Annotated in this window: 51 protein-coding genes and 2 riboswitches (2 of these 53 cut by a window edge); of the genes, 19 read left to right on the top strand and 32 right to left on the bottom strand. The window is 72.7% G+C overall.

All coding sequences use genetic code 11. The features are described from left to right. Together HNR21_RS07410 and panD are read right to left on the bottom strand one after the other, a co-directional pair. Positions 1–1,119: the 5' portion of a (2,3-dihydroxybenzoyl)adenylate synthase gene (locus tag HNR21_RS07410; protein WP_182704582.1), read on the bottom strand. Its footprint begins 447 nt before the window's first position; 1,119 of the gene's 1,566 nt are visible here — the first part of the coding sequence; the start codon lies at positions 1,117–1,119; the stop codon falls past the left edge of the window. A gap of 3 nt (positions 1,120–1,122) precedes the next feature. Further along, positions 1,123–1,530, bottom strand: a complete 408-nt coding sequence (gene panD / locus HNR21_RS07405) for an aspartate 1-decarboxylase (RefSeq protein WP_119726664.1) — start codon at positions 1,528–1,530, stop codon at positions 1,123–1,125. A gap of 74 nt (positions 1,531–1,604) precedes the next feature. Between panD and entS the strand changes: the two genes are divergently transcribed. The 3 genes from entS (at position 1,605) to HNR21_RS07390 (ending at position 3,734) form a co-directional block, all read left to right on the top strand. After that, the gene (entS, locus tag HNR21_RS07400) at positions 1,605–2,846 is read left to right on the top strand and encodes an enterobactin transporter EntS (RefSeq protein WP_182704581.1); all 1,242 of its coding nucleotides are present in this window, start codon (positions 1,605–1,607) and stop codon (positions 2,844–2,846) included. A gap of 79 nt (positions 2,847–2,925) precedes the next feature. Next, positions 2,926–3,237: a hypothetical protein gene (locus HNR21_RS07395; RefSeq protein ID WP_182704580.1), complete on the top strand. Its 312-nt coding sequence runs from the start codon at positions 2,926–2,928 to the stop codon at positions 3,235–3,237. A 2-nt stretch (positions 3,238–3,239) separates the two neighbouring features. Beyond that, entirely contained in the window at positions 3,240–3,734 is a 495-nt protein-coding gene (locus tag HNR21_RS07390) for a PIN domain-containing protein (RefSeq protein ID WP_182704579.1), read from the top strand. A 52-nt stretch (positions 3,735–3,786) separates the two neighbouring features. On the opposite strand, the gene HNR21_RS07385 is transcribed toward HNR21_RS07390, so the two are convergent. The 5 genes from HNR21_RS07385 to HNR21_RS07365 all read right to left on the bottom strand — a co-directional run bounded on the left by HNR21_RS07385 (position 3,787) and on the right by HNR21_RS07365 (position 10,945). Continuing rightward, the gene (locus HNR21_RS07385) at positions 3,787–4,464 is read right to left on the bottom strand and encodes a DNA alkylation repair protein (protein ID WP_182704578.1); all 678 of its coding nucleotides are present in this window, start codon (positions 4,462–4,464) and stop codon (positions 3,787–3,789) included. 115 nt (positions 4,465–4,579) lie between these two features. Further along, the gene (locus HNR21_RS07380) at positions 4,580–8,035 is read right to left on the bottom strand and encodes a non-ribosomal peptide synthetase (RefSeq protein ID WP_182704577.1); all 3,456 of its coding nucleotides are present in this window, start codon (positions 8,033–8,035) and stop codon (positions 4,580–4,582) included. 38 nt (positions 8,036–8,073) lie between these two features. Next, positions 8,074–8,877 (bottom strand): ABC transporter ATP-binding protein, encoded by an 804-nt coding sequence (locus tag HNR21_RS07375; protein WP_182704576.1) that lies wholly within the window; start codon positions 8,875–8,877, stop codon positions 8,074–8,076. Beyond that, complete coding sequence (locus tag HNR21_RS07370; RefSeq protein WP_182704575.1) at positions 8,874–9,899, bottom strand: FecCD family ABC transporter permease; 1,026 nt, start codon at positions 9,897–9,899, stop codon at positions 8,874–8,876. Before HNR21_RS07370 ends, HNR21_RS07375 begins: the two co-directional genes overlap by 4 nt. Next, entirely contained in the window at positions 9,896–10,945 is a 1,050-nt protein-coding gene (locus HNR21_RS07365) for a FecCD family ABC transporter permease (protein ID WP_198679324.1), read from the bottom strand. The genes HNR21_RS07370 and HNR21_RS07365 overlap by 4 nt, the downstream gene beginning before the upstream one ends. 103 nt (positions 10,946–11,048) lie before the next feature. Between HNR21_RS07365 and HNR21_RS07360 the strand changes: the two genes are divergently transcribed. Continuing rightward, positions 11,049–11,609: a DUF6939 family protein gene (locus HNR21_RS07360; protein ID WP_220500067.1), complete on the top strand. Its 561-nt coding sequence runs from the start codon at positions 11,049–11,051 to the stop codon at positions 11,607–11,609. 93 nt (positions 11,610–11,702) lie between these two features. Here the strand turns inward: HNR21_RS07360 and HNR21_RS07355 are convergent, their stop codons facing one another. Continuing rightward, positions 11,703–12,092, bottom strand: coding sequence for a hypothetical protein (locus tag HNR21_RS07355; protein ID WP_182704573.1), 390 nt, complete (start codon positions 12,090–12,092; stop codon positions 11,703–11,705). Positions 12,093–12,173: 81 nt separating this feature from the next. Continuing rightward, a riboswitch (cobalamin riboswitch) is annotated at positions 12,174–12,362 on the top strand. Between the two features lie 136 nt (positions 12,363–12,498). Between HNR21_RS07355 and HNR21_RS07350 the strand changes: the two genes are divergently transcribed. The 3 genes from HNR21_RS07350 to HNR21_RS07340 all read left to right on the top strand — a co-directional run bounded on the left by HNR21_RS07350 (position 12,499) and on the right by HNR21_RS07340 (position 15,900). Further along, positions 12,499–13,689: an ABC transporter substrate-binding protein gene (locus HNR21_RS07350; RefSeq protein WP_182708522.1), complete on the top strand. Its 1,191-nt coding sequence runs from the start codon at positions 12,499–12,501 to the stop codon at positions 13,687–13,689. Beyond that, positions 13,686–14,804: a FecCD family ABC transporter permease gene (locus tag HNR21_RS07345; RefSeq protein ID WP_312880895.1), complete on the top strand. Its 1,119-nt coding sequence runs from the start codon at positions 13,686–13,688 to the stop codon at positions 14,802–14,804. The genes HNR21_RS07350 and HNR21_RS07345 overlap by 4 nt, the downstream gene beginning before the upstream one ends. Before the next feature lie 106 nt (positions 14,805–14,910). After that, positions 14,911–15,900 (top strand): ABC transporter ATP-binding protein, encoded by a 990-nt coding sequence (locus HNR21_RS07340; protein ID WP_182704572.1) that lies wholly within the window; start codon positions 14,911–14,913, stop codon positions 15,898–15,900. Between the two features lie 36 nt (positions 15,901–15,936). On the opposite strand, the gene HNR21_RS07335 is transcribed toward HNR21_RS07340, so the two are convergent. The 4 genes from HNR21_RS07335 to HNR21_RS07320 all read right to left on the bottom strand — a co-directional run bounded on the left by HNR21_RS07335 (position 15,937) and on the right by HNR21_RS07320 (position 22,590). After that, positions 15,937–16,377, bottom strand: a complete 441-nt coding sequence (locus tag HNR21_RS07335; RefSeq protein ID WP_182704571.1) for a hypothetical protein — start codon at positions 16,375–16,377, stop codon at positions 15,937–15,939. A 222-nt stretch (positions 16,378–16,599) separates the two neighbouring features. After that, complete coding sequence (locus tag HNR21_RS07330; protein WP_182704570.1) at positions 16,600–17,679, bottom strand: serine hydrolase domain-containing protein; 1,080 nt, start codon at positions 17,677–17,679, stop codon at positions 16,600–16,602. 182 nt (positions 17,680–17,861) lie between these two features. Next, entirely contained in the window at positions 17,862–20,759 is a 2,898-nt protein-coding gene (locus tag HNR21_RS07325) for a peroxidase family protein (protein ID WP_220500066.1), read from the bottom strand. 238 nt (positions 20,760–20,997) lie between these two features. Further along, positions 20,998–22,590: a phospholipase effector Tle1 domain-containing protein gene (locus HNR21_RS07320; protein WP_182704569.1), complete on the bottom strand. Its 1,593-nt coding sequence runs from the start codon at positions 22,588–22,590 to the stop codon at positions 20,998–21,000. 459 nt (positions 22,591–23,049) lie between these two features. Here HNR21_RS07320 and HNR21_RS07315 point away from each other — a divergent pair, with 459 nt between their 5' ends. Continuing rightward, the gene (locus HNR21_RS07315) at positions 23,050–24,279 is read left to right on the top strand and encodes a glycosyltransferase (protein WP_182704568.1); all 1,230 of its coding nucleotides are present in this window, start codon (positions 23,050–23,052) and stop codon (positions 24,277–24,279) included. A 96-nt stretch (positions 24,280–24,375) separates the two neighbouring features. Here the strand turns inward: HNR21_RS07315 and HNR21_RS07310 are convergent, their stop codons facing one another. The 6 genes from HNR21_RS07310 to pdhA form a co-directional block, all read right to left on the bottom strand. After that, the gene (locus HNR21_RS07310; RefSeq protein WP_246442015.1) at positions 24,376–25,296 is read right to left on the bottom strand and encodes a DUF1152 domain-containing protein; all 921 of its coding nucleotides are present in this window, start codon (positions 25,294–25,296) and stop codon (positions 24,376–24,378) included. Between the two features lie 366 nt (positions 25,297–25,662). Beyond that, a complete protein-coding gene (locus HNR21_RS07305; protein WP_119726648.1) occupies positions 25,663–25,875 on the bottom strand; it encodes a YbdD/YjiX family protein in 213 nt (70 codons plus the stop codon). After that, positions 25,872–28,013, bottom strand: a complete 2,142-nt coding sequence (locus HNR21_RS07300; protein ID WP_182704566.1) for a carbon starvation CstA family protein — start codon at positions 28,011–28,013, stop codon at positions 25,872–25,874. The genes HNR21_RS07305 and HNR21_RS07300 overlap by 4 nt, the downstream gene beginning before the upstream one ends. Positions 28,014–28,440: 427 nt before the next feature. Then, the gene (locus HNR21_RS07295) at positions 28,441–29,880 is read right to left on the bottom strand and encodes a dihydrolipoamide acetyltransferase family protein (RefSeq protein ID WP_182704565.1); all 1,440 of its coding nucleotides are present in this window, start codon (positions 29,878–29,880) and stop codon (positions 28,441–28,443) included. Beyond that, positions 29,880–30,863, bottom strand: a complete 984-nt coding sequence (locus HNR21_RS07290) for an alpha-ketoacid dehydrogenase subunit beta (protein WP_119726646.1) — start codon at positions 30,861–30,863, stop codon at positions 29,880–29,882. Before HNR21_RS07290 ends, HNR21_RS07295 begins: the two co-directional genes overlap by 1 nt. Beyond that, the gene (pdhA, locus tag HNR21_RS07285; protein ID WP_182704564.1) at positions 30,860–32,020 is read right to left on the bottom strand and encodes a pyruvate dehydrogenase (acetyl-transferring) E1 component subunit alpha; all 1,161 of its coding nucleotides are present in this window, start codon (positions 32,018–32,020) and stop codon (positions 30,860–30,862) included. Before pdhA ends, HNR21_RS07290 begins: the two co-directional genes overlap by 4 nt. A gap of 250 nt (positions 32,021–32,270) precedes the next feature. Between pdhA and HNR21_RS07280 the strand changes: the two genes are divergently transcribed. Next, the gene (locus HNR21_RS07280; protein ID WP_182704563.1) at positions 32,271–33,719 is read left to right on the top strand and encodes an aldehyde dehydrogenase family protein; all 1,449 of its coding nucleotides are present in this window, start codon (positions 32,271–32,273) and stop codon (positions 33,717–33,719) included. A gap of 116 nt (positions 33,720–33,835) precedes the next feature. On the opposite strand, the gene HNR21_RS07275 is transcribed toward HNR21_RS07280, so the two are convergent. Continuing rightward, positions 33,836–34,147: a helix-turn-helix transcriptional regulator gene (locus HNR21_RS07275; RefSeq protein ID WP_119726643.1), complete on the bottom strand. Its 312-nt coding sequence runs from the start codon at positions 34,145–34,147 to the stop codon at positions 33,836–33,838. A gap of 187 nt (positions 34,148–34,334) precedes the next feature. On the opposite strand from HNR21_RS07275, the gene HNR21_RS07270 reads away from it, so the two are divergent. Then, positions 34,335–34,718, top strand: coding sequence for an STAS domain-containing protein (locus HNR21_RS07270; protein ID WP_157995687.1), 384 nt, complete (start codon positions 34,335–34,337; stop codon positions 34,716–34,718). Here HNR21_RS07270 and HNR21_RS07265 read toward each other — a convergent pair. Next, on the bottom strand, positions 34,715–35,200 hold the full coding sequence (locus HNR21_RS07265; RefSeq protein ID WP_119726641.1) for a cupin domain-containing protein: 486 nt from the start codon (positions 35,198–35,200) through the stop codon (positions 34,715–34,717). The genes HNR21_RS07270 and HNR21_RS07265 overlap by 4 nt on opposite strands. 10 nt (positions 35,201–35,210) lie before the next feature. After that, positions 35,211–36,104 (bottom strand): RNA polymerase sigma factor SigJ, encoded by an 894-nt coding sequence (gene sigJ, locus HNR21_RS07260; RefSeq protein WP_119726640.1) that lies wholly within the window; start codon positions 36,102–36,104, stop codon positions 35,211–35,213. A gap of 116 nt (positions 36,105–36,220) precedes the next feature. On the opposite strand from sigJ, the gene HNR21_RS07255 reads away from it, so the two are divergent. Then, a complete protein-coding gene (locus tag HNR21_RS07255; protein ID WP_182704562.1) occupies positions 36,221–37,450 on the top strand; it encodes an alpha/beta hydrolase family protein in 1,230 nt (409 codons plus the stop codon). Between the two features lie 51 nt (positions 37,451–37,501). On the opposite strand, the gene HNR21_RS07250 is transcribed toward HNR21_RS07255, so the two are convergent. From HNR21_RS07250 to HNR21_RS07225, 6 genes are all read right to left on the bottom strand, one after another. After that, positions 37,502–37,678, bottom strand: coding sequence for a hypothetical protein (locus HNR21_RS07250; RefSeq protein WP_182704561.1), 177 nt, complete (start codon positions 37,676–37,678; stop codon positions 37,502–37,504). 187 nt (positions 37,679–37,865) lie between these two features. Further along, positions 37,866–39,062 (bottom strand): lipase family protein, encoded by a 1,197-nt coding sequence (locus tag HNR21_RS07245; protein ID WP_246442013.1) that lies wholly within the window; start codon positions 39,060–39,062, stop codon positions 37,866–37,868. 226 nt (positions 39,063–39,288) lie between these two features. Further along, positions 39,289–39,906 (bottom strand): TetR/AcrR family transcriptional regulator, encoded by a 618-nt coding sequence (locus tag HNR21_RS07240; protein ID WP_182704559.1) that lies wholly within the window; start codon positions 39,904–39,906, stop codon positions 39,289–39,291. Positions 39,907–39,960: 54 nt separating this feature from the next. Next, complete coding sequence (locus tag HNR21_RS07235) at positions 39,961–40,959, bottom strand: hypothetical protein (protein WP_182704558.1); 999 nt, start codon at positions 40,957–40,959, stop codon at positions 39,961–39,963. Positions 40,960–41,066: 107 nt separating this feature from the next. Next, positions 41,067–41,336, bottom strand: coding sequence for a carboxymuconolactone decarboxylase family protein (locus tag HNR21_RS07230; RefSeq protein WP_246442011.1), 270 nt, complete (start codon positions 41,334–41,336; stop codon positions 41,067–41,069). Positions 41,337–41,487: 151 nt separating this feature from the next. Continuing rightward, positions 41,488–43,107, bottom strand: coding sequence for a hypothetical protein (locus HNR21_RS07225; protein WP_182704557.1), 1,620 nt, complete (start codon positions 43,105–43,107; stop codon positions 41,488–41,490). A gap of 165 nt (positions 43,108–43,272) precedes the next feature. Here HNR21_RS07225 and purS point away from each other — a divergent pair, with 165 nt between their 5' ends. The 4 genes from purS to purL all read left to right on the top strand — a co-directional run bounded on the left by purS (position 43,273) and on the right by purL (position 48,221). Then, positions 43,273–43,521 carry a phosphoribosylformylglycinamidine synthase subunit PurS gene (gene purS / locus HNR21_RS35055; RefSeq protein WP_182704556.1) on the top strand — a complete coding sequence of 83 codons (249 nt, stop codon included), beginning with the start codon at positions 43,273–43,275 and terminating at the stop codon, positions 43,519–43,521. 169 nt (positions 43,522–43,690) lie between these two features. Further along, positions 43,691–44,131, top strand: a complete 441-nt coding sequence (locus tag HNR21_RS07215; protein WP_119726632.1) for an ATP-binding protein — start codon at positions 43,691–43,693, stop codon at positions 44,129–44,131. An 87-nt stretch (positions 44,132–44,218) separates the two neighbouring features. Next, positions 44,219–44,911, top strand: a complete 693-nt coding sequence (gene purQ / locus HNR21_RS07210) for a phosphoribosylformylglycinamidine synthase subunit PurQ (RefSeq protein WP_182704555.1) — start codon at positions 44,219–44,221, stop codon at positions 44,909–44,911. A gap of 1,057 nt (positions 44,912–45,968) precedes the next feature. After that, positions 45,969–48,221 carry a phosphoribosylformylglycinamidine synthase subunit PurL gene (gene purL, locus HNR21_RS07205; RefSeq protein WP_376766618.1) on the top strand — a complete coding sequence of 751 codons (2,253 nt, stop codon included), beginning with the start codon at positions 45,969–45,971 and terminating at the stop codon, positions 48,219–48,221. Between the two features lie 73 nt (positions 48,222–48,294). Here the strand turns inward: purL and HNR21_RS07200 are convergent, their stop codons facing one another. Both HNR21_RS07200 and HNR21_RS07195 read right to left on the bottom strand, forming a co-directional pair. Next, positions 48,295–48,774, bottom strand: a complete 480-nt coding sequence (locus tag HNR21_RS07200; protein WP_182704554.1) for a pyridoxamine 5'-phosphate oxidase family protein — start codon at positions 48,772–48,774, stop codon at positions 48,295–48,297. Continuing rightward, positions 48,771–50,204: an MFS transporter gene (locus tag HNR21_RS07195; protein WP_182704553.1), complete on the bottom strand. Its 1,434-nt coding sequence runs from the start codon at positions 50,202–50,204 to the stop codon at positions 48,771–48,773. Before HNR21_RS07195 ends, HNR21_RS07200 begins: the two co-directional genes overlap by 4 nt. A gap of 97 nt (positions 50,205–50,301) precedes the next feature. Here HNR21_RS07195 and HNR21_RS07190 point away from each other — a divergent pair, with 97 nt between their 5' ends. Continuing rightward, complete coding sequence (locus tag HNR21_RS07190; protein WP_182704552.1) at positions 50,302–50,796, top strand: winged helix-turn-helix transcriptional regulator; 495 nt, start codon at positions 50,302–50,304, stop codon at positions 50,794–50,796. A gap of 75 nt (positions 50,797–50,871) precedes the next feature. Here HNR21_RS07190 and HNR21_RS07185 read toward each other — a convergent pair whose 3' ends face one another. Further along, on the bottom strand, positions 50,872–51,822 hold the full coding sequence (locus HNR21_RS07185; protein ID WP_182704551.1) for a coiled-coil domain-containing protein: 951 nt from the start codon (positions 51,820–51,822) through the stop codon (positions 50,872–50,874). 3 nt (positions 51,823–51,825) lie between these two features. Further along, positions 51,826–51,966, bottom strand: a riboswitch (cyclic di-AMP (ydaO/yuaA leader). 224 nt (positions 51,967–52,190) lie between these two features. Further along, positions 52,191–53,834, bottom strand: a complete 1,644-nt coding sequence (locus HNR21_RS07180) for a serine/threonine-protein kinase (RefSeq protein WP_182704550.1) — start codon at positions 53,832–53,834, stop codon at positions 52,191–52,193. Positions 53,835–53,986: 152 nt separating this feature from the next. Between HNR21_RS07180 and HNR21_RS07175 the strand changes: the two genes are divergently transcribed. Further along, complete coding sequence (locus HNR21_RS07175) at positions 53,987–54,421, top strand: sterol carrier family protein (RefSeq protein WP_182704549.1); 435 nt, start codon at positions 53,987–53,989, stop codon at positions 54,419–54,421. A gap of 6 nt (positions 54,422–54,427) precedes the next feature. Here the strand turns inward: HNR21_RS07175 and HNR21_RS07170 are convergent, their stop codons facing one another. Then, positions 54,428–54,808, bottom strand: coding sequence for a DUF4190 domain-containing protein (locus HNR21_RS07170; RefSeq protein ID WP_182704548.1), 381 nt, complete (start codon positions 54,806–54,808; stop codon positions 54,428–54,430). 202 nt (positions 54,809–55,010) lie between these two features. Here HNR21_RS07170 and purF point away from each other — a divergent pair, with 202 nt between their 5' ends. Both purF and purM read left to right on the top strand, forming a co-directional pair. Beyond that, complete coding sequence (gene purF / locus HNR21_RS07165) at positions 55,011–56,498, top strand: amidophosphoribosyltransferase (RefSeq protein WP_182704547.1); 1,488 nt, start codon at positions 55,011–55,013, stop codon at positions 56,496–56,498. Further along, positions 56,495–56,623: the 5' portion of a phosphoribosylformylglycinamidine cyclo-ligase gene (gene purM / locus HNR21_RS07160; protein WP_182704546.1), read on the top strand. The gene runs 894 nt beyond the window's last position; only the first 129 of its 1,023 coding nucleotides appear in the window; the start codon lies at positions 56,495–56,497; its stop codon lies beyond the right edge, outside the window. The genes purF and purM overlap by 4 nt, the downstream gene beginning before the upstream one ends.

Below are 56,623 nucleotides of genomic sequence, written 5' to 3'. Positions count from 1 at the left end.
GAGCAGTTCGCCGACCTCGCCGTCCGGGACGGGCTCGCCGGTGTCGGGGTCCACGATGCGGATCTCGTCGGCCGGGGACAGGGGGCGGCCCTGGGTGGTCTCGACGAGTTCGGCGGGGTCGTCCAGGCGGGTGTAGTTGAGCAGGCCCTCCGCCATGCCGAAGACCTGCTGCAGCGCGCAGCCGAGGACCTTGGGGATCTGGGCGGCGGGCCCGGCGGCGAGCTTGGCGCCGCCGACCTGCAGCAGCCGCAGGGACGACAGGTCCTCGTCCGACCAGGTGGCCGCGTCCAGCCACAGCAGCGCGATCGGCGGGACGACGGCGCAGTGCGTGGCGCGTTCGCGTTCGATCAGCCCGAACGCCTCGTCGGGGGAGCCGGACGGGGCGAGCACGACGGTGCCGCCCACGGCGAACGTGCCGAGGATGCCGGGGCAGGCCAGCGCGAAGTTGTGCGCGGCCGGCAGCACCACCAGGTAGACCATGTCGGCGGACCAGCCGCAGACCTCGGCGCTGGCCTCCAGGTTGTAGACGTAGTCGCGGTGGGTCCGCGGGATCAGCTTCGGCAGGCCGGTCGTCCCGCCGGACAGCAGGAACACGCCCACGTCGGCGGGGTCGGGCCGCTCGTAGGCCACCGGGTCGGCGTCCAGCGACGCCAGGGCGGTGAACTCGGCGGCGTCGCCGTCCACGACCACGTGCTCGACGTCCAGCGCACGGGCCAGCTCGCGGTAGTCGAAGCCGCCGTGCCGGTCGGCGATCACGTACGCCCTGGCCTGCGACAGCTCGCACAGGTAGCCGATCTCGCTGTGCCGGTGCGCGGGCAGCGCCAGCACCGGCGCCGCGCCCAGCCGCACCAGCGCCAGGAAGACCACGACGAACGAGGCGGTGTTGGGCATCTGCACGACCACCCGGTCACCGCGCCGGACGCCGAGCCGGTGGAACCCGGCGGCGGTCCGTTCCGCGCGCTCGTCCAGTTCGGCGTAGGTGAGCCGCTGGTCGCCGGCGATCAGCGCGGTCTTGGCCGGGTCGCCGCGCAGCACGTCGCCGAGCAGCCGGTCGCTCCAGTAGCCCTCGGCGATGTAGCGGGCGGCGAAATCCTCAGGCCAGGGGGTGAATCCGTCCATCGCTCACCGCCCCGCGAGCTGGGCCTCGGCGCCGGGGACGGGCTCGGCCGGGTCGCTGCCGAGCGCCACGATGCGGTTGTCGCCGTCCACGTGCACCACGCGCGGCCGGTGGGAACGGCGCTCCTGCTCGTCGACGGCGGCGTAGGAGATGATGATCACCAGGTCGCCGGGCTGCACCAGCCGGGCCGCGGCGCCGTTGATGCCGATCACCCCGCTGCCCGCCTCGCCGGTGATGGCGTAGGTGACCAGCCGGGCCCCGTTGGTGATGTCGACGACGTGCACCTGCTCGCCCTCGACGATGTCGGCCGCGGCCATCAGGTCCGCGTCGATCGTCAGCGAGCCCACGTAGTGCAGGTCCGCCTGGGTGACGGTGGCGCGGTGGATCTTTCCGTTCATCAGGATGCGACGCACGGTCGGCCTCTCCCTGGATCAAGGTCAGTAAGGCTAGGCTAACCTTAGCTACTCCCCCGCCCGAGGAGAACCCCGTGCCGCGACGACTGGCCATGGACATCAGCCCGCTGCGGACCAGCCGCCCGTTCCGCAACGTCTTCATCGCCCGTACGGTCTCGGTGGTCGGCATCGGGATGCTGATGGTGGCGCTGCCGGTCCAGGTCCACGAGATGACCCGCTCCACGCTGCACGTCGGGGCGGTGTCGGCGGCCGGCGGATTCGCGCTGCTGGCGGGGTTCCTGTGGGGCGGGGTGCTGGCCGACCGGCACGACCGGCGGCGGCTGATGCTGCGCGCCCGGACCGCCGCCGGGATCGGGTTCGCGCTGCTGACGCTGAACGCCTTCCTGCCCTCCCCGTCGCTGGCCGCCCTGTACGTGCTGGCCGCCTGGGACGGCCTGGCCACCGGCGTCAGCGTCACCGCGCTGCTGGCCGCCACGCCCGCCCTGGTCGGCTCCGACAAGCTGGTGGCGGCCGGGGCGTTGAACGCGCTGACCGTACGGCTCGGCTCGATGCTGTCCCCGGCGGTCGGCGGCCTGGTCGTGTCGGCGTTCGGCGTCGGCTGGAACTACGCCGCCGCCGCGCTCGGCACCCTCGGCACCCTGCACCTGCTGACCGCCCTGCCCGAGCTGCGGCCCGCAGCCGAGACCCACGAGAACCCGCTCAAGGCGATCGGCTCCGGCCTGCGCTTCGTGACCGGTCACCGCGTCGTCGGCGCGCTGATGCTGCTGGGCGCCCTCTTCATGATCGCCGGTGGGATCCCCGTGCTGATGCCCGCGTTCGCCACCGGCCGGCTCGGCGGCGGCCCCACCACGGTCGGCCTGCTGTACGCCGCCCCCGCCTGCGGCGCCGTCCTGGCCTCCGTCACCAGCGGCTGGACCGGCGGCCTGCGCACCCCCGGCCGCGCCCTGCTGATCGCCTCCGTCGCCGGTTTCGCCACCCTGGCCTGCCTCGGCCTGGCCCGGCACCCCGCCCTGGCCGTGGCGATCCTCTTCGGCTACGGCTTCGTCGCCTCCATCGAGGAGATCCTCCGGTACGGCCTCATCCAGACCCACACCCCCGACGGCTACCTGGGCCGCGTCAACGCCCTGTGGTCGGCCCAGGAGACCGGCGGCGAGGCCGTGGGCTCCCTGGGCGCCGGAGCCCTGGGCCGCTACCTGGCCCCCGGCGACGCCATCGTCCTCTACGGCGCCGTCAGCTCCGCCCTGGCCCTCGTCCTGGCCCTGAGCCTCACCACCCTCCGCTCCGCCACCCTCACCCCCGAGCCCGAAACCGGCTGAGGGCCGTCCGCGGAGAAGCCAGGACCGCCACCCGCCGGACTCAAGTGCAACTAGTTGCCTCTGAAGTCATACTTGTCATATGCCAGCAGACACCAAGGGGCGCAAGGCCAAGCCCAGACGCGGCCACGGCAGGTCCCAGGCGCAGACTCTGGGATTCTCCGTCCAGCCCGAGGAACGGCCCATCCTCGATGAGCTCGTCGACTACTTCGGCGACGGCAACCGGTCGGCGTATCTCCGCGCCACCTACCGCGTCATGAAGTCGATCATGATCGCCGAGCAGTTGCGCGACCTTCAGGCATACGGCCAGCGGCGCACCGCCGAACTCGGCATCGAGCCGGCCGACGTTCCCGCCAAGGTCCGGGAGTTCCTGAAGGGCAAGGACGAGTCCTGACCATGCCGACCCCCGTCGTCTACGACGTCAACGTCCTGGTGACGGCGGCCGCCTGCGGGAACAGCCCGTTCCGCTCATGGCCATCGCCTCCGCCCACGTCCGGCAACGCCTCGGCCGACTGCGTGGGCATCGCCAACGATGCGGCCGAGTTCTCGCTGTGGCTCTCTCCGCACATTCTGCTGAACGTCGAACGGGTCCTGTCACAGCTGTTCAAGTGGGAGCAGGAGCCGATCGACGCATATCTGGCGGCGCTGACCGCGATAGCCGAACAGAGCGGGGGCGAGGTGGTCGACCCGCCTCGCACGGTGCACGACTGCTCCGACCATGAAGACAACCTGATCCTGGATCTGGCCGCCGAGGTGGGGGCCTTACTGGTCGTCAGCAACGACATCGATCTGCTCTCGCTGTCACCATGGCGCGGCACTCCGATCGTCACTCCGGAGGTCTTCCGTCAGAAGGTGGACGGAATGCGCCGCCATGTCCGGCGGCACCGCTGAAAACCCACAGCAGCCCTAGGCAGGGAAACACACCCGCAGCGTGGGAAGGGGCTTAGACGAGGTTCTTCAGGGCCTCGCGTCTGGACAGGGGGGAGAGTGCGTCCTCGTTGGCGGCGACGAAGGCGCGAACGGCGTCCGGGGCGACCCCGGCGTACTGGCGGAGCGCCCAGCCGATGGCCTTGCGGACGAAGAAGTCCGGATGGTCGGCGCGCATGCGGCAGTAGCGGAAGAGGCGCTCCCGGTCGGTGGACTCCTTGTAGGTGAGCTGGTGCAGGAGGGCGGTGCGGATCAGCCACGGGTCCGTGCCCGCCGCCCATTCGTCCATGACCGTGGTCAGGGCGGGCTCGCGGCGCACCAGTTCGCCGACGACGCGGGTCGCGAGCGGGTCGACGGTGTCCCACCACGGCTTGGTGGTGAGGAGCTCCCGCAGCGTTCCCACGAAGCCCGCGGAGGGGATCGCCGCGTAGCGGATCAGCACGTCGCACGCGAAGTACTGGAACTCCCGCTCCGGCAACGACCAGCAGCCCTCCGCAACCGTGCGCAGGTCGGCCTCGGTGGGGCGGGACAGGCCGGCGAGCACCTGGCGGGTCAGCGCACGCCGTTGCGGCGTCGCGATGCCCAGGAACGGGAAACGGCCCTTCATGTAGGCCGCCATGGGCTCGGCCCGGCCCGGATCGGCATGTGCGCGGAACGTCTTCTCGACCCGCTGCAGCACCTCGGCGGCGTCCACCCCGACATCATGACCGCCGCTGCCGACAGGAACGAACGGGGTGCGCCCGAAGGAGGAGGGTCGGGCGCACCCCGCCGGTCTCCGGTGCGGGTCCGGGCGTCCCGGACCCGCGGGGTCAGGGGGCGTTGGACAGGTGGGCCTCGACCTCTTCCTCGGTCATGTCGGCGACGGTGAGGTAGATGTCGGCGACGGCCTCCAGGCGGCCGGGCTCGGTGTCGAGCTCGGTGAAGCGTTCGGCGATGCGGGCCACGGTGCGCTGGTTGAAGATGACGCGGACCGGCAGGGCCGTGGTGTCCAGGGCCTCGCGGAGGCGGGCGATGACGCCGGTGGCCAGGACGGAGTCGCCGCCCAGGGCGAAGAAGTCGTCGTCGGCGCCGACCCGTTCGACGTTCAGGACCTCGCCGATGGTGCGGGCGACGACCTTCTCCAGCGCGGTGCGGGGCTCGACGTAGCCGGTGCCCTCCCCGGCCTCGGCGGCGGCCAGGGCGGTGAGGGCCTTGCGGTCGACCTTGCCGTTGGCGGTGAGCGGCAGGGAGTCCACCGGGACGAGGAGTTCGGGGACCATGTGCGGCGGCAGGTGCTCGGCCGCGTGCGCCCGCAGCTCGTCGGCGTCCACGCCGCCGGACCCGGCGGGCACCACAACCGCGGCAAGCTTGGACCCGGCGACCAGGGCGACGGCGCGGCTCACCGAGGAGTGGGACTCCAGGGCGGCCTCGATCTCGCCGAGCTCGATGCGGAAACCGCGGATCTTGACCTGGTGGTCACGGCGGCCGAGGAACTCCAGCGTCCCGTCCGGCCGGTAGCGGGCCATGTCGCCGGTCCGGTACCAGCGGACGCCCTCGTGCACGACGAAGCGGTCGGCGGTGCGCTCGGGGTCGCCGCAGTAGCCGTCCGCGACGCCGTGCCCGCCGATCCACAGCTCGCCGGGCACCCAGTCGGGCCGGTCGCGGCCCAGCTCGTCCACCACCCGGCAGGCGACCCCGCGCAGCGGTACCCCGTACGGGACGGCCCGCCAGTCCTCGGGGACCTCGCCGGCGACCTCCTGCACGGTGGAGTGGATGGCGGTCTCGGTGGTCCCGCCGAGCGCCACGAACCGGCAGCCCGGGGCGCGTTCGGCCAGCAGGCCGGGCAGGTGGGTGCCGACCCAGTCGCCGCCCAGCAGCACCAGCCGCAAAGGCAGGGGCCGGGAACCCGCGACGTCGCCGCCGGCGTGCAGCAGCATCTCCAGCACGGACGGAACGCAGTTGAGCACGGTCACCGACCGGCGCCGCACCAGCTCGGCCCAGCGGGCGGCGTCCTTGCGCTCCTCCTCGACCGGAAGCGCCACCGCGCCCCCGGCCGTCCACGGCGCGAACATGTCGAACACCGACAGGTCGAAGTCCAGCGCCGACACGCCCAGCGACACGTCGGAGGCCCCCAGCGAGAACCGCTCGACCAGGTCGCTGATGGTGTTCATCGCCGCCCGGTGCGAGACCTCGACGCCCTTGGGCTCCCCGGTCGATCCGGAGGTGAACAGCACGTACGCGACCTGCTCGGGATCCACCGTCACCGGAGCCGCCAGGGGCTCGGCGCCGGGCCGCCCCAGGGTGTCGGCGGCGCCGGGGGCCCTGGTCGCGAACGCGGCGTCGCCGAGGGCCCGCGCGAGCTCGTCCGGGGTCAGCGCGGCGGCGGGCGCGGCCACCTTGACGATCTTGGCGCGGCGGGCGGGCGGCTGCTCGGGGCTGATCGGCACGTACGCGGCTCCGGCGGCGAGCACCCCCAGCGCCGCGACGGCCTGGTCCGGGCCCTTCGGCAGCTCGATCGACACCCGGTCGCCGGGGCGCACGCCCTGCCCGGCCAGGTGACCGGCGATGCGCAGGGCGCGGTCGGCCAGCTCGCCGTAGGTCAGCGCGCCCTCGTCGCCCCACAGCAGGGCGGGGGCGCCGGGAGTGCGCCGGGCGTTGTCGAAGAAGCCTTCGATCAGCGTCCGGGGAGACGGCGGCCGCGACTCGTTCAGCCGCCGCCGGACCTCGAGCTGCGCCGGGGATGCCTGGACGCGCAGCGGCTCGGTCCAGTCGGCGTCGGGCGCGCCGAGCCGGGTGATCGCGTCGGTGTAGGCGGCGAACATGGCGTCCGCCACGCCCTCGGGGAACGCCGGCTCGCGCACGTCCCAGTTCAGCAGCAGCCCGCCGGAGACCTCGGTGACCTGGGCGTCCAGCAGCACCTGCGGGCCCTGGGAGATGATCCACGCGGGCTCGCCGAACAGCTCGCGCACCCGGTCGCCGAACAGCTCGCCCAGGTTGAGCGCGCTGGTGTAGACGATCGGGGCCAGCACCTGCTCGCCCTGTTTGCGGGACAGGTCGCGCAGCACCTCCAGGCCGGAGTAGTCGCTGTGCGCGCCGGCGGTGTGCAGTCCGGCCTGGACCCGGCGGGCGCGTTCCACGAACGGCAGGTCCTCGGTCAGGTCGACCTCCAGCAGGATCGACCCGGTGAAGTCGCCGACCAGCAGGTCCACGTCCGGGTGCACCGGCTGGCGGTGGAACAGCGGCAGGTTCAGCAGGAAGCGCGGGGTGGCCGACCATGCGCCGATCACCTCGGCGAAGATCGTGGCCAGCGCCATCGCGGGGGTGACGCCCTCGCGGTGGGCGCGGGCGACGAGGTTCCGCTTGCCCTCCGCCGACAGCCAGTGGTGCTTGCGGACGACCCGGTTGCCGGGCCGGGGGACGACCGGGAGCTCGGGCGGGCCGGGCAGGTCGTCGAGGCGTTCGGCCCACCAGGCGCGGTCGCGTTCGCGGGCCTCGGCGCGCGGGTCGGCGGCCAGGTAGCGGGCGTAGCTGTAGCCGATGGGCGGCAGGGTCTCGCCGGAGTAGAGCGCGGCGAGGTCGGCCAGCATCGTGCGGTAGCTCATCGCGTCGGCGGCGACCATGTCCACGTCCAGGTGCAGCCGGGTGCTCCCGGACGGCAGCAGGCTGAGCCGCAGGTCGAAGACCCGGCCGGTCTCGATCGGCAGCCGCTGCAGGGACATCTCCTGCCGGATCCGCTCCAGCCCGGCGTCGGGGTCGGCGGCCGAACGCAGGTCGTTCACCGTGATCGCGGGGCCGGGCCGCTCGGGGAGGATCCGCTGGGTGCCGTCGTCGTTCACCGCGACGCGCAGCATGGGGTGCCGGTCGACCAGCGCGCGGACGGCGCTCTCCAGCCGTTCGGGGTCGATGGCGCGGCCGTCCAGCTCGACGTACAGGTGCGCGGCGACCGAGCCGAGGGACTGCTCGCTGTCACGGCCGATCCAGTAGGCGTGCTGCATCAGGGCCAGCGGGAACGGCCCGTCGGGTTCGGCGGTCTCGGGCTCGGCGGCCTCGGCCTCGGGCGCGGGCTCGATGGCGCCGCGCTCGGCCAGCAGCTCCCACCACTGCGCCAGGGTGGGCCGTTCGGCCAGCTCGGCGAACGCCACCTCGATGCCGCGCTTGCGCAGCCGCCCGGTCAGGCTCATCAGCCGGATCGAGTCCATGCCCAGCTCGATCAGGTTGTCGTGCGGGTCGACCTGTTCCCCGAGCACCTGGGTCAGCGACTCGTGCAGTTCTTCCCTGGTCAGCACAGAACGCTCCTTGTGAACTTAGGTAAGGCTAACCTAATTCACAGCATTCCGGCCGTCAACGCCCTCCGCCGGTCCGCCGGCACCACCAGCGGGGTCCCCGTCTCCGGGCACGGGATGATCTGGCAGGGCAGCCCGAACACCCGCTCCACCAGCTCCGCCGTCACCACATCCTCCGGCGCCCCCTGCGCGACGATCTCGCCGTCGCGCATCGCCACCAGATGGGTCGCGTACCGGCAGGCGTGGTTGAGGTCGTGCAGCACCGCCACCAGCGTGCGGCCCTCCTCGTGCAGCCGCGAGCACAGGTCCAGCACCTCGATCTGGTGCGCGATGTCCAGGAACGTCGTCGGCTCGTCCAGCAGCATGATCGGGGTCTCCTGGGCCAGCACCAGCGCCAGCCACACCCGCTGCCGCTGCCCGCCCGACAGCTCGTCCACGACCCGGCCGGCCAGCCCGCTCACCCCGACCGCCTCCATCGCGGCCGACACCGCCCGCTCGTCCTCCCCGGACCACTGGCGCAGCAGCCCCTGGTACGGGTACCGGCCGCGGGCCACCAGATCCGCCACCGTGATCTCGTCCGGCGTGATCGGCTGCTGCGGCAGCAGCCCCACCCGCCGCGCGACCTGCTTGGCCTGCTGCCCCAGGATCGGCTCCCCGTCCAGGAACACCGCCCCCTCCCGGGGCTTGAGCAGCCGCGCCAGCGCCCGCAGCAGGGTCGACTTCCCGCACGCGTTCGGCCCCACGATCACCGTGAACGACCCGTCCGGGATCTCCACCCCGAGCCCCTCGGCGACCACCCGCTGCTCGTAGGCGAGCGTCAGATCCCGAGCCGCGAGCCTGCTCATGTGGTCCCCTTTCGTCCGGTGGTGGTCAGCAGCCAGACCAGGTAGAGGCCGCCGAGGGTGCCGGTGACGACGCCGACCGGGACGGCGGCCGGAAGCTTGAGGGAGATCAGGTCGCTGACGGCCAGCAGGGCGGCGCCCATCAGCCCGGCCGACAGCAGGTGCGGGCCGGTGCGGCGGGTCAGGCGGCGGGCCAGCTGGGGCGCGGCCAGGGCGACGAACGGCACCGGGCCGACCGCCGTCGTGGCGGCGGCGATCAGCCCGACCCCCGCGGCGACCAGGATCGCGCGGGAACGCTGCACGGGGACGCCGAGGGCCTGGGCGGCGTCGTCGCCGAGCTCGCCCATCTTGAGCCGGCCACCGTAGGCCAGCGCCGGCGGGACCAGGACGGCGAGCGCCAGGGCCAGCGGGACGGCGTGCTCCCAGCCGCGGTTGTTGAGGCTGCCGGTCAGCCAGAACGCGGCCTCGTAGGCGTCGCGCAGCTCGGCCCGGGTGATCAGGTAGCTGTTGCAGGCCTCCAGCATGGCCGCCGCCCCCACGCCGATCAGCACCAGGCGGTGGCCGTTCACCCCGCCGCCCCGGTACGACAGCGCGTACACCGCCGCGGCCGTGCACACCGCGCCGGACACCGACCCGACGGCGATCGAGGCCGTACCGCCGCCGAGGACCAGGATCTGCAGCAGCGCGCCGGTGGACGCGCCGGTGGTGAAGCCGATCAGGTCGGGGCTGCCCAGCGGGTTGCGGGACATGCTCTGGAAGATCGCCCCGCTGATGCCCAGCGCCAGCCCCGCCAGCAGCCCGGCCACCGCGCGCGGCAGCCGCAGCTCGGTCACGATGAACGTGGTGGCCGCATCGCCCTGCCCGGCCAGCGCCCGCACCACCTCCGGCGCCGGGATCGGGAAGTCCCCGGTGCCGACCACGAACACCGCCGCCGCCAGTCCCACCGCCAGCAGCGCGACGCCCACCGCGGCGGCCCGCGGCTCCCACCGCACCGACAGCGCTCCGGCGCGCACCACCCGGCTCACAGCTTCGGCGCCTTCCCCCGGCGGACCATCCAGATGAAGACCGGCGCCCCCACGAACGCGGTCACGATGCCGGTCTCCAGCTCACCGGGCCTGGCCAGCACCCGCCCGGCGATGTCGGCGGCCAGCAGCAGCACCGGGGCCAGCAGCAGCGAGTACGGCAGCACCCACCGCTGGTCCGGCCCGATCGCCGAGCGCACCATGAACGGCACCGCCAGCCCGAGGAACCAGATCGGCCCCACCGCCGCCGTCGCCGACCCGCACAGCACCACGATCGCCAGCGCCCCCAGCACGCGGGTCCGGCCGGGGTTCACCCCCAGCGCCCGGCCCGCCTCCTCCCCGAGCGCCAGCGCGTTCAGCGGCCGGGCCAGCAGCAGCGCCAGCACGGCACCGCCCAGCATGAACGGCCCGAGCTGCGCGAACACCTCCAGGTCCCGGCCCGACAGCGATCCCACCTGCCAGAACCGGAACCCGTCGAAGTTGCGCGGGTCCAGCAGCATCACCCCGGCGGTCAGCGCGCTGAACACCGCGTTCAGCGCCGCCCCCGCCAGCACCAGCCGCGACGGCGTGGCCCCGGCCCGGCCGTAGGAGCCGACCGCGTACACCAGCAGCGCCGCCCCGGCCGCCCCCGCGAACGCCGCCCACACGTACACCAGCGACGTCCGCGCGTCGAGGAACCCGATGACCAGCACCACCGCGAACGCCGCGCCGCCGTTCACGCCCAGCAGCCCCGGCTCGGCCATCGGGTTGCGGGTGAGCGCCTGCATCAGCGCGCCCGCCAGCCCCAGCGCCGCGCCGACCGCGACCCCCAGCAGCGTGCGCGGCACCCGGAGGTCCTGGATGATCAGCGCCTCCCGTGACCCGTCCGGGTGCAGAAGGCCGGCCACGACCCGGTCCAGCGGGATGCTCTCGGCCCCGATCGCCAGGCTCGCCGCCATGGTCAGCACGAGGACGCCGGCCAGGACCAGCAGCCCCCCGGCCCGTCCGGCCGCGGCCGTCGCGCTGACGGGCTCCTTGCGCGGGGGGGCTTCGCGCACCGGAGTCGACACGGATTTAGGCTAGCCTAAGCTAAGCCCGTCGATAAACGCCCTTCCCCGCCGATTCCGGCGCCGGGCTTTCGTCATGCCCGGAATGTCGGTGCCCTCCGCCAGGATGCCTTTCGTGGCGATCCATGTGGCGAGCCGGCGACGCGGCACGGCGTCCATCGAACGCGAGCACCCGGACGCGCTCGTCGTGGACGTGACCTCACGGGCCGAGGAGCCCTGGGTGCGGTTCAGCCCCTTCTACCCCCACGGCGGCATTCCCGTCCCGTTCACACCGGGAGTCACGGCCGCGTCCGTCGAGGGCGTCTGGCAGGCGCTCAAGGTCTTCGCCGACGCCGACGTGGACCCCGCCAAGCTCTCGATCACCACGATGCGGGGCCTCAAGCGCACCGTCCGCCGGCACGGCCCCGTCCGGGGCCACCGGGCCGGCCTCCACGGCCGGACCCTGCTCCCCTACGAGCAGGCCCGCAGGCAGATCTACCTCCCCACCTACCGCTGGACCCTGGAGCACCGCACCGCCGACCTGGTGACCCGCCTGACCGCCCTGTCCCGGCACCGCGACGTCGTCCTCCTCGACTACACGACGAACGGCGACGTCACCGACCTGTCCACCCCGCTGTCCCACGCCGCCCTGATCCGCCACCACATCGAGAACACCTGGCCCGCCTGACACGGTCGTCCTCCGTTCGCCGGGCCACGGGAGGTCAGCCCGTCCTCGCTCCGCCGCGGTCGCCCGATCTCCCTCGCGCGGGCCCGGAACAGGTCAGGTGAGGCCGCAGAGCGTTCCGCAGACGGGGCAGTGGGCGCGTTTGACGGTGGAGGTCACCAGCGCCCGGCAGTTGTCGCATCGCCCGCTCTCGAGCAGTCCCCACGGCGGCCCGATGCTCCCGTCGTAGAGGTCGCGGGCGGGCCAGGCGACGAGTTCGACGTAGGGCTCTTCGGGTTCGTCGTCCGGGTCGGGCCGCGATCGGAATGCCTCGGCGAGCACGAGGATGCTCTCCCCGTCCTCGTCCGCATGGCGGGGCAGGACCCGGCGCAGCACGTCGACCAGCTCGCCCAGGGTGAGCTGCCGCAGCCTCTGGGCGAGCCGTTCCCGCTCCTCGTCGCTCGTGGTGCTGAACGGCGGAAGGGGACCCTGCTCGTCGGCGGCCATACGGTCACCGTAGGCAGGGGCGGCCGGGACGTTCCACGGGTTTTCGTCCGGCCCCGTACCGGGGACGCGTGGGACGGAACGTCACGTGTGCGAAGATTGCCGGTCGAAGGCGACGGCGGAACGAGGAAGCCGGTGCGAATCCGGCGCGGTCCCGCCACTGTGATCGGCGAGCGGATCCCGAACGACGCCACTGCCCGGGGCTCCGGGCGGGAAGGCCGGGACGAGCATCGACCCGAGAGCCAGGAGACTCACGCGGTCGCCTCCTCAGCACGATGGGGCGGATCTCCCCGGGCGAGGAACGGCGCCGTGCCGTGCCCCGCGCAGGGTGGATCCGGCCCTCCGCCCGCCGTGGGCGCCGTCGAGGAACGGCGGTCACGGCCCGTTCTCAGGAGAGACACCGGTGTCGATGGACAAGGCGCGGCTGCTGGCCGGGATGCTGCTGGTGCTGCCGCTGGCCGCGTGCGGCGGCGGCGCGCAGGAGCAGGCGACGGCGGCCGGCGGCGAGTGCGTCCGCGAGTACGACGCGGGCAAGGACTACTTCCCGGTCAAGCAGGAGATCCGGCACGCCACCAACTTCACCCTGCGGTACGCGAAGAACTACCAGGTCATCACGGTCAAGCAGCCGTCGCCGGGGGCCGCGCCGCAGACGTACGTGCTGGTGCGCTGCGGGACGCCCGCACCCAGGCTGGAGGGCGCGCTCAAGGGCGCGACCGTGGTGCAGACCCCGGTGCGCACGCTGTTCTCCGGCTCGACGACGCATCTGCCGTTCATCACCGAACTGGGCGTGCTGGACCGGCTGAAGGGCGTCGCCGCCGCCGGGCTGATCACCTCGCCGCAGGTCCGCGCGCAGGTGCGGGCCGGGAAGGTGGTCGAGTACGCCGACGTGACCGGCGAGCAGGTGAACACCGAGAAGGTGATCGGCGCCCGCCCGGACGTGCTGATGACCGACGGCCGGGAGAACCCCGCGTACGGGCCGCTGCGGCAGGCCGGGGTCAGGATCGTCGCGAACGCGGAGTGGCAGGAGACCACCGCCCTGGGCCGGGCCGAGTGGATCAAGTTCGTGGCCGCCCTGACCGGCACCGAGGCCACGGCGTCCGAGACGTTCGACAAGGTCGCCGCCGCCTACCGGGCGCTGGCCGGCAGGGTGCGGACGGCCGAGCCGGTGACGGTCCTGCCCGGCCAGATGTTCCAGGGCCAGTGGGCGATCCCGAACGGCGAGAGCTTCATGGCCCGCCTGATCCGGGACGCGGGCGGCACCTACGCCTGGGCCGGCACCAAGGGCACCGGCAGCATGACCCTCGACCTGGAGGCGGTGCTGGCCGAGGCCCGGGACGCCGAGGTCTGGCTGCCCCAGATGAACGAGTGGAAGACCCTCGCCGACGTCACCGAGGCCGACCCCCGGTACGCCGAGTTCGCCGCCTTCAGGTCCGGCAGGGTGTGGCCCGCCAACAAGGCCCTCGGCCCCGGCGGCGGCAACGACCTCTACGAACGCGGCGTCGTCCGCCCCGACCTGATCCTGGCCGACCTGGTCGCCATCCTCCACCCGGACCTGATGCCGAACCACTCGTTCACCTTCTACCAGCGGCTCGCCAAGTGACCGACCCCCGCGACCAGGCCCCCGCTCCGTCCGACACGGGCGGGCTCGCCGTGCGGCCGGGCGGGGCGGCGGGGGCACGGCGGCGGGGGGTCGTGCTGGGGGTGCTGGGGGCGGTCGTGGTGGCCGGGTTCGTGCTGGCGGTGGCGTTGGGGTCCACGGTGATCCCCGTCGACCGGGTGATCCCGGCGTTGCTGCGGCTGGACGGGGCCGACCCCGGGGTCGAGGTGATCATCTGGACGGTGCGGCTGCCGCGGGCGGTGACCGCGGTGCTGGCCGGGGCGGCGCTGGCGGTGGCCGGGGTGCAGATGCAGACGCTGTTCCGCAACCCGCTGGCCGAGCCGTACATCCTCGGGGTCAGTTCCGGCGCGAGCCTGGGCGTGGCGCTGGCGGTGACCGGCTGGGCGGTGCCGGCGGGCGCGTTCACCGGGGCGGTCGCCGGACCGGGGCGGGCCGGTCTGGTGGTGGCGGCCTCGGCGGGCGCGGCGGCGGTGCTGATGCTGGTGCTGGCGCTGGCACGGCGGGTCCGTTCGGTGGTGACGATCCTGGTCATCGGGGTGATGGTGGGCTCGGCCACGTCCTCGCTGATCACGCTGCTGCTGGCGTACTCCGACGGGCAGCGCGCCCAGCAGTACCTGGGCTGGAGCCTGGGCAGCTACGCCGGGACCACCTGGGACGACCTGGCGGTGTTCGCCTCGGTCTGCGGCGTGGCCCTGCTCGCCGCGCTGGCCGGGGTCAAGCCCCTGAACGCCCTGCTCCTCGGCGAGAACTACGCCCGCACCATGGGCGTCCGCGTGCGCCGCACCCGCACGGCCACCCTCCTGACGGCGTCGGTCCTCGCCGGCTCGGTCACCGCGTACTGCGGCCCGGTCGCGTTCCTGGGCCTGGCCGTCCCCCACATGGCCAGGCTGCTGCTGGGCACCGCCGACCACCGCGTCCTGATGCCCGCCGCGATCCTCCTCGGCTCCACCGTCTCCCTGGCCTGCTGCATCGCCACCCAGGCCCCCGGCAGCGGCGCGATCCTCCCCCTGAACGCGGTGACGACCGTCCTCGGCGCCCCCGTCGTCATCACCGTCCTCCTCCGCAGCCGCGCCGCCCGAGCCGGATGGGCGACGTGACCGCCATGCCGATCCCGCGGCCCGGCCGGTCCGCCGCGAACGCGCATGACGCCGGTCGCGCGGACCGCTGCCGCACGGACCCCTTCGGCTGGACGGAGGTGAACGCGTGCTGGTCTTGGACGCGTTGACGGTCGGTTATCCCGGGCGGCGGGGCCGGGCGGCGCGGCGCGTGCTGGAGCGGGTGGACGCCGAGGCGCGGGCCGGGGACCTGACGGTGCTGATCGGGCCGAACGGGACGGGCAAGTCGACGCTGCTGCGGACGCTCGCCGGGCTCCAGCCGCCGCTGGAGGGGAAGGTGCTGCTCGACGGGTCGCCCGTCGCCGCGATCGGCCCGGCGGAGCTGGCCCGCCGCGTCGCCGTGGTGCTGACCGAACGGGACGTTCCCGCGCTGCTGACCGGCCGGGAGCTGGCGGCGCTGGGGCGTCATCCGCACACCGGGTTCACCGGCCGCCTCACCGCCGCCGACCGTGCGGCGGTCGACTGGGCGCTGACCGCCGTGGACGCCGCCCACCTGGCCGAACGCCCCGTCACCGAGCTGTCGGACGGGGAACGCCAGCGGATCCTCACCGCCCGCGCCCTCGCCCAGGAGCCCGCCGCGATCCTGCTGGACGAGCCGACCGCGTTCCTGGACGTGCCGTCACGGGTCGCGCTGATGGGCCTGCTGCGGCGGCTGGCCCGGGAACGTTCCCTGGTCGTCGTGGTCTCCACCCACGACCTGGAGCTGGCCCTGCGCATCGCCGACCGCGTCTGGCTGATCACCCGTGACGGCGGCCTGCACCGCGGCACCCCCGAGGAGCTCGCCCTGAACGGAGCGATCTCCGCGGCGTTCGACGGCGGCGGCCTGACCTTCGACGCGGCGTCCGGCGTCTTCGTCCTCCCCGGCGGCTCGCGCGGCACCGCCCACGTCACCGCCCCCGGACTCCACAGGCCCCTGCTGGAACGGGCCCTGTCCCGCGAGGGCTGGCGTCCCGTCCCCGAACCTCCCGCCGACCTCACCGTCACCTGGGACGGCGAGGCCTACGAGGCCACCCGCAACGGCACGTCCCACCGTTTCCCCACCCTGGCGGCGTTCACCGGCTGGCTCCGCCGCCCCTGACCCCGGAGACGCCAGCCGGGCGGGCGCCGTTGGGGCTCAGTCGACGGGCAGGACCTGGCAGTCGTCGTTGGGGGTGCCACTGGAGCCCGCGTCCGGTTCCCAGCTCAGGGCGTTGGCAGGAACGTCAACGAAGGCGTAGGTCTCGCCCTCTTCGAGACAGTCGTCGTGGTCGCGGCCGACCTGGGTGCCGCCCAGGTCGGTGACGACGAAGCCACGCTTGGGGTCCAGGGTGACGCGGACGGTGAAGCCGCCGACGCGGTTGGCGCGGAAGGGCGCGTTGACGGGGACGACCCACATGCCGGAGGGCTTGCGTTCGATCAGGGCCCGGTCGCCCTCGTCGCCGTCCTGGTCCCAGCCGTCGATGTACACGGTGGCGTTCGGCTGGATCTGCCGCAGCGCGGACTGCTCGGGGGAGGTGCAGCCCGCCACGGCCGCGAGGATGGGCAGCACGGCCGCGGCCGTCATCCTGTGACGCACAGTGTTCTCCTGGTGCTCGCCTGGAACGAAGGCCGGATCAGCTCCTCGGGGGGACTCGCCGCCCACCGTTCGGCGCCTGTCGACGGTGTCGCTGAGCCGTGCCGGCCCAGCATGCACCCACCTCCAGGAAGGCGTCCAGTGTCGGAGGTCACAGGGCGTCACCGCCGAGGGCTCCCGGAACGGGCGGGAGCACGCCGGGCCTGCGACCCAGGGCCGGCGTGCTCAGCCGTTGATGGCCTTGGTGACGGCCTCCACGGTGGAGAAGTCCATGCTCAGGCGGTTCTTGGTGACGGCGGCGGTGAGGCCGGTGGCGGTGTCGGCCCAGGCGTACGTTCCGCCGACGCCGGCCCAGCCGAAGACGGTCTGCTCGCCGGTGACGGGATGCCCGAGGGGGAAGCCCAGCCCGAACGCGGCCTCGTTCCCCATGATCTGGTCGGTGCCCTCGACCGCGACGGCGGTGATCTCGGTGAGGCGTTCGGGGGAGATCAGCCGGACGCCGTCCACGTTCCCCAGCAGCGCCGCGTACAGGCGGGCGACGGCGCGGGCGGTCATCTTGCCGCCTGCGGGGATGTCGGCGCGCAGCACCTGCGGCAGGTTCCCGAACGCGGCCGTCGGGAAGATCGCCTTGGGCGCGGTGGAGAACATCGGGGCGTCCTCGGGGATCTGCTCGAACCCCTTCGTCGCCTCCTCCGGCTCCTCCAGCACGGCGACCCGGCCCAGCTCCGGCTCGGGCATCCCGAAGTACATCTCGTCGGCGATCCCGAGCGGCCCGGCCACCTCCTCGCGCAGCACCTGCGAGATCGGCTTGCCGGTCACCCGGCGGACGACCTCGCCGAGGATGTAGCCGAAGGTGTAGGCGTGGTAGCCCAGCCTGGTCCCCGGCTCCCACCACAGCGTCGAGTCCGCGATCGCCGCGCAGATCCCGTCCCAGTCGCCGAGCGCGTCGGGGGTGGCGTCCGCGGGCATGGCCGGCACCCCGGCCGTGTGGGTCAGCACGTGCCGAACGGTCACCCCGCCCTTGCCGTGCGCCCCGAACTCCGGCCACAGCTCCGCGACCGGCGTGTCGTGCCCGAACGCCCCCCGCTCGATCAGCATCAGCACGATCGCCGAGGTCATCGTCTTGCCGACCGAGTAGCAGTAGATCGGCGTGTCCGGGGCGATCTTCCGCCCGCTCCGCGGATCCGCGACCCCCGCCACGGCGTCCACCACCAGTTCCCCGCCCCGGTAGACCGCCACCTGCATCCCGCGCTCGGCTCCCGACTCCACCAGCCCGTCGATGACCGCCTGCACCCGCTCCCGCATCCCGTCCTCCTCCGTCGATCCGCGCCTGTCACGAGTACGGACCGCCGAGACGTGCGGAACTCATCGCCCTCCGGCCGCCGAAACCGGACGCTTCGAGGAGCGCAGAAGCTTCGGCGGTCGCCGTAACGTCGTCCGGCAGGGGCGGGCGCCCCTGCCGGACCGCGTTCACGGACGTGCCGGTCTCACCGGCGCTTGACCCTCGGCTGCTCCTTGCCGGGCATGACCGGGCGCCACGGCGCGAACGCGCTGGCGTCCCTGGGCAGGAAGCCCGCCAGTTCGGGGCAGTGCCGCAGGATGACGCTCTTCATGCCGTTGCGCTCGATCCAGTCCATCCCCAGCGGGGTGTAGATCTCGGGCCGGTAGTCGACGGTGAGGAAGCGGTCGCTCTGCAGGCGGCGGCTCGCCATGAGGATGAAGATGCGGAAGGCGGTGTCGCTGAAGCCGAAGCCCTCGGGCGGGTTCTCCGCGAAGAGCCCGACCATGGTGTCGATCTCGTCGACGGAGCGGTAGACGTCCTTGAGCCGCGCCACCGTGTCCGGGTCGGAGGACAGGTCCTCGAAGCGCCGGATGCGCGGCTTGTGGACCCCGGCGCGGAAGTCGTTGTAGCGCGGGACGCCGCGGCGGCGGGTGCGGACGATGTCGACCACGGACAGGTCGATGATCTCCCCGTCCCGCTCGAACGTCTGCAGCGTGCGCGGATAGTTGAACAGGGTGATCGCCCCCGGATGGGCGATGCCGAACGAGTACAGCGCGTTCGGCAGGCCGACCTTGCGGAAGGCGGTCTCGGTGCGGGCGCCCATCACGTCGTTGAGGCTCAGCGTGTCCAGCAGCCGGCCGGAGCCGTGGTCGGCGATCTGGAAGTCGTCGGGGATCAGCGGATGCATCCGGTAGACGGTGACGAAGTCCTCCGTCAGCGAGTAGGGCACGCCGTGGTGCTCGGGCAGCGTCTCGGGGATGCCGGTCAGCGCATGCTCGTCCACCAGCCAGGCCCCCAGCCTGGTCAGCCAGTCCCGCGGGCCCGACCAGTTGGTGTTCAGCGCGATGTCGATCTCCTCGGTGGCCAGGATGGCGGGGGTCCACTCCACGGTGTGGATCTTGGCGATCAGGGCGGAGACGATCAGGCGGGCCGTGTGGTAGACGGCGTCCTCGTCCAGGCGCGGGTACTCGGCCCGCAGGGCCTCGCACACCGCGTTGTGCTCACGGGCGAACAGGGTGTGCATGACGCTGAGGCCCAGCCACCAGTTGTCCCTGAATCCCGTGATCGGGATGCCGCCGGGCCCCGACGGCAGGTGACCCTCCTCCAGGCGGAGCTTGGCGCCGCCGTCCTCGCGCAGGGACCTGGCGACGGCCTCGTCCCCGCCGTACACCTCCGAGCCGTCCCACCAGTGGGAGGCGTGGTTGGCGAACAGGATCGGCGGGCGCGTCCCGTCACCGGCCTGCAGGCCCTCGTCCTCGGCGAAGCGCATCACCTTCTCGGGCTTTCCGCCCGGGGTGTTGCGCCAGGTCATCCCGCGCGGCAGCGGCACCTCGACGCTGATGGTCCCGGCCGGGTACCGCTTGTGGTTGACCCAGTCGTGCACCTGGAACTGGATCCACGCGGCGGCGATGAGGTTCAGCGACCGCGCCGGGACGAACGCCTCGCGCTGGAGCAGTTCCCTGCTCACGGTCACCGGGTTGGGGGTGTCGAAGAGGTCGGGCCGGTGGACCGCCGGCATGTTGCGGCCGAACGCCGAGCCGACGGCCCCCATCGACGGCGCGGACAGGTCGTTGTACGACCCGTCGTAGCTGCGCCGCACCCGCATCTCCTCGGGGACGGGCTCGGGCACCGGATGCGTCTTCGGCACGCTCTCCCGGATCTCGGTGTCGATGAGGTTGTCGCGGCGCAGCACCTGCCGGAAGACCGTGAGGTTCAGGACGCCGAGCGGGGTCGGCAGCCGGTGCCACGGCACCACCCGGTTGACGACGTTGAACCCGGTCTCCAGGACCCGCCCGACAACCTGGTTGCGCATGGGCGTCGGAGTGAGGAACCGGTGGCCCAGGCGATGCGCGGCGGCGGCCTCGTAGGCGGCCTTGCGCGCCCGGTTCAGGTTGCCCAGCGGGCGGAACTCCTCCGTGGTGTTCCACGGGTCGAAGGCGAGTGCGTCGACGCGTTCGGCGATGGCGCGCGCCTCGGCCGTGTCGAGGTCCTGCCGCGGGATCGTCAGCGTCGCCACCGGAACGACGGGCGCGTCCTCGTCCCTCCATTCGGCCGCGCCGTTCTCCACGGGCGTGCGCTCGGTGTCCACGTAACGCTGCACGCACAGTTCGAAGACCACGTCCGACTTGGTCAGCCGCGTGGCGATCTCGTGCGCCAGATAGTCGGGGTCGCTCTTGGACGCGGGCGGGGCCGAGGGCGCGTCCGGGGCGGGGCGGAGCCGGTAACGCACCGGCCCGGCGGCCCCCCACATGATCGCGCCACGGCTCCAGTACGTCTCCAGCGCCAGGCTCCGCACCTCGCGGCCAGTGCCCGCGGCGATGTTCCGCCACATCCGCAGGGCCGAGCCCCAGCCCACCGCCAGGGGCAGCTTGGCCAGTAACGCGACCCCGGTGCTGAGCGGGTCGTCCGCGTCCGCCATGGCCTGCGCGAACGCCACGAACTCCCGGGCGTCCTTGGCGTGCGAGACCGGATGGTTCGTCATCAGCAGGTCGTGCACCCGATCGGGCCCCGCCTGGATCCGCAGCGCGACGCCGCGCAGATCGGGTGCGAAGTCCGGCTGCCGGATCCCGCTGGCGTTCGACAGCCGCACGATGACCGGATGGTCGGTCCCGGGCTGGGCGAAACCGACCCGCAGGTCCTCGGGAAGGTCCGTGCGGATGCTCAGCGTGGCGTTCTCCACCCCGAGGATCGCCTTCGCGTGGAAGGTCCGGTCGATGCCGGCGGCCCCGCCGCGCTCCCTGAGCTTCAACTGGACCTCCATGAGGTCCCGGGCGAGCTTTTCGAAGATCACCCTTTCGGCCTCGGGACTGCCGCCGAGATACTCCTCGTACTGCTCGGCCTTGGGAGCGCGCGGAGCCTCCCGGACAGGGCGCTCACGCTGCATGGTCTTCTACATTCCGTTCTCCTGCCTTGGGTACCTTGGGCCGGTTCGCTCCGTCGACGTTCCCCCGCCGAACACCGACCACCCGCGAGACGACCACAAAACCGGACAACGGCGGGACAGGCGGCCGGAGATTCGCCTTCAAGCACCGGTCACCCGTCCGGCCGCGAACCGGGCTATCTACCGGAAACGGAATGCCGGAATGCCGGTGCTTGACCCGGTGACTCCGCGGGGCGGCGGGTCAGCTTTTCCTGGTCACCGTGAGGCGCACGCTGCCCTCGTTGTTGCCGTAAAAGCCCCACGCGTCGTTGGCGAACGCGTAGAGATAGCCGCTCTTGGTCACACGATGGACCGTGCCGCCGCCGATGGCGATCCGCTCGTGCGTGCGCAGCGCCTTCCTGACGGGGACCGCGTTGTTGGCGACGACTCCGACCAGCGACATCCACGGCAGGTCCGCCTCACGGCGGGAGCCGATCGGCTTCGCCGCCTCGTTCCCGGACACCTTCCGGAAGAACTTCTCGCTGTACCCGATGAACGTCCCCAGAATGCGCAATCCCTCGGTCATCGGGTTGAACTGGCGCAGCCCGGTGGTGCCCGCGGGGCCGGACGGGATGCCGCGGTCGGTCCATTCCCCCACGGCGACGAATTCGTATTCGCCTTCCTCGAGGTAGAGCCCCGTCTCGTTCCACGGGTCGTAGGAGAACACGGTGACCGTCTTCGACTCCCCCGGGGCGAGCACCACGGTGGGCCGGTACGGCCCGCTGGTGATGGGCGCGTTCTGGTGGCGTTCGTAAACGGACTCGTGCAGCACGGGGTCCCGGTCGTAGGGGTCGATCAGGGGGACGGCCCTCGGCTGCGGCGCGAGGAAGACTTCGAGCCACGGCCTGAGCACCGGGTCGACCAGGGGTTCGAGCAGGCCGAACATGGCGCGGTCGTCGTCGTGGAGGACGTCGAGGGGGTCGGGCCGGATCTGGTCGATCGTCGTCTTGCGGAAGCCGAGATTGACGGCCTCGCGCGCCTCGTCGATCATCCACTGCAGGCTGCAGTCGCTCAGTCCCCGCTGCAGGTGGCCGCCGCCGACGTCCATGTGGCTGCCGGGGAACCACACCTGCTTGACGACCTGCTTCGGCCCGATGCCCCTCTTCGGCGCCGACTCCGTCCAGAGAGTGGGCGCATAGGGGCCACGGCGTTCGTCCATGGCCAGGGCGTGGCGGGCGTGCCGGACATACGGGTTGAGCGTCAGGTCATGGAAGTCATGACGGCTGCTTCTGTCCAGAAGATTGAGCCAGCCCAGGTAGTCCGGCACACCGAGCGCGCCGACCGTGTCCCACACCCCTATGAAGTGCACCGGGAACCCGGCCTTGTCGTCCGGGTCGAACCGGAACGACAGCCCGCGGCGCCAGCCGGTGTCCCCCTTACGGCGCGCCCGGTATCGGCGGCGGTAGATCTGGTCGATCTTCTTCCAGGTCATCGCCTCGCTCAGGCCGTTGGTCTCGATCAGGCCGCAGGCCGCGACCATTCCGGCCAGGCTGCGCACCGTGTAGGCCCCCCGGCTGAACCCGAACAGCGCGATGCGGTCCCCGGGCTCGTACCGTGTCGTCAGCCAGTGGTACGCGTCCTGCACCTGACGTTCCAGCCCCACCCCGGCGCCGCCGCCCAGCAGCCTGCCGACCAGGCCGCCCGAACTGCCGACCCCCGGCTGGTAGTAACCGAGTTGCCTGTTCCCGTCTTCGTCCTTGTCGTCCAGGGCGTTGTGCAGACGGCGCACGTTGGTGACGGACGCGATTTCAGGCGTGTTCCAGGTGCCGTCACAGGACACGATGAGATGACGCATGACACCCCCCGATGAGAAATCGACCGGGGGCGGTCGTGGTGCCTTCGGGCGACCTCGCGCGGCGGTGCGAGGATTTCAGGCGATTGCGCGTCGCGACCAGGCCCCCGCAACCGTCAACTGCCCTGCCGCTGCCGGCCCTAAACCGATGCCGTCGGGACGGCGCGGGGCTGTTCCAGCAGCTCAGGCGCTTGCCGCGGCGCGGAAGGCGCTCGGGACGGCCCTCCTCGAGGCGCGTTCACCGCAGCACGACGAGATCCGTGAGGCGACACGCCATCACCCCGTCGCCAAGGCCGGTCACGTGCCACCGGACCGTGAGGTTCGGGCCGCCGCGGGAGGAAAAATCCTTACCGTCTCCCGCCATTTTCAATATATAGCAGACCGGGGGACTTGCGGCAACCACCAGTTCATGCCGCACAATTGCTCGCCATGGCCGGAACCGACGAAAACGGGGGTCGAGAAATGCGTGTGGCGCTGTCGACATGGGGCGGGCGCGGAGACGTCGAGCCGCTGGTGGCGTTCGCCGTGCGGTTGCGGGAACACGGCGCGCAGGTGCGGGTGTGCGCGCCGCCAGACGAGGATTTCGCGCGGCGGCTGGACGCGGTCGGGGTGCCGCTGGTGCCGTTCGGCCCGTCGGCGCGCGCGGCGGCGACCCGGACGCCGTCGCCGGCCACGTCGTCCGCGGGGGAGATGGTGGCCCGGTACTCGGTCGAACTGGCCGCCGGTCATCGCGAGGTGTTCCTCGAGGTGGCCGAGGGATGCGACGTGCTGGTGGCGACCGGCGTCCCGGCGGTGCTGGCCGGGGCCCGGTCGGTGGCCGAGAAGCTCGGCATCCCCTGGATCCACGTGTCCTTTCAGCAGCTCACCCTGCCGTCGCCGTACCGTGCGCCGCTGGCCTACCCGGGCCAGGCCTACCCGCCGGAGGTGACCGACATCCCGACGCTGTGGAGGCTGCACGACCGGCACATGAACGCGATCTTCGGCGAGGCGGTCAACGCCACCCGGACCGCGCTGGGCCTGCCGCCGGTGGACGACGTCGCATCCTTCCTGTTCGGCGGGCGGAACTGGCTGGCCAGCGATCCGGTCCTGGACCCGTGGCGGGAGCCGGCGGACCTGGACGTCCTGCAGACCGGCGCCTGGTTCCTGCACGACGAACGCCCCCTCACCGGCGATCTGCAGGCGTTCCTGGACGCGGGCGAGCCGCCGGTGTACGTGGGATTCGGCAGCATGCCGATGAAGGCGTCGCCGGACCCGTCCCGTGCGGTCATCGAGGCGGTCCGCGCGCACGGCCGCCGCGCGGTGCTCATGCGCGGCTGGGCCGGCCTGTCCGCGGTCGACGAGGCCGGCGACTGCTTCGTCGTCGGCGAGGTCAACCATCGGGCGCTGTTCCCCCGCGTGGCCGCGGTCGTCCACCACGGCGGCGCGGGCACCACGGCGACGACCGCCCGCGCCGGCACGCCGCAGGTGGTCGTCCCGCAGGGGGCGGACCAGCCGTACTGGGCACGCCGCGTCGCCGAGCTGGGCATCGGCGCGGCCCATGACGGCCCGGCCCCGACCGCCGAGTCGCTGGCGTCCGCGCTGGAGACGGCGCTGGACCCCGGGACCACCGAACGAGCGGCCGCGCTGGCGGGGGAAGTCCGCACGGACGGCGCGGCGACGGCCGCGAAGCTGCTGGTCGAGCAGTTCGGCTGAGGAACGGACCGCAGCGCGCCGAAGAACGCCGGGTGAGCGGTGCCGCTCGGCGAGGCCGCCCACGTCCCCCAGGACGGCCGCCCGAGGAGGAAAGGCTCAGTGCGGGATCGTCCTTGGGGGACGTCGGCGGACGTTCTCACGGAAGCCGTCGATGACGGAGCCGACCTGGCGCATCAGCACGGTGCCGGTCAGGCGCTCCAGATAGAGGGAGCGTCCGGCCAGCCCGTCCAGGTCGACGACGAAGTAGAGCGTCATCAGCGGGTTGATGAACAGCTCGCTCCTGCGGGTCCGTTCGGTGAACTGCACGTTCCCGAACTGACCGCGCAGGGCGGCGGCGATCGAGCCGTTCACGATGCTGGGACGTTCCGGCGTGGCGGCCTGGGCGTCGGCGACCGCGTCCAGGTAGAGCGCGCCCTCCCGGCTGTTCCGGGGCACCGAGAACGCCCCGAGGTAATGACCGGAGGCGTCCAGCGCCGCGAGGTTCTCCAGCACCTGGGCGTGGTTGACCCCGTGATAGGCGTCGACCCCGAAACCCACGCAGGCGACGACCTTCTCCGGAACGTCGAGCCGGTGCACCGCGGCCAGGCTCGCCATGTCCTCCTCGGGCGTGCCGAGCCCCGCCTCGTCCCCCCGCATCAGGATGTCGGTCCCGCCGTCCACCAGCACGATCGCGTCGATCCCCAGATGCGAGACCAACGCCCGGTACGCCGCGGTCAGCGGCCGCACCCCCACCTTGGGGAACGCGTACACCGTCGAAGGCAGGCCCTGCCGTTCCAGCCACCGCGCCAGCACGCCCTCCGGGAAGTAGTCCGAAGGCCCCTTGGTCTCCGGCGTGACGGCCGCGACGTCCGGCTCGAGCCACACCTCGTCGTCCAGCCCGTACAGGAAGCTGAACGACAGGTTCGCCAGATGGACCCGCTTGCCGGACTCCATCAGCGCCAAGGCGATGGGCAGCCCCGCGTACACGTCGAAGCCCCCGCCGGCCCCCGCCACCAGAACCCGCTCAGCCCCCTTCAACCGCGTGAACAAAGGGGGCTCGACCAAGGAGAACACCCCCGGAACATAGCAATCCGGGCGGCCTCCTGCGGCGTCACCGTCCCGCGCTCGGCCAGCCGCCGCCGGGCCTGCGCCACCAGCTCGACGAACTCCTCCTCGTGCCCGCCGGCCCCGCACCTGAGCGAAGAGGGGCCACCCGCTGGCGCCCCATCGAGGACACCGACCTCGACGGCGACGCCACAGCCACGGCGGCTTCTTCGCTGCACCGCCGACCACCGGCACCCGTGGTCTTCTACCTGCAGTGAGCCTTTTCGGCATCCGTCGGCGGTCCGGACACGGCAGGACCCCGCCCCCAGGGGCCGGGGCGGGGTCCTGTGCGGATCGGGGTCAGCAGCAGGTGGTGCGGGGGTTGGTGTCCCGGTCGTCGGTGTGCCTGCGCCAGAACTCGCGTTCGGACATCACCGGCTCGCCGGGGTGGTGGCGGCGGTGGTGCTCGACGTAGATCTCGTAGGCGCGCTCGCCGGAGAACTCGCGGAACAGGTGCCAGGCGTTGCGCAGACGGGTCCGCAACGCTGCGGGCAGGGACGCGGTGCGGGTCATGACGGGACCCCGGCGGCTTCCTCCTCGCGTTCCTTCATGATGCGGCGTTCCTCGGCGGTGGCGATGAGACCGGACGGGGCCCAGGTCTTGGACTCGACGTACGGGTCCTCGTGGATGGGCAGGGTGCCGCCGGCGCGCAGGGCCTTGATCCAGACGCGGGCCGCGTCGACCAGGATCACCACGACCAGGAGGGCGAAGAAGGCGGCGAGGATGCCGTCCAGGGTGGTGTTGAAGACCACCTGCTCCATCTGCTCGGGTGTCTTGGCGGTGCCGAGCGAGGTCTTGCCCGCGTCCAGGGCGTCCTGGAACTGCTCGCGCTGGGCGAAGAAGCCGACCTTGGGATCGTCGGAGAACACCTTCTGCCAGGAGGCGGTCAGGGTGACCACGGCGTCCCAGGCCAGCGGGATGATGGTCACCCACGCCCACTTGGCCCGGCCGGACTTGATCAGCAGGGTGGTGCAGACCGCCAGGGCGATCGCCGCCAGCAACTGGTTGGCGATGCCGAACAGCGGGAAGAGCTGGTTGATCCCGCCGAGCGGGTCGCGCACGCCGGCCCACAGGAAGTAGCCCCAGGCCCCGACGATGATCGCGCTGGCCGCGTAGACGCCGGGCTTCCAGCTCACGTCGCCGGCCTTCTTCCACACGTTCCCGACCGTGTCCTGCAGCATGAACCGCCCGACCCGGGTGCCGGCGTCCACCGTGGTCAGGATGAACAGCGCCTCGAACATGATCGCGAAGTGGTACCAGAACGCCTGGAACGAGGCCCCGCCGAAGATGTCGGACAGGATGTAGCTGATCCCCACGGCCAGGGTGGGCGCGCCGCCGCTCCGGCCGACCAGGGTCTCCTCCTCGACCGCGGCGGCCGCCGCGGCGAGCTGGTCGGGGGTGATGGTGAAGCCGATCTGGGCGACCGCCGCCGAGGCCGACTCCAGGGTCCCGCCGAGCGCCGGGCCCGGCATGTTCATCGCGAAGTACAGGCCCGGGTCGATGATGCAGGCCGCCACCAGGGCCATGACCGCCACGAACGACTCGGTCAGCATGCCGCCGTAGCCGATCACCCGGACCTGGGACTCCTTCATGATCATCTTGGGCGTGGTGCCGGAGGACACCAGCGCGTGGAAGCCCGACAGCGCGCCGCAGGCGATGATGATGAACACGAACGGGAACAGCGAGCCGGCGAACACCGGGCCCTGCCCGTTGAACGCGAAGTCGGTGAACGCCTCGGTCCGCAGCGTCGGCCAGGCCAGCAGGATCGACACCGCCAGCAGCACGACCACGCCGACCTTCATGAACGCGCTCAGGTAGTCGCGCGGCGCCAGCAGCATCCACACCGGCAGCACCGAGGCCACGAACCCGTAGACCACCAGCGAGATCACCAGCGCCTCGCCGGACAGGGTGAAGGTGTCGGCCAGCCCGGACTCGGCCACCCAGCCGCCGGCCACGATCGCCAGCAGCAGCAGCGCGACGCCGATCGCGGAGGTCTCCACCACCCGGCCGGGCCGCAGGTAGCGCAGGTAGAAGCCCATGAACAGGGCGATCGGGATGGTCATCGCGATGGAGAAGGTGCCCCACGGGGAGTCCTTCAGGGCGTTCACGACGACCAGCGCCAGCACCGCCAGCAGGATGATCATGATGGACAGCACCGCGATCAGCGCGGCCACCCCGCCGACCGGGCCGATCTCCTGCCGGGCCATCTGGCCCAGGCTGCGGCCGCCGCGGCGCATGGAGAAGAACAGCACCACCATGTCCTGGACGGCGCCGGCGAAGATCACGCCGACGATGATCCAGATGGTGCCGGGCAGATAGCCCATCTGCGCCGCCAGCACCGGCCCGACCAGCGGCCCGGCCCCGGCGATGGCGGCGAAGTGGTGGCCGAACAGCACCCGGCGGTCGGTGGGGTGGTAGTCGACGCCGTTGTTGAGCCGTTCGGCGGGGGTGGCGCGGGTGTCGTCCACCTTGAGCACCCGGTAGGCGATGAACCGGGCGTAGAAGCGGTAGGCGATGGCGTACGAGGCGACGGCCGCGAACACCAGCCAGGCCGCGGAGACCTCCTCGCCGCGGACCAGGGCGATCATGGCCCAGGCGACGGCGCCGAGCACGCTGACCGCGCCCCAGATGAGCATCTGCCGGGGGGTCATCCGGCGACGCGGGGGGGAACTCGCCGGAGTGGTTGTCGTCGACACGGTGTCCTCCCGAGGGAGTGACCGCTTGGTCACATGGGGTGGATGGGGTGCGCCTCTCCCCACGGGCCCGGCGTCGCCGCACACCCGGCACACCGGGCTCGCCGAGAAAGGTCCTGTGATCGATTCCCCTCCCTGATATCACCCCAAACCATGCGTGAGCATTGTGGAAAACCGACGAATTCCGCTCTTGAGCATGCCGTCCGCCGACCTGGCGAACGGTTCGGCGGCCGGCCGCCGGAACTCCGTGCATCTCCGCATGACCAGGGATCTTCTCTCCGCCCACGGCACCGGACGGACGACGGACCCGCCGGGCCGAGGGCGTGCCGGGGCCGGGTGAGGCCCGCCCGGTGGAGGGGGGCCGGGCGGGCCTCGTGGCGGACGGTCAGCTCCAGGCCAGCAGCCGGAGCGGGTTCTCCAGCATGGCGCCGACGTCCCGCAGGACCGCCGAGCCCAGCTCGCCGTCCACGATGCGGTGGTCGAACGACAGGGCCAGCGTGGTCACCTTGCGGATCGCCAGCTCGCCCTCATGCACCCACGGCATGTCCCGGACCTGGCCGAACGCCAGGATCGCCGACTCGCCCGGGGTGAGGATCGGGGTGCCGCCGTCCACCCCGAACACCCCGATGTTGGTGATGGTGATCGTGCCGTTCGCCATGTCGGCGGGCTGGGTGCGCCCGGCGCGGGCGGTCTCGGCCAGCTCGCCCAGCGCCGCCGCCAGCTCCGGCAGGGTGAGCCGGTCGGCGTCCTTGATGTTGGGCACGAGCAGCCCGCGCGGGGTGGCGACGGCGATGCCGAGATTGACATAGTGCCTGACCACGATCTCGTCGCCGGAGCCGTTCCCGTCGACCCAGGCCGAGTTGATCATCGGGTGCCGCCGCACCGCGGTCAGCAGCGCCTTGGCCACCAGCAGCAGCGGCGACACCTTGACCTCGGCGAACTCCGGCAGTTCCCGCAGCCGCCGCACCGTCTCCATCATCTCGGTGACGTCGACCTGCAGGAACTCCGTCACCTGCGGGGCGGTGAACGCCGACCGCACCATCGCCGCGGCCGTGCTCTTGCGCACCCCCTTGACCGGGATCCGCTCCTCCCGGACGCCGGGAGGCGCGGCGGGGGCGTGCCCGTTCGCCTGGACGGGCGCGGGCGCGGCCTCCTGCGGCGGAGCGGGCGGTGCGACGGCGGCCGGGCCCTGCGGGGCCGGGGCCAGGCCGGTCCGCTGCTGGGCGGCCAGGCGCACGTCGTCGCGGGTGATGGTGCCGTGCGGGCCGGTGCCGGTGACCGTGGACAGGTCCACGCCCAGGTCACGGGCCATCTTGCGGACCGGGGGCTTGGCCAGCGCACGCGCGGCCGTTCCCGCGGGCCGGGCCGCCGGGGCCGGGCGCTTGCGGGGACGGCGGCGGGTCGCGCCCGGCTTGACCCCGTACCCCACCAGGAGCGGCTGGCGCTCGGCCTTGTCCGGCCCGGTGTCCGGGCCGATGTGCGTGCCCGGGTCGACCGCCGCCGACGGGACCAGGTCCTCCTTCATCGCCGCGGCCTGGGCGGGCGGCTCCGAGGTCGGGGTCGCCACCGACGCCTCGCCGGAGGAGGTGTCCACCGCGATGATCGGCGTCCCGACGTCGACCGTGCGGCCCTCCTCGACCAGCAGCGCGGCCACCACGCCCTCGTACGGGCAGGGCAGCTCCACGATGGCCTTGGCGGTCTCGATCTCCACGATGGTCTGGTTGATCTCGACCCGGTCGCCCGGCTGGACGTGCCAGCGGACGATCTCCGCCTCGGTCAGCCCCTCCCCCACGTCGGGGAGCTTGAACTCCTTGACGTCGGTCATCACCACTCCATCACCCGGTCGACGGCGTCCATCACCCGGTCCAGGTCGGGCAGGTAGTGCTCCTCCAGCCGGTTCGCCGGGTACGGCGTGGAGAACCCGCCGACCCGCAGCACCGGGGCCTCCAGGTGGTAGAAGCACTTCTCGCTGATGCGCGCGGCCAGCTCCGCCCCGTAGCCGGAGAACACCGGGGCCTCGTGCACCACCACGCACCGGCCGGTGCGCCGCACCGACTCCTCGACGGTGCCGAAGTCCAGCGGGTTGAGCGACCGCAGGTCGATGACCTCCAGCGAACGCTCCTCCTCCAGCGCGGCCGACGCCGCCTCCAGGCAGGTCTTCACCATCGGCCCGTACGCCAGCACGGTCACGTCCGAGCCGGGCTGCACCACCCGCGCCCGGTCCAGCGGCAGCCAGTCGCCCGACCGGTCCACCGGGGCCTTGTCCCAGTAGCGCCGCTTGGGCTCGAAGAAGATGACCGGGTCGTCGCAGGCCACCGACTGCTGGATCATCGAGTACGCGTCGGCCGGGTTGGAGCACGCCACCACGCGCAGCCCGGCGGTGTGGGTGAAGTACACCTCCGGCGACTCGCTGTGGTGCTCGACCGCCCCGATGCCGCCGCCGCACGGGATGCGGATGACGACCGGCAGCTTGAGCGCGCCCTGCGAGCGCAGCCGCATCTTGGCGAGCTGGGTGATGATCTGGTCGGCGGCCGGGAACACGAACCCGTCGAACTGGATCTCCACGATCGGCCGGTAGCCGCGCAGCGCCAGCCCGATCGCCGTGCCCACGATGCCGGACTCGGCCAGCGGGGTGTCGATGACCCGGTCCTCGCCGAAGTCCTTCTGCAGCCCGTCGGTCACCCGGAAGACGCCGCCGAGCCGACCGACGTCCTCGCCCATCACCAGGACCTTCGGGTCGTCCTCCAGGGCCCGGCGCAGTCCCTCGTTCAGCGCCTTGCCCAGCGTCAGGGTCTCGGTGGTGCTCACGACCCGCTCCCCTCGGTCTCGAACGACTCCAGATAGGCCGCGAACTGCTCCTGCTCCTCGCTGATCAGCGCGTGCGGCTCGGCGTAGACGTTGCGGAAGATCTCCATCGGCTGGGGGTCGGGCAGCGCCAGGCAGCGACGGCGCAGGTCGGCCGCGTACTGCTTGGCCTCGGCGTCGACCTCGTCGAAGAACGCCGTGTCGGCGAGGTCGCCGCGCACCAGGTACGCCTTGACCCGCTCGATGGGGTCCTTGAGCTTCCACGCCTCCAGTTCCGCCTCCAGCCGGTAGCGGGTGGGGTCGTCGGTGGTGGTGTGGGCGCCCATCCGGTACGTGAACGCCTCGATCAGCGTCGGCCCCTGACCGCTGCGGGCGGCCTCCAGCGCCTTGCGGGTCACCGCCAGGCAGGCGAACACGTCGTTGCCGTCCACCCGCAGCCCGGGGAAGCCGAAGCCCTGCGCCCGCCGGTAGAGCGGGATGCGGGACTGCTTCTCCAGCGGCTCGGAGATGGCCCACTGGTTGTTCTGGCAGAAGAACACGATCGGGGCGTTGAACACCGAGGCGAACACGAACGACTCGTTCACGTCGCCCTGCGAGGTCGCCCCGTCGCCGAAGTAGGCGATCGTGGCGGCGGCGTTCTCGGTCCCCAGCACGCCGTCCCGCTGGATGCCCATGGCGTAGCCGGTGGCGTGCAGGGTCTGGCTGCCGATCACGACCGTGTAGAGGTGGAAGTTGTGCTCGGCGGGGTCCCAGCCGCAGTTGCTCAGCCCGCGGAACATGGCCAGCACCTTCAGCGGGTCCAGGCCCCGCGTCCAGGCCACCCCGTGCTCCCGGTAGGTGGGGAACACCATGTCGCGTTCGGCCAGGGCGCGGCCGGAGCCGACCTGGGCGGCCTCCTGCCCCAGCAGCGACGCCCACAGTCCCAGCTCGCCCTGCCGGGTCAGCGCGACGGCCTCCATGTCGATCCGGCGCACCATCACCAGATCGCGGTAGAGGCCGCGGACCTCTTCGGGGGTCAGGTCGAGGGGATAGTCGGGGTGCTCCACCCGCACGCCCTCGGGCGTGAGCAGCTGGATGAGTTCCGGCGAGGCCTCGGTGAGGCCGGAGGGGTCGCCGGCGGCGCCGGGCGACGGCGCACCGCGCGCGGAGTCGATGGTCACGTCTCACTCCTCGTCCAGGGCCGGCACACGGGGTCACCGCGGTCCGGCCGACGTCAGAGCCCGCTCCCCCGGGGGTCTGGGGGAAGGTCTCAGTGGTCAATCGTGTCAGATCTCACACCGAGGAGCGCAAGCCCTGATTTGCCTGGATCACTACCCGCCCTGGGGGCATAACCATCCAGCCCCGGGGCCGGACGGCCCTCGGGCCCCGCCAGTCACACCAGGCACACAGATCACGAGGAGGGCCGCGACGATGGACACCGACGAGCCCCGCTTCGACGTTCCCGGCATGCTGATCAACGGCGAGTGGATCCCCACCGGCGAGAACGGCCGGTCGGAGGTGCGCGCCCCCTACGACGGCTCCCTGGTCGCGCAGGTGCCCGCGGCGGGCCCGCGGGACGTGGACCACGCCGTGCGGGCCGCCGCCGACGCGCTGCGCCGCGACGACTTCCCCCGGGCGGACCGGGTGCGGGTGCTGGAGCAGACCGCCGCCGCGCTGAACGACCGCCGGGACCACTTCGCCAGGGCGATCGCGCTGGAGGCCGCCAAGCCGCTCAAGACGGCGCGGGTGGAGGCGGCCCGCGCGGTGGAGACGTTCGCGTTCGCGGCGGCGGAGGCGCGCAGGTTCACCGGCGAGGTGGTCGCGATGGACGCCACCCCGCCGGGGGCCGGCAAGACGGGCTTCACGCTGCGGGTGCCGGTGGGGGTGGTGGCGGCGATCTCGCCGTTCAACTTCCCGCTCAACCTGGTGGCGCACAAGGTCGCCCCGGCGATCGCGGCGGGCTGCCCGGTGGTGCTCAAGCCCGCCTCGCAGACCCCGGTGTCGGCGATCCTGCTGGCGGAGCTGCTGGACGGGCTGGGCGTGCCGTCCGGGTGGATCAACGTGGTCACCGGCGGCGGGGGCACCGTGGGCGACGCGCTGGCCACGCACGACGACGTGGCCTACGTCACGTTCACCGGGTCGGCCGAGGTCGGCTGGGGGATGGCGGCCAAGGCGGCGCGCAAGAAGGTCAGGCTGGAGCTGGGCTCCAACTCGCCGCTCATCGTGGACTCCCCGTCGGACTGGCGGACCGCCGCGTCGAAGGCTGCGGTGGCGGGGTTCGCGCACGCGGGCCAGTCGTGCATCTCGACGCAGCGGATCTACCTGCATCACGACATCGCCGACGACTTCCTCGAGGAGATGCTGCCGCGGGTGGAGGACCTGCGGCTGGGCGACCCGCTGGACGAGCACACCGACGTGTCGTGCCTGATCACGCGGGACGACACCGCCCGCGTGAAGGAGTGGGTGCAGGAGGCGGTCACGGCCGGGGCCAAGCTCCTCACCGGCGGCGAGGCCGCGCAGAACGGCGTCTTCCGGCCGACCGTCCTGGAGGGGCCGCCGCCGAACACGCGGGTGCAGTGCGAGGAGGTGTTCGGCCCGGTCGTGACCGTCACCCGGTACGACGAGTTCGACGAGGCCCTGCACCTGGCCGACGACTCCCGGTACGGGCTGCAGGCGGGCGTGTTCACCTCCGACCTGGGCAAGGCGCTCAAGGCCGCCAGGTCCCTGCACTTCGGGGGCGTGCTCATCAACGAGGTGCCGACCGTCCGCGCCGACCAGCAGCCGTACGGCGGGGTGCGCGACTCCGGCAACACCCGTGAGGGGCCCGCGTACGCGATCCAGGAGATGACCGAGCCCCGCCTGATCACCCTCCAGCCCTGACCCGCAGGGGGTACGGCGCCGTGCCCCCCGCGCGGCGGCCTCCGGCCCCGGACGGCCGTCCTCCCGTTCGGGGCGGCGTGACGCACGGCCCGTGCGACCGGAGCACCCCGGCGGGTTCAGTTGGAGGCGTAGGCGGAGTTGTCGGCGAACAGGGCGATGAGGTCCTGGACGTCGTGGTTGGCCTCGGTGGGGTGCCGGAAGGGCAGGTCGGCGTTGACCGTGTAGGTGTTGCGCCGCCCCACGCGGGTGCGGGTGAGGTAGCCCGCCTCCTCCAGGTCGTTGATGATCAGCTGGGCCGCCCGTTCGGTGATCCCGATCTGGTCGGCCACGTCGCGCATCCGGATGGTGGGGGACCGCGCGATGCAGATCAGCACCCGTGCGTGGTTGGTCAGGAAGGTCCACGACTTGTGGCCGCGCGCAGTCTCCATTCATTCACCTCACCGCTACACCGCCCTGGCCGGTCCCGGTCGCGGGCCCGTCGCGGCCGGGGTGGGGACCAGTGGCACGGCATCATCATACGACAAGAGATTGCCGAATAGCTTTTCGCGTAACACCTTTGGTCCATCCCCTCCCGCAGACCCGTTCCCGACGACAAAGGGTGTGCAGCCTGTGTTCGTGAAGCCGACCGCACCACAGCAGCCCCTTCTGTCGGACGCCGGCCTGCCGGCCGCCGCCGCGCCCGGCGGGCTGACGCTCGAGTCCTTCCGGAAGGGACCGTTCACCGTGGTGAAGATGGCCGGGCGGCTCCATGCGGGCGCCGCCGTCACCGCGGAGGCGGAGATCCTGTCCACGATCGTGATGGCCCCGCGGCCGCTGCGCCTGGTCCTGGACCTGACCGAGGTCACGTCCGTCGACTTCCACGGCAAGAGCCTGCTGACCAAGACCCGCTTCACCGTGCAGGCCGGCCGCGGCACCCTGCTCGTCGTCGCCCCCGACGACAGCCCCGTCCACAGGATCCCCCACCTGGACGTGGTCAGCACCCCGGTGCACCTGGGCTAGCCGCCGGTGAAGTAGCTGTCGTGCCGGACGAGGAACTCGGCGCGCTCCTCGTCGGTCATGGTCGCCAGCTCCGCGGCGCCCTCGAAGTAGCCCTCGCGGGGCGCGCCGGGTGTGAACAGCATCAGGAACGACACCGCCTCCTCCTCCGAGGCGTTGTGGAACGCGTGCAGTCCGCCGGCGGGAACGTGCATGAAGTCCCCTTCACCGGCGTCCACCCAGCGTTCCCCGTCGTAGATGCGCAGGGTCCCCGACAGGATGAAGAAGCCCTCCGAGATGGTCCGGTGGAAGTGGGTGGCGACCCCGAACGGCCCCGGGCCGGCGTCGACCCGGTAGAGCCCGTACTCCCCCCGGGTCGTCCGTGTGGTCGCCAGGTAGCGGAACGTCCCGACGGGGCTCTTCAGCTCCGGGGGCTGCGCCGCGGGCCGGTACAGGGCGCTGACCTCACCGGTGTCGCCGAAGTAGCGGGGTTCGGGATAAGACATCTGCGGCTCCTCAGTCTTCGATGGACAGGCTCTGCAGGGCGGTGAGCTTGTCGGGGTTGCGGACGACGTCCAGCGCGGTGATCCGCCCGGCGTCGACGGTGAACGCCACCACCGACAGCACTCCCTCCGCGTCCCGCAGCACCAGCCCCGGAGCGCCGTTGACCTCGACGATCCGGACCAGGCCGGGCGGGCGGGGGGTGACGGCGAGCAGCCGCCGGGCCACGTTCCGCGCACCGTGCTCGGCCCGCGGCAGCGCGCTGACCTTGCCGCCGCCGTCGCCGCGCCACACCACGTCCGGGTCGAGCAGCGTGACCAGCCGCTCCAGGTCCCCCTCGCCGCAGGCGGCGGCGAACGCGGCGACCAGCTCCCGCTGCTCGGCATGGGTCGGCGGGAACCGCGGCCGCCCCTCGGCCACATGCCGGCGCGCCCGCGAGGCCAGTTGCCGGACCGCCGCCGGGCTGCGCCCCACCACCTCCGCGACCTCGGTGAACGTCAGGCCGAACACGTCGTGCAGCAGGAACGCGGTCCGTTCCGCCGGGGTGAGCTGCTCCAGCACGACCAGCAGCGCCATGGTGACCGACTCGTCCAGCGTGACCCGCTCGGCCGGATCCCCGGTCCCCGGCTCCGCCACCAGCGGCTCGGGCAGCCAGGTCCCCACGTACCGTTCGCGCCGCACCCGGGCGCTGTCGAGCGCGTCCAGCGCCAGCCGCGCCACCGTCCGGGTCAGCCATCCCCGCAGGTCGCGGATCTCACCGGGGTCCTCCAGGCCGCGCAGCCGCAGCCACGCCTCCTGCACGCAGTCCTCGGCCTCGGCCAGCGACCCGGTGATCCCGTAGGCGACCCGCAGCAGGTGCCCCCGTTCGGCCTCGAACGCCTGCGCCAGCCGTTCCTCATGCTCGCTCACACCCTAGGGACGACGCAGGTCCCGGATATGTGACAGCGGTTCCCCCTGCGGTAGCGGGCGGGTGTTCGGCCCGGTGGGCGATGCGCGTCCGGCGGGCCGCCGCAGAGGGTTGCGGCATGACGCACAAGACACTCCGGCTGGCGGTTCCGATGGCGGTGGCCTGCGGGGCCGCCTTGGCCGTGACGCCGATCGCCACGGCACAGCAGCAGGACGACGCCGGACTGCGGGGGCGGCTCGTCGCCGTGGAGCACCAGCGGACGCTGACCGCCGAACAGGCCAGGCGGTGGCTGGCCGACGACACCTTCGACGGGTCGGCGGTGAAGTACGGCGTGGACACCTATCAGCTCGTCTACCGCACGGTGGACGCCCGGCGGCGGCCGACCGTCGCCTCAGGGCTGCTGGTCCTGCCGCGCAACGGGGAACGCAGGCTGCGGACGGTGTCGTACGCCCACGGCACCATGAGCCACCGGATGGACGCCCCGTCGGTCAGCACGGAGGCGTGGGCGCAGGGGCCGGCGGTCATCCACGCGGGTGCGGGCTTCGCGGCCGTGTCCCCCGACTACCTGGGGCTGGGGCTCGGGCCGGGGATCCACCCGTGGAAGCACGTGCCGTCGGAGACCACGGCCTCGGTGGACATGCTGCGCGCCGCGCGGGAGTTCACCGCGGGCAAGGGCCTCACCCTGGCACGGGACGTGCTGGTCACCGGCTTCTCCCAGGGGGCGTCGGCGGCCCTGGGGCTGGCGCGGGCGTTGCAGGAGGGCACCGACCCGTACTTCCGGGTCCGTGCGGTGGCGCCGATCGCCGGGGCCTACGACTTCCGTGGCGCCGAACTCCCGGCCCTGCTGGAGGGGCGCGTGGAGCCCAAGTCGGCCGTCGCCTACACCGCCTACCTGCTGACGTCGTGGAACCGCCTGTACGGCCTGTACGGGGCCCCGTCCGAGGTCTTCCGCGCCCCCTACGCCGACAGGGTCGAACGCTACTTCGACGGCACGACCCCCGGACAGGAGATGCTCCAGGGCCTTCCGGACAGCGTCGACCGGCTCCTCACCGAACGCGGCCTCGCCCTGCTCCGCACCCCCACCGGCACGTTCTCCCACGCCCTCGACGTGGACGCCGAAGCCTGCAAGACCTGGACTCCGCGCATCCCCGTACGCCTCTACCGGATCAGCGACGACGAGCAGGCCGTCACCGCCAACACCGACCACTGCCACGCCTGGCTCCGCGCCCGCAGCGTGCACGCCCCCATCGTCGATGTCGGCGAACGCACCTACTACGGCTCCCGCCACCTGGGCGCCAACGTGGCGGGCACCGCGCAGATCGTCCGCTGGTTCGGCACCCTGAGGTGAGCACGCGAACGGGGCGGGCCGCGATCACGCGGCCCGCCCCGCCGCAGGTCGTCAGCCGAGCGCCGCCAGGAGCCGCGCCCTCAGCTCGGGGCCGTTGGCGGCCCTGACCGTCAGGCTGCGGCCCTGGACGGCGATCCACACTCCGCCCCGGATGTCGGCGACGAAGCCGACAAGGGGGAACTCTGCGCGGAGCCTCCTGAGGTACTCCTCCTCGTCCAGCGGGCGCACCCGGCCTTCCTCGGTGCGCGCGTACGCGGGGGCGGCGTCCTCTCGTGGGTGCTCGGTCTCGAGCGACAGAGCAACGCCCGTGTCTTCCGGCGCAAGAGTGTCGGTACGCATACCGCCCCAATCCCCCTTATCGGCCGTTTCACTCACGGCGGGCGCCGTGGGTGATCTCTCATCGTCGGCGGCGGGATCAGCAGTTGCCCGAGGTCGGCCGGCCCGCGAAACGGTCCGCCAGGAAGGACGTGGCCTGCGGCAGGTAGGCCACCATGCCCGTCACGTGGGTGCCGATGGGGTCGGGCCGCCAGGTGAGGTTGGCGCCCAGCCGGCACCAGTCCTGACGCAGGGTCGCCGCCTGGCCGTAGGGGATGATGTTGTCGATCCGGCCCTGGTACTGCAGCACCGGGACGTCGGGCCGGACGGAGCCGAGCCTGTGCTCGTTCAGCCGGTTCCGCCAGACCTCGGTCTCCAGCGGGTTGGTCGTCACGTAGTCGGCGATGTCGTCGAACGCGGTGTCGATCAGGGTGGTGACGCCGTCGATGCTGGTCAGGCACACGTCCTGGGCCTTCTGCAGGAGCTGGCGGCCCCGGTCGTTGAGGTAGCCCTCCAGGTTCAGCTCCGGATAGGCGGCGTCGAACCCGACGGCGGCCATGAACGCGAACGCCAGCGCCATGTTGCCGTCCAGGTGGTCGGCGACCGCGATCAGGTCGGCGGGGACACCGCCGGCCGCCACGCCCTTGAGGTTGAGCTCGGGGGCGTAGGAGCCGGCGAGCTGCGCGGCCCAGCCGACGGAGGTGCCGCCCTGGGAGTAGCCCATCAGGCCCACCGGGGTCCGCGCGTTCAGGCCGGTGCCCTCCAGCTTCAGCGCGGCGCGGGCCATGTCGAGGACGGCGCGGCCCTGGACCTTGCCGACCTCGTAGGTGTGCATGCCGGGGGTGCCGAGGCCCTGCATGTCGGTGATGGCGACCGCCCAGCCCTGGCTGAGCGCGCTGGTGATGAACAGGCCCTCGTAGTCGGTGCCCTGGCTCATGGTGTACGAGGGGGCGCAGTCGTCGCCGAGGCCGCGGGTGCCCACGCCGTAGGACACCAGCGGACGGTCGCCCCCGCCGGTCCACGCCTTGGTCGGAACGAGCACGGTGCCGGTCACCGCGATCGGCTCACCGGTGCCCGACTGCGTCTGGTACATCACCTGCCAGGACTTGACGCCCGGGTACGGGGTCTTGATGATCGGCGCGAGGGTGAAGACCGACGACCGCGAACGGATGACGTCGCCGGGCCGCCCGTTCAGCGACGAGGGAGGCGTGTAGAAGGAGTCCTCCCCGGGGGTGGACGCGACCGCGGCCTGGGCCGGGGCGACGGCCACGGACGCCGCCGCCAGGACCGCGCTCATACAGGTGACCAGGACCGCGCGCGCCCCTCTCCGGGCACGTGATCGGGAACCGCCGGTGTGTCGACCGCTCGCCATGGGGTACGCCCTTTCGTTTCCTCTGGTGCCATGGCCTGGAAGCCACCAGCGACGGTAAGGAAACGTTTACGGACGTGCTACGGACGAGTGTGAGCGTTTGCACACCCGACTTATTGGATCGAGTTACAAAAACTCTGCGGTCAAGAGGGGATCAGCGGTCCTCCGTTCGCGGCCCCGTATAGCGCAGGGTCCGGGCGATCAGCTCCTTGGCCACCGCGACCTCCGCGGCGCGGTCCCGGTCCGGCTCGGCGTACCCGCGGGTGTGGAAGCCGTCGGTGATGACCACGACCCAGCGGGCGGCGACGTCCGGCGGGAGCCCGGGGTCGGCCAGTCCCTGGTCCCGCATCCGTTCGATGATGGCGGCGATCCCCCGGAACAGCCGCTGGTCGGCCTCGGCGACCAGCCGGGCCAGCTCGGGGTCGCGGTGCGCCTGCGCCAGGATCTCCACGATCAGCCCCGGCATCAGCGGGTGGGCGGCCTCGGCGGCGATCCGGTCCACCACCCGCATCAGCGCCGCCCACGGGTCCGGGTCGGCCAGCGCGGACTCCAGCGCCGCGTCCCACTCGTCCCGGTCCAGCTCGAACATCCCGTAGAAGATCGCCTGCTTGGACGGGAAGTAGTGGAACAGGTTGCCGGAGCTCATCCCGGCGGCCCGGCAGATCTCCGCGGTGGTCGTCTTGGCCAGCCCCTTGGTCGCGAACAGCACCACGGCGGCCTCGATGATCTGCCGCCGCCGCTGCCGGTGCCTTTCTGGGTCAACGGTGCGCATCGGGTGGGTCGTCGCCTCCTGTACGGCCGATGGTCCCCCCATCCTGGCCGCTCATCACCGGCGCCCGCACCAACTCGCCCTCCGCCTCGCCGCCCCGGCCCGGCCCGGAACCTCGCCCGGCCACGGCGTTCCGGTCCGCATCGTCATCCCGCTTCGCCTTGCGGCCCGGTCCGCCCCGGCGTCCCGTCCGGCCTCGGTGTCCCGCCCGCGCCGTCTCCTGACCTCCTCGACCGCGACCCCGATCGCGATGAGGATCGGGACCCAGTACTTGGCGGTCGCCAGGACGGCTCGCATCCAGCCGGGCAGCGCGACGTCCGGCAGGTCGGGCAGCGGGATGTCCGGCCAGGGGATCGACGGCAGGTTCACCTCGGGCAACGGAACGTCGGGCGCGTCGATGTCCGGCAGCCGCTCCAGGATCCACCCGATGATCCGGCCGAGCAGCATGTCGAAGAGCATCGCGACGCCCAGCAGTCCGCCGACGACCTTGGCCGTCGCCAGCACCACGTGCCGCGAGGCCCACAGCTTCGGATGCCCCCGCTCGAACGCCAGCAGCCGCCCCGCGAACGTCCCCGGCGGCGGCTCGAACCGGTGCCGCTCCGCCGCCGCGAACCCCACCAGCTTGGCCAGCCCCTCCGGCAGCTCGTCCAGCACCTCCGCAGGCACGCCGCCCCGCCGATCGCCGCCTTCCGCTCTCCGGCCGCGCTCACCACGCTCGCCGTCGCCGTCCTCGGCGCTCCCGGCGCTCCCGGCGCTCCCGGTGTCCCCGGGAACGGCCCTGGGCACGAGGAGGAACGCCTGGGCGAGCCTGCCCGGGGCGACGGCGACGGCCAGGACCGTCGGCGGCTTGGGCGCGTCCTCGCCCTCGGCCGGCCCGGTGCGTTCCGGCCGTGGCAGCGGCAGCATCACGCGGCCGATGCCGCCGCCCTCGGCGATCTCCCGGCCGTCGCGGTAGAGGGTCACCACGGTGCGCACCCCCGCCCGCCGGGCGGCCAGTTCGAGAACTTCCCCGTTCCAGTTGAGCCGGTGACGGTCCGGCCCGCTCCCCGTGTCCATGCGCTCATTATTAGACCGAGCACTCGGTTTATACAACACCGCGCACCGGGCCGGAAATGTCCGCCCAGGTCGGGCGGGGGTGAGGGAAGGGAGGGGTGGCCGTCCGGTCAGCGGCGGGCGTCGGGCTGGATGCGGAGGGCGGTGATGACCGTGGCCAGCATCTCGTAGTGGGCGGCCAGCATGCAGAACTCGACGCACTCCGGCTCGGTCAGGTGGCGGCGCAGGTCCGCCCAGGCGGCGTCGTCGAGGTCCCGGTCGTGGTGCAGGCGGTCGACGGCGGCCAGCAGAGCGCGCCGGCGGGGCGTCCAGCCCTCCGCGCCGGGACCGAGGCGGACCCGATCGATGTCGGCGGGGCCGAGACCGGCGCGGCGGGCCAAGCGTACGTGGTGGTCCCACTCGTAGGTAGCGGGAGTCCCGCAGGTGCGCGACGCGCAGGATGACCAGCTCACCGTCCCGGCGCGGCAGCCCGCCGCCCGGCCAGCGAAGGCATGCGCCGCGTCACCATGGCCCGGGACGCCAACACGCCGATCAGTCGCGCGACAGCGCCCGCGTCGCGCCCGCCGCGACGGTCAGGCCCAGGATCAGGCCCGCGACGACGATGAAGTTGGCGATCCACTGGTAGACGCCCTGCGGGCTGAAGTACGGCTCCTGGCCCAGCGTCCCGATCGGCAGCAGCAGGTCCAGCGTGTAGAAGAACGCGTTGAACGAGGGCTTCTGCTCGGCCTCCAGCTGCGGCGGCCGGTGCAGGGAGAACACGACGGTCCCGAACGCCAGCAGCCCGGCCAGCCAGCTCGCCGCACGGAACGGCCGGTACCCGTACCCGACCAGGACGTCCTGCGCCCAGCCCACCATCTTGCGCGGCGGGCTCTGCGTCTTGCGCCGGTCCCGGGCCTTGGCCAGCAGCACGGTACGGCCCTCGGCGTCCAGCCCCAGCGAACGGTAGGTCTGCGCCAGCCGCTCGTAGGGCTGGGGCTGGTAGCCGTCGGTGTCCCGGCGGATCCAGCCCAGCCGTTCCTTGGCGCTCAGCGGCGGGTCCAGGGTCTCGTAGGACAGCCCGTCGAGCTGGTAGCGGGTGGCCCAGGTCGCCGGATCGTCGTGCAGGACGTTGATCCTGGCGAACGACAGGTCGCAGATGCCGTTGATCCGCTCGGCGGGCCGGAGCATGACCTCCTCGGCCTGCAGCCGCTGCAGGCTCAGCGCCACCCCCTGCTCGTTGGCCAGCTTGGCGCCGCGCAGGCTGAGCTGCCCGGTGATGCGGGCACCGGCGAAGCTCACCGCGCCCTCGGCGGTGAACCCGTCCGAGCAGTACACGTCGGTCTCCACCGCCAGGTCGTCGGCGTTCAGCGCGGTCCGCCCCGGATGCGACAGCTTCGCGCCGACCAGCGACAGGTAGCCGCCGACCTTGGCGCCGCGCAGCCGCACCTCGCCGGTGGCGGCGAACCCGCCGTCGCAGAACACGTTGGCCGCCACGTCCAGCCGACTGGCGTACAGCGCCGCGCCGGCCGGGTTGTGCAGCGTGGCCTGCCGGAAGATCAGCTGCCCGCCCACGGTCGCGCCGGGCAGCCGCACCTCGCCGTGCGCGGTGAAGCCCTTGTCGCAGTACACGTTGGCGTCCACGGTGAGCCGGTCGGCCAGCAGCGCGTCGCCCTGCGGGTTGATCAGGTGCACGCCGGACATGTTGAGGATGCCGCTGATGTGCGCGCCGTCCAGCCACAGCCCGCCGGTGATGCCGCTGCCCTCCAGCCACAGGTGGCCGTCGATCCGGGCGCCGGACGCCACCAGGCCGGGGATCTGGCAGCCCATCAGGTGGACGCTGTTCATGCTGGCCCAGTAAAGGTGCGGGGCCTCGTCGAAATAGCAGCCGTTCAGCGCCAGCGGCACCGTCACCTCGGCGTGCCCGAGATTCAGCGCCCCGATGATGCGCGCCCCCGACAGCCGTATCGCGGCGATCTGGCCGGGGGCGGACTCGATCTGGCCGACCAGCAGGGCCAGCAGCACCTCGGCGCGGATCATCCGTTCCGGCCCCCACCGGTCCCCGTGGGCCGGGCTGTCCAGCGTCGGGTCGCCGGTGCCCAGATCGACGGACTCGCCTGCCGCGAACGCCTCCCACAGGGCGCGTTCGGGCGGAGTGAGGTCCTCGACGTTCATCGGCGACTCCAAAGACAGGGGTTCACGGCCGAATGTATAGCGCTCCGCACCGACATGCGGGGGCGCGGCGGGGCGGCCGTGGCGGGGCGCGCGCGGACGGCCCTGACCTGTGCCGTACGCTTGGGCCGCGGTACGGACAGCACGTCATCAGTTAAGGGGGCGGCCGTGGCACGCGTCGTGGTCGACGTCATGCTCAAGCCGGAGATCCTGGATCCGCAGGGACAGGCCATCGCCCGCAAACTGCCGCAGATGGGTTTCACCGGCGTCACGGGCGTGCGCCAGGGCAAGCGTTTCGAACTGGAACTCGACGGCCCCGCCGACGAGGCCGCCCTGGAGAAGGTGCACAAGATCGCCGAAACCCTGCTGGCGAACCCGGTCATCGAGAACTTCGAAGTGCGCGTGCTGGGCGAGTGAACGACGCGTCCCGGCCCGCGATGGCGAATTCGTATATGACTCACCGGTTTCCCCGCAGCCGACGCCGACAGTTCACCGAAAGTCCTGTGGGTGCGGCGGTTACAGGCTTCCGGGCGGGGGAAGTTCTTCCCACGTCGAAGATTTCGCAGCCAAGAGGTGGCCGGTGAACATGAGGTTCTCGCTCGCGCTGCCGCGCGAGTCGCTGAGCGTCCGGGTGCTGCGCCGGGTGCTCGGCGACGCACTGCGCGGCCTGGGCGTGGCCGAGGACTGCATCGGGGACATCCTGGTCGCCGCCTCCGAGGCCTGCACCAACGTGATCCAGCACTCCCGGACCCCGCTGGACTACGAGGTCTGGGCCCGGGTCGAGGACGGGATGTGCGTGCTCACCGTGGCCGACCACGGACGCGGGCTGAGCGGCGAGCCCCCGGAGGCCGGGGAGCAGGCCGAGTCCGGCCGGGGCATCAAGATCATGCGGGCGCTGGTGGACGACGTGACGTTCGACACCCACCCCGGCCAGGGCACCACCGTCCGCCTCAGCAAGCGCCTGACCTGGAAGGACGAGGCCCTGATGCGGCGCCTGGCGGGCGACCTCGTGCACAGCGCCAGGTAGATTGGAGCCCTGCGGGGGGGCATGACATGCCGGTGGCCGCCGGTGCCCGTACCGCACCCGCTACTCGGCTCCGGAGGATCCGCAACCATGAACGCTGCCCGGGTGGGGGTCATCACCTTCCCTGGTTCCCTCGACGATCGCGACGCCGCCCGCGCCGTCCGGCTGGCGGGCGCCGAGCCCGTGTCGCTCTGGCACGCCGACCACGACCTGCGGGGCGTGGACGCGGTGATCCTGCCCGGCGGGTTCTCCTACGGCGACTACCTGCGGGCCGGGGCGCTGTCCCGGTTCGCGCCGCTGATGGACGAGCTGATCCCGGCCGCCCGCGCCGGGCTGCCGGTGCTGGGCATTTGCAACGGCTTCCAGGTGCTGTGCGAGGCGCACCTGCTGCCGGGCGCGCTGCTGCCCAACGCCGGCCTGCACTTCGTGTGCCGTGACCAGCGGCTGCGCATCGACAACGCCGGCACCGCCTGGACCTCCGAGTACTCCGAGGGCCAGGAGATCGTCATCCCCGTCAAGAACCGCGACGGCCGCTACGTCGCCGATGAGGAGACCCTGGCGGAACTGGAGTCCAGTGGCCGCGTCGTCGCCCGCTACCTGGACCTGAACCCCAACGGCTCGCTCAACGACATCGCCGGGATCTGCAACGAGGCCGGCAACGTGGTCGGCCTCATGCCGCATCCCGAGCACGCCGTGGAGTCCCTGACCGGCCCGTCCACCGATGGGCTCGGCTTCTTCACCTCGATCGTCAAGGCCGGGCTGGGCCAGGTGGGCGTCGGCTGACCGCGCCGCCCGCTCCACCCACCCCACGGCCCGAGGCGAACGGAGAGAACCCATGACCGAGCACACCCCCGACACCGGCGGAGTGTCGGACGATCCGTCCGACGGCCCCACCGCGGAGTGGTTCGCGGAACTGGCCGCCGACGATCCCGAGCACGACCCGTTCGCCCGTCCGGCGGACCCCGCACCGCCCGAGCCCCCGGCCGCGGACGCCCCCGGGGAGCCCACCGGCGCCGACGAGCACCCGCCGGTCGTCCCCCCGGTCATCACCGGCTCCGACGCCCCCTCGGAGGCCGCCCCGCACGGCGCCCCCGCCGAGCCCGACAGCGGACCCGGCACGGAACCCCAGCCGCCCATCGGCGGGGAACCCTTCGCGACTCCGGACGCCCCGGCACCGCACGGCGGACCCGCCACCGAGCCCCAGCCGCCCATCGCCGGACAGCCCCACGGCCTTCCCGCCGAGCCCGACAACGGGCCTAGCACCGGACCGCAGCCGCCCGTCGCCGGGGAGCCCTTCGCCGCACCGGGCGAGCCCGTGCCGCACGGCGGCCCCGCCTACGGCGCTCCCGCCGAGCCCGACAACGGGCCTAGCACCGGACCGCAGCCGCCTGTCGGTGGAGAGCCCTTCGCCGCACCGGGCGAGCCCGTGCCGCACGGCGGCCCCGCCTACGGCGTCCCCGCCGAGCCCGACAACGGGCCTGGCACGGGGCCGCAGCCGCCTGTGGGCGAGGAGCACTTTGCCGGGCCTGGCACCGGGCCGCAGCCCGTCGTGCCCGCTGAAGGCGAAAGCACCGGGCCGCAGCCCGCGGTCGGGGAGGAGCAGCCGGGTTCCGATGTGACCGGGACCGGGCCGCAGCCCACGGTGGAGGTGCATCCGGATCTGGCGGCGCTCGTCGCGCTCGGGCGGCCCGACGCGCAGGACGAGGACGGCACGCCTCCGGCGGGGACGCCCGTTCCGGGCGTGGACGAGGAGCCCGAGGTCCGGGAGGACGGGTCGTTCGCCGGGGCGCCGGTGGCGCACCACTCGCATGACGCGGAGGGCGAGCGCGCGCCCGGCGTGGTGGTCGAGTCGATGCCGGTGGACTCGGTGGCCGTGGCGGAGCGGACGCCCGACCAGCGGCAGCCGTACGTCGAGCTGGGCATGAACGACGAGGAGTACCGGCGGGTCCGGCAGATCCTCGGGCGGCGGCCGACCTCGGCGGAGCTGGCGATCTACTCGGTGATGTGGAGCGAGCACTGCTCGTACAAGAGCAGCAAGGTCCACCTGCGGCAGTTCGGGGAGAAGGCCCCCAAGACCGACGCGCTGCTGGTCGGCATGGGCGAGAACGCCGGCGTGGTCGACGTGGGGCGCCGCCTGGCGGTGACGTTCAAGGTCGAGTCGCACAACCACCCGTCGTACGTGGAGCCCTACCAGGGCGCGGCGACCGGGGTGGGCGGCATCGTCCGCGACATCCTGTCGATGGGGGCGCGGCCGATCGCGGTGATGGACTCGCTGCGGTTCGGCCCCGCCGAGGCCCCCGACACCCAGCGGGTGCTGCCCGGCGTGGTGGCCGGGATCAGCGGCTACGGCAACTCCCTCGGCCTGCCCAACATCGGCGGGGAGACCGTCTTCGACCCCTGCTACGAGAAGAACCCGCTGGTCAACGCGCTGTGCATCGGGGTGATGCGGCACGAGGACATCAAGCGGGCCACCGCGCCCGGCCCGGGCAACAAGGTGATCCTGTTCGGCGCCACCACCGGCCCGGACGGGATCGGCGGGGCCTCGGTGCTGGCGTCGGCGACGTTCGACGAGGAGTCGCAGGCCAAGCGGCCCAGCGTGCAGGTCGGCGACCCGTTCATGGAGAAGCTGCTCATCGAGTGCTGCATGGAGCTGTACCGCGAGGACCTCGTGGTCGGCATCCAGGACCTCGGGGCGGCGGGCGTGTCCTGCGCGACGACGGAGCTGGCGGCGGCCGGCACCGGCGGGATGCACGTGGTGCTGGACGCGGTGCCGCTGCGCGACGAGACGCTGCGGCCCGAAGAGATCCTGATGAGCGAGTCGCAGGAACGCATGATGGCCGTGGTGGAGCCCGCCAAGGTCGACCGGTTCCTGGAGATCTGCGCGAAGTGGGAGATCCCGGCGACGGTGATCGGCGAGGTCACCGACACCGGGCGGCTGGTGATGACCTGGCGCGGCGAGGTGATCGTCGACATCCCGCCGGGCACCGCCGCCGACGAGGGCCCCGTCTACGAGCGGCCGTACGAGCCGCCCGCGGACCTGGCCGCGCTGCAGGCCGACACCCCCGGCCGGCTGGCCCGCCCCGCCAACGCCGACGACCTGCGCAACACGGTGCTGTGGCTGGCGGCGTCCCCCAACCTGTCCAGCAAGACGTGGGTGACCTCGCAGTACGACCGGTACGTGCTGGGCAACACGGTGCTGGCGATGCCGGAGGACGCCGGGGTGCTGCGGCTGGACGACGAGACCGGCCTGGGCGTGGCGCTGTCGCTGGACGGCAACGGCCGCTACACCCGCCTGGACCCGTACTCCGGCGCCCAGCTCGCCCTGTCGGAGGCGTACCGGAACGTGGCCGCGACCGGCGCCCGCCCGCTGGCGGTCACCAACTGCCTCAACTTCGGGTCCCCGGAGGACCCGGGGGTGATGTGGCAGTTCGCGCAGGCCACCAAGGGTCTGGCGGACGCCTGCCAGGCGCTGGGCGTGCCGGTCACCGGCGGCAACGTCAGCTTCTACAACCAGACCGACGACAAGCCGATCAACCCGACCCCCGTGGTGGGCGTGCTGGGCGTGCACGACGACGTCCGGCGCCGGGTGAGCATGGCGTTCCCGGCCGAGGGCCACATGCTGGTGCTGCTCGGCGAGACCCGGGAGGAGTTCGGCGGGTCGGAGTGGGCGCACGTGGTGTACGGGCACCTGGGCGGGCTGCCGCCGCTGGTGGACCTGCCCGCCGAGCGGGCGCTGGCCGCGGTGATGGTGACCGCCGCCCACGAGGGCCTGCTGTCGGGTGCGCACGACCTGTCCGACGGCGGCCTGTCGCAGGCGCTGGTGGAGTCCTGCCTGCGCGGCGGGCTCGGCGTGCGGGTGACCCTGCCGGGCGACCCGTTCGTCGCGCTGTTCAGCGAGTCGGTGGCGCGCGCGGTGGTCGCGGTGCGGCCGGGCTCGGAGGCCCGTCTCGGCCAGCTCTGCGAGGCCGCCGGGGTCCCGGCCACCCAGCTCGGCGTGGTCGGCGGCGACTCGTTCACCGTCGAGGGCCTGTTCTCCATCCCGCTGCACGAGCTGCGCGAGGCGCACGAGCGGCTGCTGCCCAGCTACGCCTGACGAACACGCCGGACGGCCCCGCGAGGCGATCCTCGCGGGGCCGTTCCGTGTTCGGGCGATCCTCCCGCCGCGGTCAGTCGGCCCGCCAGATCTTGCCCTGCAGGTCGGCGCCCCGGATGACCTGGACGCGCCAGGGCTCCAGGCGCAGGACGTGCAGTTCGGGATCGGAGGGGCCGCCGCGCCAGAAACGGCCGGGGTCGTAGCCTGCCCCCGGCGGGCTGGTCCTGACGTACAGGTTCCACACGTGCCGTTTGGTCTCCAGGTCGTCGACCCATTCGGCGACCGTGTCGACGCTGACGGCGTTCTGCCGGGGCGACCAGTAGGAGAACGCGGCGTGCGGGTTCCCGGCGAGGTGGGCGGCCTTGACCGGGGTCTTGTAGGTGGCCAGCCAGCCCAGCGGCCGCCCGTCCACGATCTCCCAGACCGGGATCAGCACCCGGGCGCGCGGCCTGCCCTTGCCGTCGACGGTCGTCATCGTGGCGTACACGATGTCGCCGATGTAGGTCTCGAACTGCTCGCGGATCTCGTCGAACGAGCGCACCTTCACGGTCATCGGACCACCTCCGGGTCGGGTACGGCCACCGGGGCCACGACCGGCGCGGGCGCCGGGCGGGTACGCAGGCCGAACGCGGTGATGACGGCCGCGAGCACGGCGGCGGCCAGCGGGACGACGAGCGCCGCGCGGATCGCCTCCAGCGCCGTCCCGGAGCCGAGCGCCGCGACGTTGACGGCGGTGACGGCCGACAGTCCCAGCGCGGTGCCGAACTGGATCGCCGTGTAGAGCAGCCCGCTGGCCAGCCCGTGCTCCTCCTCGGGCACGCCCTCCACGGCGGCCATCGTCAGCGGCCCGTACGCCAGCGAGAACGCCAGCCCGAGCACGATCAGGGACGGCAGCATCGCCGCGTACGTCCAGTCGGCACCCACCGGCAGGAACAGCGCGTAGGCGACCGCCGCCAGCACCAGCCCGCCGAACAGCACCCGGACGTTGCCGTACCGGTTGACCAGCCGGGGCGTCAGCGTCGGCGCGAGCACCGTGTCGATGGCGATCACCAGCATCGCCAGGCCGGTCTCCAGCGTGCTCCACCCCCGCACCTCCTGCAGGTACAGGGTGAGCAGGAACTGGAACCCGCCGAACGCCCCGATGAACAGCAGCGCCGCCGCGTTCGTCCGCACCAGCGTCCCCGACCGCAGGATGCCCGGCCGCACCAGGGGGTCGGCGGCGCGCCGTTCGATCAGCACGAACGCCGCCAGCAGCGCCAGCCCGGCGGCCAGCACCGCGGCCGTCAGCCCCGGGCCCCGCGACGGGTGCTCCAGCCGGACCACCCCGTACACCAGCAGCAGCATCGCCCCGGTGATGGCGAACGCGCCGGGCAGGTCGAAGCCGCCCTGCCGTTCCCCGGCGGCGTCGGTGTCCTTCACCAGCGGGATCGCGGCGGCCAGGATCACCGCCGACATGATGACGGGCGCGAAGAACACCCACCGCCAGCCCAGCGAGGCCAGCAGTCCCCCGGCGACCAGCCCCAGCGAGAACCCGCCCGCGGCCGTTCCCGCGTAGACCCCCAGCGCCCGGGTCCGCAGCGGCCCCTCTGGGAACGCGCCGGTGAGCAGCGCCAGCCCGGCCGGCGCCATGAACGCCGCCGCCACCCCGGTGACGAACCGGGCGACCAGCAGCATCCAGCCCTCGGTCGCCAGCCCGCCCAGCCCGGAGAACAGGCAGAAGACCGTCAGCCACAGCAGGAACATCCGCCGCCGCCCCAGCAGGTCGGCGGCCCGGCCGCCGAGCAGCATGAACCCGCCGTAGCCGAGCACGTAGGCGCTGACCAGGCCGCTGAGCATCCCGGTGGACAGCCCCAGGTCGGCCCGGATCGACGGCAGCGCCACGTTCAACATCGCGACGTCGATCCCCTCCAGGAAGATCGCGCCGCACAGCACGAACAGCACGCCCCAGGCCCGCCCGTCCATCCGGGCGTCCGTCGTGGACATCGGCCCACTCCTCTCCGCACACGGAACCGGCCGGTATCGGAACATGGGGCCGGTTCCTTCTTGTAACCGACAGCATCGTCAGTCACCATGAGGAGTCATGGAAGAAGGCACTTCGAAGTCCCCTGGTAACTGCTGTGGTACCGGCCCCGACCAGGAGGCCTTCCAGTGGGACACCCGTGAGGACTGCGAGGTCCGGCAGATCCTCGACCGGATCGCCGACAAGTGGTCGCTGCTGGTGATCGCCCTGCTGGACCGGCGTTCCCTGCGCTTCACCGAGCTGCGCCGCAAGATCGACGGGATCAGCCAGCGGATGCTCACCCGCACCCTCCGCCAGCTCGAACGCGACGGCCTGATCAGCCGCACCGTCCACCCCACCGTCCCGCCCCGGGTCGACTACGAGCTGACGCCCCTCGGCCGCACCCTGCACGCCACCATCCAGGCCCTGGTCACCTGGACCGAGGAGCACCAGAACGAGATCGCCGCCGCCCGCGCCGCCTACGACGCCCGCGAGGCCGCCGAACGGGAGGCCCAGCGCCGCGAGGCCGCCGAACGCGACGCCATCGCCCACCAGGCCCTGGCCGCCCTCCGCTGACCTTCCGCGCCGCGGAACGCGAAACGCCCCGGCCGGGCGAACCCGGCCGGGGCGTCGAAGACCAGCGGCTAGTGCTCAGAACACCGAGATGTGCACGTGGTCGTAGTGGTTCTGGGTGATGGAGCCGCGGTCGGACATGGTCTTCCAGCCGGGGCTGCGCAGGTCGTAGATCCGCTGCTTCCAGATGATGTACTTGATGCCCAGCCGCGAGGCGTTGTTGATGGCGTACTGGGCGACCGCGTCGCCGTGGGCCAGCCGGTCCGACGAGGGCATCCGGCCCGCGGTGCTCTCCATGAAGTCGCAGGCGCGCCCGGACCCGTGGTCCAGGGGGTCGCCGGGGCGGGTGCAGCCGATCATCGGGAAGGGGCCCAGCTCGGCCTCGATCTCGTTCTTGACCTTGATCATCCGGGGGGTCATCCCGCCCGCGCCGACCAGCGGGGACTCCGGCTTGTACTTCTTCAGCAGTTGCTTGACCCGCTCGCGCTGCTTGGAGATCTCCTCGATGTCGTTCTCCAGCTTCTTGATCTTGGCCTCGGCCTCCCTGCGGGCCTGGTCCTGCCGGCCGACCAGAACGGCGATCTCCCGGACCTTGGCGGCCTTCTGCTCGGACAGATGGCGGGCCAGCGAGGCGTTGCTGAGCAGCCGGTTGGGGTCGTCGCTGGCCAGGATCTGCACCGTCATGTCGACGCCGTTGCTCATGTACTGGGTGGCCGCCATCTCGGCCACCACCCGCCGCGCCTCCTCCAGGTCCTTGCCGAGGACCTGGGCCTTCTTCAGCGCGTTGTTGGCGTCGCGCCGGGCGTCGCGCAGCTGCTCGAGGTTGCCCCCGTACTCCTTCTCGAGCTTCTGCATCTCCCTGGTGAGCTGGCGGACCTTGGCCGCGCCCCCCGGCTCCGCGGCCATCGCCCCCGGCGAGGTGGAGGACGTCAGCAGGAACGCCCCGGCCGCCGCGGCGAGCGCCAGGGCCGTGCGCCGGAGTCCGCGCCGCGGCGCACGGGTGCCACGAGTGGAGTCAGGGGTCTCCACGTGCTCTCCTCTCTTGTTCGCCTACCGGGTTAGCTGACGGGTTCGGACCGGGAGGTCGGCCCTGTCGCGGCCGGACGGGCCGTGAGTTCACCCCGGATCTACGTTGGGTCCCCGGTTCCCGCGGCGGGCTGGCACCGCGGGATTAGGCTGCCGGCGTCCCTACGGCATGCCGACGGCCGGACGCCGCGGGCGTTCGGCCGGTGAGCGAACCGTATGACACCGAAGTGCACTTCGCCAAGATTAAACCCCTTGCGCAGCGGCAGTCGCTATGACCTCGATGACCGCTTATCGACCTGTGCTCTCACCTGTGGCCGGGCCATCCTACGTGAGAACGTTCACACCCCGCCCCGCGGCGGTGACGGCCCGTGTCAGCCCTTGGTCAGGTCCGCCCGGTAGCTGAGCGTGGTGCCGGTCCGGGCCCAGGCGTACTCCAGACGGCCGTTCGGCTTGCGGGTCACCACCACGTCCCCGGGGGTGACGGTCTTGCAGGGCGGCTGCGGCCTGAGCGTCATCTCCAGCCGGCTGCCGGTGCCGCGGGTCAGGGTGAGGGTGCACTGGCAGCCGCGCGGGTAGACGGCCCGCGCAACGGTCTCGCCCGCCTGGAAGGTGACCCGGATCTGGAACGACGCCCCCCGCCTGGAGTTGACCGCGGTGCCGCTCCAGGTCCCGGCGAACGCCTCGGGGATGCTGCTGACCGGCCGGTTGTCGGCGGCCTGCTGGGACGTCCCGGAGGCGCCGCCCGCCGGGCTGGAGTCGCGCAGCTGCGGCCACAGCACCAGGGCGATGATCACGATGCCCGCCAGCACCCCGACGGCCAGCGAGATCAGCACGCCGAGCGGCCGGTTGGCGCCCCCGCGACGCGGCGGCGCGGCGCTCGCCGGGGGGACCGGGGGCACCGGAGGGTACGCCGCCGTCGGGTCGGCGGCGGCCGGCTGCTGCCACGGGATCAGCGGCGGCTGCCCCGGCCGGTCGTCCGGACCCGGACCGCCGGGCTCGCCGGACGGGAACACCGGCGCGCCCAGCACGGCGGTCTCCCCCGGCCGGGGCGGCTGGGGCGGCGCGTACGGAGGGTCGGCGACCGTGGGCGGCGCGGGCTCCTCGGCGGCGGGCAGGGGCGGCGGGGCGGGCCGCGGCGGGCGTTCGGCGGCCAGCGACCGGGCCTCGGTGACCAGTGGCTCGGGCACGGTGGCGACGGACGGGCTCTCCTGCCCCAGCAGGCGGTCCAGCAACTGCCGGGCGGTCGGGCGGCGGGCCGGGTCCTTGGCCATCGCCTCCCGCACGATCCCGCGCAGCGGCTCCGGCAGCGGCGAGTAGTCCGGCTCGTCGTACAGGATCCGCTGGATCACCGCCTGCACCGTGTCGTCGCCGAACGGCATCCGCCCCGACGCGGCGAACAGCATCGTCGAGCCCCAGGCGAACACGTCGGCGGCCGGGCCCGCCTCGGTCCCGCTGAGCTGCTCCGGGGCCATGTAGGCGGGCGTGCCCGGCACCCCGCCCGCCAGGGTGAGCCCGCTGAGGTCCATGGCCCGGGCGATGCCGAAGTCGATCACCCGGGGGCCGTCGCTGCCGAGCAGCACGTTGGCGGGCTTGAAGTCGCGGTGCACCACCCCGGCCCGGTGGATGGCGGTCAGCGCGGTGGCCGTCCCGATCGCCAGCCGTTCCAGCGCGCTGGCCCCGCGCGGGCCCTCGGCGGCGACCAGGCCCTGCAGCGAGGGGCCCTCGACGTACTCGCTGACGATGTACGGGCGGTCCCCGGCCACGTCGGCGTCCAGCACCGCCGCGGTGCAGAACGTGGCGATCTGCTTGGCCACCTCCAGCTCGCGGATGAACCGGGAGCGCGCCAGCGGATCGGTGCTCAGGGTGGCGTGCAGGAGCTTGATCGCCACCTGCTCGCCGCCGGGGCCGCGGCCCAGCAGGACCACGCCCTGCCCGCCCTCGCCGAGCCGGCCGACGATCTGGTACTCGCCGAGCCGTTCGGGATCGGTGGGTTCTAGCGGCCGGGCCTGGGGCATCGGCAACCTCCGTGCGTTTCCTGGGCCACGCCGCGCCGCGCGGGCGTGCCCTGTCCGGCTGGCCCAGGGTGCCAGCGACCGTCCCTTTTTACCGCCTGGGCGGTGGTTCGCGGTGCAGAGCCGGGCAGGAGGTACCGGTACGGTCGGTGTCGATGGCCCGTGCACCGCTCACCCTCACCGTGCTGAACGAGCAGCTCGCCGCGCTGGGACGGCCCCCGTACGAGGGGCCCGACGAGCCCGCGGCGCTGCGTCTGGCCGCCCTCGACGCCGTGCTGGCCGCCCTGGACGCCGGGGCCGAGCCGGGGCGTCCCCTGCTGCGGGCGGCCGTCCGCGTCACCCTGGACCGCCTCGCCGAGGCCGCCCCCGGCCGTGCGGTGGAGGTGCGGGTCCCGCCGTTCGCCGCCGTCCAGTGCATGGAGGGGCCGCGGCACACCCGCGGGACGCCGCCGAACGTCGTGGAGATGGACGCCGTGACCTGGCTCGAGCTGGCGACCGGCCGCGTCACCTGGGACGAGGCGGTGCACGCCCGCCGGATCACCGCCGGCGGCCCCCGCGCCGACCTGTCCGCGCTCGTCCCACTGAAGTGACCCGCGTCAGGGCGTCGTGCCGGGGGTCGCGCCCGTCCGGGCGAACGGGAACTCGCGCTCGATGCAGCGCTCCCGGTCCGCGTCGGTCGGGTAGCGGTCCGGGTCGGCGCACTCGGCGGCCTGGCTGAGCAGCCAGAACAGCCCCGCCGCGCCCACCACCAGGGTCACCAGGCAGGAGACGATCCCGGCGGCCGCGGTCCCCCGGCCGGTGTGCCGGGACGCCGCCACGAACCCCAGCACCAGCCCGACCAGCGCCAGCACCATCCCCAGCCCGCACAGCAGCAGCGCGGGCAGGCCGATCAGCCCGAGCACGAGCGACGCCGTGGCCATGCCGCTGCGCTGCTCCCGTACAGGGGTGTAGTGGCGCTGGTAGCCGGGCACGGTCATGCGGAACCTCCAGGGGAGCTGCGACGCGCGCGTGCGTTAGACCAGGTTCCCGGCCGGAGCCCCGATGACTCCGCCCCGCCGGGCAAAGGTCGCTGCCGGGCTCGGCAAACAGCGGTTCGGCGGGTCGCGCGCCGCCGTGTCATGCGCCACCGTGGCCGCCGCACGACCAGAGCAGCCGAATCGGGCATCTAGACTGGCCAGCGTGTCTCTTGGTGACGGCCGACTGAGCCACGACCTCGATCCCACCGACCGCGCTCCCCAGGACGCCTGCGGCGTCTTCGGGGTCTGGGTCCCCTCCGACGAGGCGACCCGGGCGGAGGTGAGCAAGCTCACCTACTACGGGCTGTACGCCCTCCAGCACCGGGGGCAGGAGTCGGCGGGCATCGCCGTCAGCGACGGTTCCCGCATCGTCGTCTTCAAGGACATGGGCCTGGTCGCCCAGGTCTTCGACGAGTCGGTGCTGAACACGCTGCAGGGCCACATCTCGGTCGGGCACTGCCGCTACTCCACCACCGGCTCCCCCACCTGGGAGAACGCCCAGCCGACGTTCCGCTCCACCAAGGCGGGCGGGCTGGCCCTCACCCACAACGGCAACCTGATCAACACCCCGGAGCTGGCCGCGAAGCTGAACGCGGCGGAGCTGACCGGGACCTCCGACACCGAGGTGCTGACGGCCCTGCTGGCCGGGCACGAGAGCGGGGCGTTCGCCGCCGCCCGGGAGATCCTGCCGGCGGTGCGCGGGGCGTACTCACTGGTCTTCATGGACGAGCACACCCTGTACGCGGCGCGCGACCCGCAGGGCATCCGGCCGCTGGTGCTGGGCCGGCTGCCGATCGCCGGGCACGCCGGGCACGGCGGCGAGATCCGCCAGGGCTGGGCGGTGGCCTCCGAGACCGCGGCGCTGGACATCGTGGGCGCCCAGTTCGTCCGGGAGATCGAGCCCGGCGAGATGATCGCCATCGACGAGGGCGGGCTGCGCGTCCAGCGGTTCGCCGAGGCGCGGCCCAAGGGCTGCCTGTTCGAGTACGTGTACCTGGCCCGTCCCGACACCACCATCGCCGGTCGCAACGTGCAGGCCACCCGGGTCGAGGTGGGGCGGCTGCTGGCGCGCGAGCACCCGGCCGAGGCCGACATGGTCATCCCGACGCCCGAGTCGGGCACCCCGGCCGCCATCGGGTACGCCGAGGAGTCCGGCATCCCCTACGGCCAGGGCCTGGTGAAGAACTCCTACGTCGGCCGGACGTTCATCCAGCCGTCGCAGACCATCCGCCAGCGCGGCATCCGGCTCAAGCTGAACCCGCTGCGCGAGGCGATCAAGGGCAAGCGGCTGATCGTGGTGGACGACTCGATCGTGCGCGGCAACACCCAGCGCGCCATCGTGTCCATGCTCCGCGAGGCCGGCGCCGCCGAGGTGCACGTCCGCATCTCCAGCCCGCCGGTGGCCTGGCCGTGCTTCTACGGCATCGACTTCGCCACCCGCGCCGAGCTGATCGCCGGGAACCTGAACGTCGAGGAGATCCGCGCCTCGCTGGGCGCCGACTCGCTCGGCTTCATCTCGCTGGACGCGCTGATCTCCGCCACCCGGATCCCCAAGGACCGGCTGTGCCGGGCCTGCTTCGACGGCGAGTACCCGATCCCCGTCCAGGAGGACTCGCGCGGCAAGTACCTGCTCGAAGGGGCCGGCAAGTGACCTCCTACCAGGACGCCGGGGTCGACATCGCCGCCGGGGAGCGCGCGGTCGAGCTGATGAGGGCGCGGGTCGCCAGGGCCCGCCGGCCCGAGGTGGTCGACGACGCCAGCGGCTTCGCCGGGCTG

The organism is Thermomonospora cellulosilytica, from assembly GCF_014138835.1.
GTDB lineage: Bacteria > Actinomycetota > Actinomycetes > Streptosporangiales > Streptosporangiaceae > Thermomonospora > Thermomonospora amylolytica.
Note: the sequence above shows the minus strand (reverse complement) of the source record. Positions and strands in the feature narration are given on the sequence as shown.

Bases quoted from the DNA above. Each gene is read 5' to 3' on its own strand.
- HNR21_RS07395 (WP_182704580.1), top strand. From the start codon at position 2,926: ATGCCAGCAGACACCAAGGGGCGCAAGGCCAAGCCCAGACGCGGCCAC.
- HNR21_RS07390 (WP_182704579.1), top strand. From the start codon at position 3,240: ATGCCGACCCCCGTCGTCTACGACGTCAACGTCCTGGTGACGGCGGCC.
- HNR21_RS07375 (WP_182704576.1), bottom strand. From the start codon at position 8,877: ATGAGCAGGCTCGCGGCTCGGGATCTGACGCTCGCCTACGAGCAGCGG.
- HNR21_RS07360 (WP_220500067.1), top strand. From the start codon at position 11,049: ATGCCTTTCGTGGCGATCCATGTGGCGAGCCGGCGACGCGGCACGGCG.
- HNR21_RS07355 (WP_182704573.1), bottom strand. From the start codon at position 12,092: ATGGCCGCCGACGAGCAGGGTCCCCTTCCGCCGTTCAGCACCACGAGC.
- HNR21_RS07350 (WP_182708522.1), top strand. From the start codon at position 12,499: ATGGACAAGGCGCGGCTGCTGGCCGGGATGCTGCTGGTGCTGCCGCTG.
- HNR21_RS07330 (WP_182704570.1), bottom strand. From the start codon at position 17,679: ATGCGGGAGCGGGTGCAGGCGGTCATCGACGGGCTGGTGGAGTCGGGA.
- HNR21_RS07325 (WP_220500066.1), bottom strand. From the start codon at position 20,759: ATGCAGCGTGAGCGCCCTGTCCGGGAGGCTCCGCGCGCTCCCAAGGCC.
- HNR21_RS07320 (WP_182704569.1), bottom strand. From the start codon at position 22,590: ATGCGTCATCTCATCGTGTCCTGTGACGGCACCTGGAACACGCCTGAA.
- HNR21_RS07315 (WP_182704568.1), top strand. From the start codon at position 23,050: ATGCGTGTGGCGCTGTCGACATGGGGCGGGCGCGGAGACGTCGAGCCG.
- HNR21_RS07305 (WP_119726648.1), bottom strand. From the start codon at position 25,875: ATGACCCGCACCGCGTCCCTGCCCGCAGCGTTGCGGACCCGTCTGCGC.
- HNR21_RS07300 (WP_182704566.1), bottom strand. From the start codon at position 28,013: ATGACCCCCCGGCAGATGCTCATCTGGGGCGCGGTCAGCGTGCTCGGC.
- HNR21_RS07295 (WP_182704565.1), bottom strand. From the start codon at position 29,880: ATGACCGACGTCAAGGAGTTCAAGCTCCCCGACGTGGGGGAGGGGCTG.
- HNR21_RS07280 (WP_182704563.1), top strand. From the start codon at position 32,271: ATGGACACCGACGAGCCCCGCTTCGACGTTCCCGGCATGCTGATCAAC.
- HNR21_RS07275 (WP_119726643.1), bottom strand. From the start codon at position 34,147: ATGGAGACTGCGCGCGGCCACAAGTCGTGGACCTTCCTGACCAACCAC.
- HNR21_RS07265 (WP_119726641.1), bottom strand. From the start codon at position 35,200: ATGTCTTATCCCGAACCCCGCTACTTCGGCGACACCGGTGAGGTCAGC.
- HNR21_RS07255 (WP_182704562.1), top strand. From the start codon at position 36,221: ATGACGCACAAGACACTCCGGCTGGCGGTTCCGATGGCGGTGGCCTGC.
- HNR21_RS07245 (WP_246442013.1), bottom strand. From the start codon at position 39,062: ATGAGCGCGGTCCTGGCGGCGGCGTCCGTGGCCGTCGCCCCGGCCCAG.
- HNR21_RS07240 (WP_182704559.1), bottom strand. From the start codon at position 39,906: ATGCGCACCGTTGACCCAGAAAGGCACCGGCAGCGGCGGCGGCAGATC.
- HNR21_RS07235 (WP_182704558.1), bottom strand. From the start codon at position 40,959: ATGGACACGGGGAGCGGGCCGGACCGTCACCGGCTCAACTGGAACGGG.
- HNR21_RS07225 (WP_182704557.1), bottom strand. From the start codon at position 43,107: ATGAACGTCGAGGACCTCACTCCGCCCGAACGCGCCCTGTGGGAGGCG.
- HNR21_RS07215 (WP_119726632.1), top strand. From the start codon at position 43,691: ATGAGGTTCTCGCTCGCGCTGCCGCGCGAGTCGCTGAGCGTCCGGGTG.
- purQ (WP_182704555.1), top strand. From the start codon at position 44,219: ATGAACGCTGCCCGGGTGGGGGTCATCACCTTCCCTGGTTCCCTCGAC.
- HNR21_RS07200 (WP_182704554.1), bottom strand. From the start codon at position 48,774: ATGACCGTGAAGGTGCGCTCGTTCGACGAGATCCGCGAGCAGTTCGAG.
- HNR21_RS07195 (WP_182704553.1), bottom strand. From the start codon at position 50,204: ATGTCCACGACGGACGCCCGGATGGACGGGCGGGCCTGGGGCGTGCTG.
- HNR21_RS07190 (WP_182704552.1), top strand. From the start codon at position 50,302: ATGGAAGAAGGCACTTCGAAGTCCCCTGGTAACTGCTGTGGTACCGGC.
- HNR21_RS07180 (WP_182704550.1), bottom strand. From the start codon at position 53,834: ATGCCCCAGGCCCGGCCGCTAGAACCCACCGATCCCGAACGGCTCGGC.
- HNR21_RS07175 (WP_182704549.1), top strand. From the start codon at position 53,987: ATGGCCCGTGCACCGCTCACCCTCACCGTGCTGAACGAGCAGCTCGCC.
- HNR21_RS07170 (WP_182704548.1), bottom strand. From the start codon at position 54,808: ATGACCGTGCCCGGCTACCAGCGCCACTACACCCCTGTACGGGAGCAG.